The sequence below is a fragment of the Micromonospora sp. LOL_013 genome, from assembly GCF_048060315.1.
Classification (GTDB): Bacteria; Actinomycetota; Actinomycetes; order Mycobacteriales; family Micromonosporaceae; genus Micromonospora_E.
Genome location: NZ_JBHMIQ010000019.1, coordinates 1 through 57,671, shown reverse-complemented (window position 1 = coordinate 57,671; position 57,671 = coordinate 1). Strand labels below are relative to the sequence as shown.

General features: G+C 70.2%; 47 protein-coding genes and 4 pseudogenes (1 of these 51 running past the window's edge). 36 read left to right on the top strand and 15 right to left on the bottom strand.

Going from position 1 to position 57,671, the window contains the following annotated elements:
- A pseudogene (locus tag ACFHWS_RS14535) lies at positions 1-631 on the bottom strand (histidine kinase); its annotated part reaches 86 nt to the left of the window's first position; the annotation flags it as partial.
- 89 nt (positions 632-720) lie between these two features.
- Here ACFHWS_RS14535 and fabG point away from each other — a divergent pair.
- From fabG to ACFHWS_RS14515, 4 genes are all read left to right on the top strand, one after another.
- A complete protein-coding gene (gene fabG, locus ACFHWS_RS14530) occupies positions 721-1,428 on the top strand; it encodes a 3-oxoacyl-ACP reductase FabG (RefSeq protein WP_416568354.1) in 708 nt (235 codons plus the stop codon).
- A gap of 72 nt (positions 1,429-1,500) precedes the next feature.
- Positions 1,501-2,268, top strand: coding sequence for an enoyl-ACP reductase FabI (fabI, locus tag ACFHWS_RS14525; protein ID WP_416554931.1), 768 nt, complete (start codon positions 1,501-1,503; stop codon positions 2,266-2,268).
- A 52-nt stretch (positions 2,269-2,320) separates the two neighbouring features.
- Positions 2,321-3,361 (top strand): ferrochelatase, encoded by a 1,041-nt coding sequence (locus tag ACFHWS_RS14520; RefSeq protein ID WP_416554933.1) that lies wholly within the window; start codon positions 2,321-2,323, stop codon positions 3,359-3,361.
- Positions 3,301-4,137: an HAD-IIA family hydrolase gene (locus tag ACFHWS_RS14515; RefSeq protein WP_416555019.1), complete on the top strand. Its 837-nt coding sequence runs from the start codon at positions 3,301-3,303 to the stop codon at positions 4,135-4,137. Before ACFHWS_RS14520 ends, ACFHWS_RS14515 begins: the two co-directional genes overlap by 61 nt.
- 42 nt (positions 4,138-4,179) lie before the next feature.
- Here the strand turns inward: ACFHWS_RS14515 and ACFHWS_RS14510 are convergent, their stop codons facing one another.
- Entirely contained in the window at positions 4,180-4,971 is a 792-nt protein-coding gene (locus ACFHWS_RS14510; RefSeq protein WP_123602363.1) for a hypothetical protein, read from the bottom strand.
- Positions 4,972-5,092: 121 nt separating this feature from the next.
- Here ACFHWS_RS14510 and ACFHWS_RS14505 point away from each other — a divergent pair, with 121 nt between their 5' ends.
- Positions 5,093-5,917 (top strand): DUF3097 domain-containing protein, encoded by an 825-nt coding sequence (locus ACFHWS_RS14505; protein WP_416568353.1) that lies wholly within the window; start codon positions 5,093-5,095, stop codon positions 5,915-5,917.
- A 59-nt stretch (positions 5,918-5,976) separates the two neighbouring features.
- Here the strand turns inward: ACFHWS_RS14505 and ACFHWS_RS14500 are convergent, their stop codons facing one another.
- Positions 5,977-7,275, bottom strand: coding sequence for a serine hydrolase domain-containing protein (locus ACFHWS_RS14500; RefSeq protein WP_416555021.1), 1,299 nt, complete (start codon positions 7,273-7,275; stop codon positions 5,977-5,979).
- Positions 7,276-7,446: 171 nt separating this feature from the next.
- Between ACFHWS_RS14500 and ACFHWS_RS14495 the strand changes: the two genes are divergently transcribed.
- From ACFHWS_RS14495 to ACFHWS_RS14485, 3 genes are all read left to right on the top strand, one after another.
- Positions 7,447-7,905 (top strand): NfeD family protein, encoded by a 459-nt coding sequence (locus ACFHWS_RS14495; protein WP_416554937.1) that lies wholly within the window; start codon positions 7,447-7,449, stop codon positions 7,903-7,905.
- 47 nt (positions 7,906-7,952) lie between these two features.
- Entirely contained in the window at positions 7,953-9,092 is a 1,140-nt protein-coding gene (locus ACFHWS_RS14490) for an SPFH domain-containing protein (protein WP_416554939.1), read from the top strand.
- A gap of 169 nt (positions 9,093-9,261) precedes the next feature.
- Complete coding sequence (locus ACFHWS_RS14485; RefSeq protein WP_416554941.1) at positions 9,262-10,020, top strand: hypothetical protein; 759 nt, start codon at positions 9,262-9,264, stop codon at positions 10,018-10,020.
- Here ACFHWS_RS14485 and ACFHWS_RS14480 read toward each other — a convergent pair.
- On the bottom strand, positions 10,017-10,970 hold the full coding sequence (locus ACFHWS_RS14480) for a TrmH family RNA methyltransferase (protein ID WP_416568352.1): 954 nt from the start codon (positions 10,968-10,970) through the stop codon (positions 10,017-10,019). The genes ACFHWS_RS14485 and ACFHWS_RS14480 overlap by 4 nt on opposite strands.
- Here ACFHWS_RS14480 and ACFHWS_RS14475 point away from each other — a divergent pair.
- The 3 genes and pseudogenes from ACFHWS_RS14475 (at position 10,863) to ACFHWS_RS14465 (ending at position 13,157) form a co-directional block, all read left to right on the top strand.
- Positions 10,863-12,629 (top strand): PucR family transcriptional regulator, encoded by a 1,767-nt coding sequence (locus ACFHWS_RS14475; protein ID WP_416568351.1) that lies wholly within the window; start codon positions 10,863-10,865, stop codon positions 12,627-12,629. The genes ACFHWS_RS14480 and ACFHWS_RS14475 overlap by 108 nt on opposite strands.
- Positions 12,630-12,831: 202 nt before the next feature.
- A pseudogene (locus ACFHWS_RS14470) lies at positions 12,832-12,930 on the top strand (hypothetical protein); the annotation flags it as partial.
- Between the two features lie 41 nt (positions 12,931-12,971).
- Positions 12,972-13,157 (top strand): hypothetical protein, encoded by a 186-nt coding sequence (locus ACFHWS_RS14465; RefSeq protein ID WP_416568350.1) that lies wholly within the window; start codon positions 12,972-12,974, stop codon positions 13,155-13,157.
- A gap of 90 nt (positions 13,158-13,247) precedes the next feature.
- Here ACFHWS_RS14465 and ACFHWS_RS14460 read toward each other — a convergent pair whose 3' ends face one another.
- Positions 13,248-13,517: a metal-sensitive transcriptional regulator gene (locus ACFHWS_RS14460; RefSeq protein WP_416554949.1), complete on the bottom strand. Its 270-nt coding sequence runs from the start codon at positions 13,515-13,517 to the stop codon at positions 13,248-13,250.
- 162 nt (positions 13,518-13,679) lie between these two features.
- On the opposite strand from ACFHWS_RS14460, the gene ACFHWS_RS14455 reads away from it, so the two are divergent.
- The 6 genes from ACFHWS_RS14455 (at position 13,680) to ACFHWS_RS14430 (ending at position 29,820) form a co-directional block, all read left to right on the top strand.
- A complete protein-coding gene (locus tag ACFHWS_RS14455; RefSeq protein ID WP_416568349.1) occupies positions 13,680-15,008 on the top strand; it encodes an MBL fold metallo-hydrolase in 1,329 nt (442 codons plus the stop codon).
- A gap of 47 nt (positions 15,009-15,055) precedes the next feature.
- Positions 15,056-15,643, top strand: a complete 588-nt coding sequence (locus tag ACFHWS_RS14450) for a rhodanese-like domain-containing protein (protein WP_416568348.1) — start codon at positions 15,056-15,058, stop codon at positions 15,641-15,643.
- Positions 15,640-17,394: a SulP family inorganic anion transporter gene (locus ACFHWS_RS14445; RefSeq protein ID WP_416568347.1), complete on the top strand. Its 1,755-nt coding sequence runs from the start codon at positions 15,640-15,642 to the stop codon at positions 17,392-17,394. The genes ACFHWS_RS14450 and ACFHWS_RS14445 overlap by 4 nt, the downstream gene beginning before the upstream one ends.
- 525 nt (positions 17,395-17,919) lie before the next feature.
- Entirely contained in the window at positions 17,920-18,045 is a 126-nt protein-coding gene (locus ACFHWS_RS14440) for a hypothetical protein (RefSeq protein WP_416568346.1), read from the top strand.
- Between the two features lie 323 nt (positions 18,046-18,368).
- On the top strand, positions 18,369-29,507 hold the full coding sequence (locus ACFHWS_RS14435) for a LamG-like jellyroll fold domain-containing protein (protein ID WP_416568345.1): 11,139 nt from the start codon (positions 18,369-18,371) through the stop codon (positions 29,505-29,507).
- Between the two features lie 10 nt (positions 29,508-29,517).
- Positions 29,518-29,820 carry a hypothetical protein gene (locus tag ACFHWS_RS14430; RefSeq protein ID WP_416554960.1) on the top strand — a complete coding sequence of 101 codons (303 nt, stop codon included), beginning with the start codon at positions 29,518-29,520 and terminating at the stop codon, positions 29,818-29,820.
- Positions 29,821-29,853: 33 nt separating this feature from the next.
- Here the strand turns inward: ACFHWS_RS14430 and ACFHWS_RS14425 are convergent, their stop codons facing one another.
- On the bottom strand, positions 29,854-31,212 hold the full coding sequence (locus ACFHWS_RS14425) for a hypothetical protein (protein ID WP_416554961.1): 1,359 nt from the start codon (positions 31,210-31,212) through the stop codon (positions 29,854-29,856).
- Positions 31,213-31,311: 99 nt separating this feature from the next.
- Here ACFHWS_RS14425 and murD point away from each other — a divergent pair, with 99 nt between their 5' ends.
- The 5 genes from murD to ACFHWS_RS14400 all read left to right on the top strand — a co-directional run bounded on the left by murD (position 31,312) and on the right by ACFHWS_RS14400 (position 36,570).
- On the top strand, positions 31,312-32,709 hold the full coding sequence (gene murD / locus ACFHWS_RS14420; protein ID WP_416554963.1) for a UDP-N-acetylmuramoyl-L-alanine--D-glutamate ligase: 1,398 nt from the start codon (positions 31,312-31,314) through the stop codon (positions 32,707-32,709).
- 6 nt (positions 32,710-32,715) lie between these two features.
- On the top strand, positions 32,716-32,955 hold the full coding sequence (locus tag ACFHWS_RS14415) for a hypothetical protein (protein WP_416554965.1): 240 nt from the start codon (positions 32,716-32,718) through the stop codon (positions 32,953-32,955).
- 143 nt (positions 32,956-33,098) lie between these two features.
- On the top strand, positions 33,099-34,430 hold the full coding sequence (locus tag ACFHWS_RS14410; protein ID WP_416554967.1) for an aspartate aminotransferase family protein: 1,332 nt from the start codon (positions 33,099-33,101) through the stop codon (positions 34,428-34,430).
- Positions 34,427-35,929: a CoA-acylating methylmalonate-semialdehyde dehydrogenase gene (locus ACFHWS_RS14405; protein ID WP_416554969.1), complete on the top strand. Its 1,503-nt coding sequence runs from the start codon at positions 34,427-34,429 to the stop codon at positions 35,927-35,929. Before ACFHWS_RS14410 ends, ACFHWS_RS14405 begins: the two co-directional genes overlap by 4 nt.
- A 74-nt stretch (positions 35,930-36,003) precedes the next feature.
- A complete protein-coding gene (locus ACFHWS_RS14400) occupies positions 36,004-36,570 on the top strand; it encodes a Uma2 family endonuclease (RefSeq protein WP_416554971.1) in 567 nt (188 codons plus the stop codon).
- Positions 36,571-37,131: 561 nt separating this feature from the next.
- Here the strand turns inward: ACFHWS_RS14400 and ACFHWS_RS14395 are convergent.
- The 4 genes and pseudogenes from ACFHWS_RS14395 to ACFHWS_RS14380 all read right to left on the bottom strand — a co-directional run bounded on the left by ACFHWS_RS14395 (position 37,132) and on the right by ACFHWS_RS14380 (position 38,028).
- Positions 37,132-37,326, bottom strand: a complete 195-nt coding sequence (locus ACFHWS_RS14395) for a DUF397 domain-containing protein (protein WP_416568344.1) — start codon at positions 37,324-37,326, stop codon at positions 37,132-37,134.
- The gene (locus ACFHWS_RS14390) at positions 37,323-37,427 is read right to left on the bottom strand and encodes a hypothetical protein (protein ID WP_416568375.1); all 105 of its coding nucleotides are present in this window, start codon (positions 37,425-37,427) and stop codon (positions 37,323-37,325) included. The genes ACFHWS_RS14395 and ACFHWS_RS14390 overlap by 4 nt, the downstream gene beginning before the upstream one ends.
- Positions 37,428-37,476: 49 nt before the next feature.
- Positions 37,477-37,845: pseudogene (locus ACFHWS_RS14385) on the bottom strand (DUF5753 domain-containing protein); the annotation flags it as partial.
- Positions 37,846-37,857: 12 nt separating this feature from the next.
- Positions 37,858-38,028, bottom strand: coding sequence for a hypothetical protein (locus tag ACFHWS_RS14380; RefSeq protein WP_416568343.1), 171 nt, complete (start codon positions 38,026-38,028; stop codon positions 37,858-37,860).
- Positions 38,029-38,743: 715 nt separating this feature from the next.
- Between ACFHWS_RS14380 and ACFHWS_RS14375 the strand changes: the two genes are divergently transcribed.
- The 5 genes from ACFHWS_RS14375 (at position 38,744) to ACFHWS_RS14355 (ending at position 42,655) form a co-directional block, all read left to right on the top strand.
- Positions 38,744-38,950: a hypothetical protein gene (locus ACFHWS_RS14375; RefSeq protein WP_416568342.1), complete on the top strand. Its 207-nt coding sequence runs from the start codon at positions 38,744-38,746 to the stop codon at positions 38,948-38,950.
- Positions 38,947-39,468 carry a DUF6879 family protein gene (locus ACFHWS_RS14370; RefSeq protein WP_416554977.1) on the top strand — a complete coding sequence of 174 codons (522 nt, stop codon included), beginning with the start codon at positions 38,947-38,949 and terminating at the stop codon, positions 39,466-39,468. The genes ACFHWS_RS14375 and ACFHWS_RS14370 overlap by 4 nt, the downstream gene beginning before the upstream one ends.
- A 63-nt stretch (positions 39,469-39,531) precedes the next feature.
- Positions 39,532-40,101: a GNAT family N-acetyltransferase gene (locus tag ACFHWS_RS14365; RefSeq protein WP_416568341.1), complete on the top strand. Its 570-nt coding sequence runs from the start codon at positions 39,532-39,534 to the stop codon at positions 40,099-40,101.
- Entirely contained in the window at positions 40,098-42,260 is a 2,163-nt protein-coding gene (locus ACFHWS_RS14360; RefSeq protein WP_416568340.1) for an ATP-binding protein, read from the top strand. Before ACFHWS_RS14365 ends, ACFHWS_RS14360 begins: the two co-directional genes overlap by 4 nt.
- Entirely contained in the window at positions 42,260-42,655 is a 396-nt protein-coding gene (locus tag ACFHWS_RS14355; RefSeq protein ID WP_416568339.1) for a hypothetical protein, read from the top strand. The genes ACFHWS_RS14360 and ACFHWS_RS14355 overlap by 1 nt, the downstream gene beginning before the upstream one ends.
- Positions 42,656-42,728: 73 nt before the next feature.
- Here ACFHWS_RS14355 and ACFHWS_RS14350 read toward each other — a convergent pair whose 3' ends face one another.
- Complete coding sequence (locus ACFHWS_RS14350) at positions 42,729-43,193, bottom strand: hypothetical protein (protein ID WP_416568338.1); 465 nt, start codon at positions 43,191-43,193, stop codon at positions 42,729-42,731.
- A 523-nt stretch (positions 43,194-43,716) separates the two neighbouring features.
- On the opposite strand from ACFHWS_RS14350, the gene ACFHWS_RS14345 reads away from it, so the two are divergent.
- From ACFHWS_RS14345 to ACFHWS_RS14305, 9 genes are all read left to right on the top strand, one after another.
- Positions 43,717-44,667: a MurR/RpiR family transcriptional regulator gene (locus tag ACFHWS_RS14345; protein WP_416554987.1), complete on the top strand. Its 951-nt coding sequence runs from the start codon at positions 43,717-43,719 to the stop codon at positions 44,665-44,667.
- 12 nt (positions 44,668-44,679) lie between these two features.
- Positions 44,680-46,128 (top strand): N-acetylglucosamine/diacetylchitobiose ABC transporter substrate-binding protein, encoded by a 1,449-nt coding sequence (gene ngcE, locus ACFHWS_RS14340; protein WP_416568337.1) that lies wholly within the window; start codon positions 44,680-44,682, stop codon positions 46,126-46,128.
- Between the two features lie 43 nt (positions 46,129-46,171).
- Positions 46,172-47,113, top strand: coding sequence for a carbohydrate ABC transporter permease (locus ACFHWS_RS14335; RefSeq protein ID WP_416568336.1), 942 nt, complete (start codon positions 46,172-46,174; stop codon positions 47,111-47,113).
- Between the two features lie 184 nt (positions 47,114-47,297).
- The gene (locus tag ACFHWS_RS14330) at positions 47,298-48,101 is read left to right on the top strand and encodes a carbohydrate ABC transporter permease (RefSeq protein WP_416568374.1); all 804 of its coding nucleotides are present in this window, start codon (positions 47,298-47,300) and stop codon (positions 48,099-48,101) included.
- 799 nt (positions 48,102-48,900) lie between these two features.
- Complete coding sequence (locus ACFHWS_RS14325; RefSeq protein ID WP_416554993.1) at positions 48,901-49,587, top strand: ATP-binding cassette domain-containing protein; 687 nt, start codon at positions 48,901-48,903, stop codon at positions 49,585-49,587.
- Positions 49,584-50,876, top strand: a complete 1,293-nt coding sequence (locus ACFHWS_RS14320) for a hypothetical protein (RefSeq protein WP_416568335.1) — start codon at positions 49,584-49,586, stop codon at positions 50,874-50,876. The genes ACFHWS_RS14325 and ACFHWS_RS14320 overlap by 4 nt, the downstream gene beginning before the upstream one ends.
- Positions 50,848-51,510 carry a hypothetical protein gene (locus ACFHWS_RS14315; RefSeq protein WP_416554997.1) on the top strand — a complete coding sequence of 221 codons (663 nt, stop codon included), beginning with the start codon at positions 50,848-50,850 and terminating at the stop codon, positions 51,508-51,510. Before ACFHWS_RS14320 ends, ACFHWS_RS14315 begins: the two co-directional genes overlap by 29 nt.
- Before the next feature lie 210 nt (positions 51,511-51,720).
- The gene (locus tag ACFHWS_RS14310; protein WP_416568373.1) at positions 51,721-53,331 is read left to right on the top strand and encodes a bifunctional 3'-5' exonuclease/DNA polymerase; all 1,611 of its coding nucleotides are present in this window, start codon (positions 51,721-51,723) and stop codon (positions 53,329-53,331) included.
- A gap of 134 nt (positions 53,332-53,465) precedes the next feature.
- The gene (locus ACFHWS_RS14305; RefSeq protein WP_416555027.1) at positions 53,466-54,059 is read left to right on the top strand and encodes a nucleotidyltransferase family protein; all 594 of its coding nucleotides are present in this window, start codon (positions 53,466-53,468) and stop codon (positions 54,057-54,059) included.
- 9 nt (positions 54,060-54,068) lie between these two features.
- Here the strand turns inward: ACFHWS_RS14305 and ACFHWS_RS14300 are convergent, their stop codons facing one another.
- The 4 genes and pseudogenes from ACFHWS_RS14300 to ACFHWS_RS14285 form a co-directional block, all read right to left on the bottom strand.
- The gene (locus tag ACFHWS_RS14300) at positions 54,069-54,875 is read right to left on the bottom strand and encodes a metal-dependent hydrolase (RefSeq protein WP_416554999.1); all 807 of its coding nucleotides are present in this window, start codon (positions 54,873-54,875) and stop codon (positions 54,069-54,071) included.
- A gap of 82 nt (positions 54,876-54,957) precedes the next feature.
- The gene (locus ACFHWS_RS14295; protein WP_416555001.1) at positions 54,958-55,725 is read right to left on the bottom strand and encodes a TIGR03089 family protein; all 768 of its coding nucleotides are present in this window, start codon (positions 55,723-55,725) and stop codon (positions 54,958-54,960) included.
- A 136-nt stretch (positions 55,726-55,861) separates the two neighbouring features.
- Positions 55,862-56,599 (bottom strand): annotated as a pseudogene (locus tag ACFHWS_RS14290) (serine/threonine-protein kinase); the annotation flags it as partial.
- Between the two features lie 228 nt (positions 56,600-56,827).
- Positions 56,828-57,671, bottom strand: an 844-nt coding sequence (locus tag ACFHWS_RS14285) for a glycosyltransferase family 4 protein (protein WP_416568334.1), incomplete at its 5' end; no start/stop codon positions are given.

Below are 57,671 nucleotides of genomic sequence, written 5' to 3'. Positions count from 1 at the left end.
CCAGCACCGCCCGCCGCTCGATCTCCTGTTGGGTGACGACGGTCTGGTTGGTTAGCGCGCGTTGGCTGGCGCGCCGCCGGCGCACCTGGTCGGCGACCGCGACGACCACCGTGATCAGGATGAGCAGCAAGCGGCTCTCGTCCTGGCTCGCGAGCGCCAGGACCGGCAATCCGGTGACGGCCCCCGCCGCCGCCGAGACCGGTAGGTCGGCCCGGCCAGCGAGTATCGCGAACACGAAAAGCAGCGCCAGAACCTGCAGCAGACTCCACGGCTCCGGGTGCGGGTACCACGTACCGCTGACGAACAGCAGCACGAACGACGACCGCCAGGCCCACAACGGTCGGTGGAAGGCGAGCGCCGCCGGTGCGACCGTGGCGAAGCCGAGGATCGGTCCGAGCGGCACGAGCAGGTGGTTGGCGTCCTGCAGCTCGAGTGCGGCGGCCGCGCTGATGTAGAGGAACAGCCCGAACGCCAGCCATCGTCCGACGGCATGCCACCAGCCGTGGGGCCGGGCGGCCGGCGCTGGCGGATAGTCCGGTCCGACGACCAGTCGTCGCAGGGCTCGAACTGTCTGGGGGACCACCGAGCCGCTCACCCGTGCGAGGCTACGACCGGATCGTGCCGATGTCATGACACCGTGGGGCTAGTACCCCCGGGTTACTGCTTACCCGGGGGTAGCACCTAGTCTCCAAGCCGGATCATCCGAGACGAGGGGGAAACGTGGCCCGCACCGTACTGGTCACCGGGGGTAACCGGGGTATCGGTCTGGCGATCGCGCAGGCGTTCGCGAAGCAGGGCGACCGGGTCGCGGTCACCTACCGGTCCGGCTTCGCCGAGCAGGACGGCCTGCTCGGCGTACGGTGTGACGTCACCGACGCCGACTCGGTCGACCAGGCCTTCGGCGCGGTCGAAGCCGAGCTCGGGCCGGTCGAGGTGCTGGTCGCCAACGCCGGCGTCACCGACGACACGCTGCTGCTGCGAATGTCCGAGGAGCAGTTCACCTCGGTACTGGACACCAACCTGACCGGCGCCTACCGCTGCGCCAAGCGCGCTTCGACGAAGATGCTACGGGCCCGCTGGGGCCGGCTGATCTTCATCTCGTCGGTGGTCGGCCTGCTCGGCTCGCCCGGTCAGGTCAACTACGCGGCGAGCAAGGCCGGCCTGGTCGGCATGGCCCGGTCGATCACCCGCGAACTCGGCGGACGCAACATCACCGCCAACGTCGTCGCCCCCGGCTACGTGGAGACCGACATGACGGCGGCGCTGCCCGAGGAGCGCAAGGCCGAGTACCGCAAGGCCATTCCGGCCGGCCGGTTCGCCACCGCCGACGAGGTGGCCGCCGCGGTGACGTGGCTCGCCGGCGACTCCACCGGTTACATCTGCGGGGCGGTCATTCCCGTCGACGGCGGCCTCGGCATGGGGCACTGACCGTCGACGCCGAAGACCTGCGACACCCCGCACCGACCCGACCTGGCTACGAAACACCGAACGGAGAAACCTGTGTCCGCACTGCTGGCCGGTAAGCGGCTGCTCGTCACCGGCGTCATCACCGACCAGTCGATCGCCTTCTCGGTGGCGAAGCTCGCCCAGGAGAACGGCGCCACCGTGGTGCTCACCGGGTTCGGCCGAATGTCGCTGGTGGAGCGGATCGCCAAGCGGCTGCCGGCCGAAGCGCCGGTGATCGAGCTCGACGTGACCAACCCGGAGCACCTGGCCGGGCTGGCCGACAAGGTCGGCGGTCACGTCGACGGCCTCGACGGGGTGGTGCACTCGATCGGGTTCGCCCCGCAGAGCTGCCTCGGTGGCGGGTTCCTCGACGCTCCCTGGGACGATGTGGCCACCGCGCTGCACATCTCCACCTTCTCGTACAAGTCGCTCGCGATGGCGGCGCTGCCGTTGATGCGTACCGGCGGTGCGGTCGTCGGGCTGACCTTCGACGCCACCCTGGCCTGGCCGGTCTACGACTGGATGGGGGTGGCCAAGGCCGGTCTGGAGTCCGCGTCCCGCTACCTGGCGCTGCACCTGGGACCGAAGGGTATCCGCAGCAACCTGGTCTCCGCCGGCCCGCTGCGCACCATGGCGGCCAAGTCGATCCCCGGCTTCGAGGCCTTCGAGCAGGCCTGGACCGAGCGGGCGCCGCTGGGCTGGCAGTTGACCGATCAGGAGCCGGCCGCCCGGGCCTGCCTGGCGCTGCTGTCGGACTGGTTCCCGGCGACCACCGGTGAGATCGTGCACGTCGACGGCGGGTTCCACGCCATCGGCGCCTGATCTTCGGGGTGCGCCGCCGTGGGGTCCGGCCCGACCAGGAACAATAGGGCCCATGGCGTACGACGCACTGGTTCTGCTGTCGTTCGGCGGCCCGGAAGGTCCGCAGGACGTGCTGCCCTTCCTGCGCAACGTGACCCGGGGCCGCAACGTGCCGCCGGAGCGGCTGGCCGAGGTCGCCGAGCATTACCAGCACTTCGGCGGCGTGTCGCCGATCAACCAGCAGTGCCGGGAGTTGCTTGCCGCGATTCGCACCGACTTCGCCGCCCACGGGCTTGACCTGCCGGTGTACTGGGGCAACCGTAACTGGCATCCGATGCTGGCCGACACGGTGGCCCGGATGCGCGACGACGGGGTCCGCCGCGCCCTCGCCTTCGCCACCAGCGCCTACGGCGGCTACTCGTCGTGCCGGCAGTACCAGGAGGACATCGCGGCGGCGCGGGCCGCGGTCGGCCCGGACGCCCCGGTGATCGACAAGCTGCGGCAGTTCCACGACCATCCCGGGTTCGTCGTCCCGCACGTCGAAGCGGTCCGGGCCGCGCTGGACACCATCGACCCGGCGCTGCGTCAGCGTACCCGGCTGGTGTTCACCGCCCATTCGGTCCCGACCAGCGCGGCGGCCGCCGCCGGCCCGGAGGGCGGGCGCTACCAGGCCCAGCTGGCCGAGACCGCCCGGCTGGTCGCCGCCGACGCCGCCCCGGACCTGCCGTACGACCTGGTCTGGCAGAGCCGGTCCGGGCCGCCGCAGGTGCCCTGGCTGGAGCCGGACGTCAACGACCACCTGCGCGAACTCGCCGGTCAGGGGGTCGACGCGGTGGTGGTCAGCCCGATCGGTTTCGTCTCCGACCACCTGGAGGTGGTCTGGGACCTGGACACCGAGGCGGCGGCGACCGCCAAGGAGCTCGGTCTGGCGTACACCCGGGCAGCCAGCCCCGGCACCCACCCGGCCTTCGTGTCGATGGTCCGGGACCTGGTGTCGGAACGGCTGCGCCCGGACGGCTCCCTCGCCCGGGTACGGCTCGGTACGCTGCCGGTCTGGGACACCTGCCCGGTGAACTGCTGCATTGCCTCTTCCACCCCCCGGAGATCCTCGTGACCGACCGTAAACCCGTCCAGAGTTGGCTGACCGACATGGACGGTGTGCTGGTGCACGAGGGCCAACCGGTCCCCGGTGCGCCGGAGTTCATCAACCGGTTGCGCGCTTCCGGTAAACCGTTCCTGGTGCTGACCAACAACTCCATCTACACCCCCCGCGATCTGCAGGCCCGGCTCACCCGGATGGGTTTCGACGTGCCGGAGCAGGCGATCTGGACAGCGGCGCTGGCCACCGCGCAGTTTCTCGCCGACCAGCGGCCGGGTGGCACCGCGTACGTCATTGGTGAGGCCGGGCTGACCACGGCGATGCACGCGGTCGGCTACATCCTGTCCGACTACGCGCCGGACTACGTGGTGCTGGGGGAGACCCGCACCTACAGCTTCGAGGCGATCACCAAGGCGGTCCGGCTGATCAACGGCGGTGCCCGGTTCATCTGCACCAACCCGGACCCGACCGGGCCGTCGACCGAGGGCGCGCTACCGGCGGCCGGCTCGGTCGCGGCGATGATCTCGAAGGCGACTGGGGTGGAGCCGTATTTCGTCGGCAAGCCGAACCCGATGATGATGCGGTCGGCGTTGAACACGATCGATGCACACTCGGAGAGTACCGCGATGATCGGTGACCGGATGGACACCGACGTGCTCTGCGGGCTGGAGGCGGGGCTGCAGACGATCCTGGTGCTCACCGGGATCAGCAGCCGTACCGACATCGACCGATACCCGTACCGGCCGTCGCGAATCGTCGCATCGGTGGCCGATCTGATCGACGAGATCTGACCGAGACGAGATCTGGTCGGGGCGTCCGGCCGCGATCGGCAGTCAGGGCCGCAGCGGGGCGTTGCAGGCGGCGACCAGCGCCCGGCGGCAGGCGGTGGTCAGCGGCCGTAGCGCGGCGTCGCGCTGCTGGGCCTCGTAGCCGTTGACGGCGCCACCGGGGGCGACGTGCTCGGCGAGCGCCAGGACCTGGTCCAGCACGCTGGCCCGGGCGAACAACCGGCGGGCCCGCGGATCGAATCCGGGTGGCAGGTCCATCCCACCGTCCGGGCGGCGCAGCGCGGCCAGCGCCCCGGCCAGCTCCGGCCGCCAGTGGGCGACGTCCAGTCGGGTCAGCGCCGTGGTCGTCTCGGCCAGCGCGGTGGACAACTCGGCCTCGGCCTCGGCGGCGCTCGGCCCGGCGTGCCCGGCGGCGGGCAGCTCCTGCGGCAGCGGGTAGATCCGCCACAGCACCGTCTCGAAGGTGACCCCGGACCCGGACGTGTGCGAGCGTACTTCGGGGATGACGCCCAGCCCGCGCGCCACCACCGCTTCGCCGGCGAGCAGCGCGGCGCCGGTGAACTCGCCCGGACCGGGCAGGCCACGGGGGTCGCCGGGCGCCGGCAACGCCAGCCGGATCTCGTCCGGCGGCAGCTTCGCGAAGCAGGACAGTGCGTCGCGCAACGGCAGGTCGGTCCAGGCACCGGGTGCGTCGGCGACCAGATGCTCCTCGTCGCCGGCTATCTCGTCGGCTATCTCGTCGTACGGCACCAGGCCGGCGCGCCACGCGCGCACCCAGGCCACGAACCGGCTGGAGCGGCGCGTCGCGAGGGTCGCCGCGCCTGCTGCGGGGGACATGCACGCTAGGGTACGTGCCGCGCCGCCGGTTGTCTCGACGCCGGGCGGCAGGTCACCGTCGGGGGTGTCCGGTCGGCGCGTCGGCGGGCCACCGCCGGCCGATGCGGTTAGCCTGCCGGACGTGGGCGGTGACCGGCGGTACGGCGACGACGTGTTGGCGGGCAACTGGCGCCGCCGGCGGGTGGTGCCGGAGGTCGACGCCGAGCCGGATCTCGTGGTGGAGGACGCCGACTCAGGTTTCTGCGGCGCGGTCGTCGGCTTCGAGTCCGGCGCCGTGACGCTGGAGGACCGGCACGGCCGCCGACGACACTTCCCGCTGGTCCCGGCCGGTTTCCTGCTCGACGGCCAGCCGGTGACGCTGCGCCGGCCGTCCCGGGCACCCACGGCGCCCCGGCAGCGGCAGCGCACCGCCTCCGGGTCGGTCGCGGTCGGCCACCGGCCGGCCCGGGTCGCCCAGGCCAGCCGGATCTGGGTGGAGGGGGTGCATGACGCCGCGCTCATTGAGCGGATCTGGGGTGACGACCTGCGGGTCGAGGGTGTCGTCGTCGAACCGTTGGACGGCATCGACGGCCTGGCCGCAGCAGTGGCCGGGTTCGCGCCCGGCCCGCAGCGCCGGCTCGGCGTGCTGGTCGACCACCTGGTCCCCGGGTCCAAGGAGAGCCGGGTCGTCGCCACGGTCACCTCGCCGTACGTACTGGTCACCGGGCATCCGTACGTGGACGTGTGGCAGGCGGTCAGACCGGACCGGATCGGGTTGCGGCAGTGGCCCCGGATCCCGCCCGGACAGCCGTGGAAGGAAGGCGTCTGCGCGGCGGTTGGCGTTTCCGATCCGGCACAGCTGTGGCGCCGCATCTTGTCCAGTGTGCACAGCTACCAGGACGTGGAGACGCCGCTGATCAACGCGATGGAGCGGCTGATCGACTTCGTTACCGTACCGCCGCAGTGAGCCGCCGTGCGGTGACAGTGAGCGGACCGTGCCCCCCGCAGTGGTGCGCCGGCGGCCGGTCAGCCGAGGTCGTCCGGGTCGCGGGTGAGGACGAAGGTGGCCAGGTCCAGCGCCGTCGGGATGCCGGTCGGTCCACGCCGTACGGTGAGCAGCTCGCCCTGCTGGGCGCCGCTGCGGCCCTGCCAGCGGTCCGCGTCCGCTGCGGCGAACCGCGACGTCACCGGCCGCACCGGCCCGAGCAGGGTGAGGACCAGCTCGGCGGCGTCGGCGTCCCAGGAGACCTCCGTCTCCCGTCCCATCCACCACCACCGGCCGCAGATGGCGTCGATCTCCGGCGGCGGCAGGGTGCCCGGCCGCCACGGTCGTGGCGCGGCCGGTTCCCGGTCGAGCACCCCGGCCAGCACCCGTAGCCCCAGCTCGCGGATGGTGCCCCGGGCGAAGCCGTACGAGTTGGCGAAGGCGACGACCGCGCTGCCGGTGTCGCGGTGCACGGCGAGCAGCGCGACGTAGCCGGGCATCGAGCCGCCGTGGCCGGCGAAGACCCGTTCGCCGACCCGGTACAGCTCGGGGCCGAGCCCGTGGCCGCCGGTCCACCGGTGCGGGTCGTTGATCGCCACCGGCAGGCACATCTCCGCCATCGTGTCGGGGTCCAGCACCGCCGGGTCCGGGTCGGCGAGGAACGCCGCCCACCGGCTCAGGTCGGTGACGGTGGACCAGAGCTGGCCGGCGGGGGCCATCGCGCCGGTGTCGGTACGCGGCTCCTCGCGCAGCGTGCCGTGCCACGGGTGCACCACGTAGCCGGCGGCGTACGGGTCGGTGGGGTGGTAGGTGGTGCGGGTCATGCCGAGCGGGCCGAGCAGGTCGGTGGCGACCAGTTCGGCCCACGGCGTGCCGGTGATCCGGTGCAGGGCGGCGCCGAGCAGCCCGTACGCCAGGTTCGAGTAGTGGTACGTGCGGTGCGGCGGGAAGGCCACCTTGTCCGGCCCGAGCCCGGCCAGCAGGGTGGCGATGTCGGTGCCGGTGTGGCGTTCCCACCAGCCGTCGCTGTCCGGTTCGCGTTGCAGGCCGGCGGCGTGGCCGAGGAGCTGACGCAGGGTGATCCGCTCGAACGGGACGTCGGGCAGGTGGTCGCGGAGCCGGTCGTCGAGGTCAAGCCGGCCGGCGTCGCGCAGCCGCAGCACCAGGGTGGCGGTGAAGGTCTTGGTGATCGAGCCGATCCGGTACTGCAGGTCGGGGTGGGGTAGCGGATGGTCACCGGCGGACGCGACGTGCACCAGTCGACGGTCCCGGAGTACGCCGAGGACGACGGAGGGTGCCCGACCGTACGACTGGGTCTCGGCGACCGCAGTGTCGATCATGCTGATGGTGTCGGGGGACAGGGGTGCGGACACGCGTACCTGCTCCTTGATCGTTACTCAGGTAGAAGGGATTGTGACTTAGGGTGGCCGGATCGGTTCGGCTCACCGATAGCTGCCCGATTTGTCGGTTTAAAGGTCGCCGGTGGTGCGCGTACATGTCACGATCGGTGTGTGGAACCCGTCCTGTGGATCGTATTGGGCGTCGTGCTCGCGGTCGCGGAATTATTCACCGCGACGCTGTTCCTCGTCATGTTCGCCGCCGGCGCGTTCGCCGCGGCGGTCGCCGCCGCTCTCGGCGCCCCGGTGGCTGCCCAGGCCCTGGTCTTCGCCGCCGTCTCAGCGCTGACCGTGGTCGCCGTCCGGCCGGTCATCCAGCGGCACCGGCAGTCCGCGCTCGGCGCGGGCGAAGAGCCGTTCGGCGTACAGGCGATCGAGGGTGCGTCGGCACTGGTGCTGGAGCGGGTGGACGCGGACGGCGGCCAGGTCAAGATCGACGGCGAATTGTGGAGCGCCCGCTCGTACGACGGCACCCAGGTCTTCGCCCCCGGCGAACGGGTACAGGTGATCCAGGTCAAAGGCGTCACCGCGCTGGTCTGGCGGGACGACGTCACCGGCGGCGGACCGGCATGAACACCCCGAGCCGGCATCAGTATCTCGAGCCGAGAAGGTGAACGACGATGGACTTAGTGATCGCGGTGCTGGTCGGGGCGGTCGCCCTGATCACGGTGCTGACCCTGGTCCGGGCGGTGCGAATCGTGCCGCAGCAGCGGATGGACCTGGTCGAACGGCTCGGCCGGTACCAGCGCACCCTGACGCCCGGTCTCAACCTGCTCGTCCCGTTCATCGACACCGTACGGGCCAAGGTCGACATGCGGGAACAGGTGGTCAGCTTCCCGCCCCAACCGGTGATCACCTCGGACAACCTGGTGGTGTCGATCGACACGGTCCTCTACTTCAAGGTCGTCGACCCTCGGGCCGCCACCTACGAGATCGCCAACTTCCTGCAGGCGATCGAGCAGCTCACCGTCACCACGCTGCGTAACGTCATCGGCTCGCTCGACCTGGAGCGCGCGCTGACCAGCCGCGAGGAGATCAACCAGCACCTGTCCGGCGTGCTGGACGAGACCACCGGCCGATGGGGCATCAAGGTGACCCGGGTGGAGATCAAGGCGATCGAGCCGCCGCCGAGCATCCGCGACTCGATGGAGAAGCAGATGCGCGCCGAGCGGGACCGCCGCGCCGCGATCCTCACCGCCGAGGGGCACAAGCAGTCACAGATCCTCGGCGCCGAGGGCGAGAAGCAGGCCGCGGTGCTGCGCGCCGACGGTGACCGGCAGGCCCGGATCCTGCAGGCCGAAGGCCAGGCCAAGGCGATCCGGACCGTCTTCGACGCCATTCACCAGGCGAACCCGAGCCAGAAGGTGCTCGCCTACCAGTACCTGCAGGCGCTGCCGCAAATCGCCAACGGCCAGTCCAACAAGATGTGGATCGTCCCGGCCGAGCTGACCAAGGCCCTTGAGGGTCTGGGCGGGGCGCTCGGCGGGCTCAGCCAGATGGTCGGTGACGCGCCGTCGCAGCAGGTCGACTCCAGCGCCGTGGAGCGGGAGGCGGCCGAGGCCGCCGAGGCCGCCGCCGCCGAGGCGCAGCGGGTCAACGACGAGGTGCGGGCAGCCGAGCAGGTCACCAGCGGTGGTACGGCGGCCGGCGGCGCCAAGGCCCGGCCGCCCGGGCTGCCCGCGCCCGAGCCGGTGCCTGCGTCCGAGCTGCTCGGCGAGCTGAACTCCGAGCAGCGGCGCCCGCAGGCCGAACGCGGCTGACCCAAGGCCGGGACCCGGCCCGAGCCGATCGAGGCCGGGTCAGCCGACCCGACCGGTGGAAATCCGAGGAACCCGCGCGTACCGCTGTCGTCGGCTGTCACGATCGGTCGGTCAGTGAGCACAGCCGACAGGGCCCGCCGCGGGCCCCGCAGCGCGGGGAGGCGACACCGTGACGCGTGCCGTCAGGAACACCCGACCCCGGACCACCGCGTCCAACGCCGGCCGGTCCGGCCCGGTGCGGGTGGTCTCCCGCAGCGACGCCGGGGTCGCCGTGGTGGCCGCCGCCGCACCGGAGAACACCCCGGCCGGCCCGGCCACCAACGCGGCCTGGGCGTGGTCGATCCGTCGGTTCAGCCGGTTCGCCATCTGGGCGTTGCCGCTCTACGCGATCGCGTTCGGGATCGGCAGCCTGAGCGGACTGCGCGGCGGCGGCCCGGCACCCGACCTGGTTGACGGCCGGCCGGCGTACCTGGCCTCCTGGGTGATCGCCAGCTGGCTGGGGCTGGTCACGCTGGTGGCGATCGCCGGGATCCACGCCGCCGCCCGCAGCCGGGGCACCGCCGTTTCGGCGCTGCTGGTCGGTCTGGCCGGTACAGCGTCGACGGTGCCGTTCGTCGGGCTGCCCGACGGCACGACCGTCTACGGTACGTCGGCCCGGTCGATCGCTCTGGTCGGCGCCGCACTGTACAGCTTCGGCTGGCTGCTGGCCGGTGCCGCGGTGCTGCGTTCGGAGCTGTTCAACCGGCTCGACGGCTGGCTGCTGATCGTCGCGTCCCCGCTGCTCGGGTTCGTCGGGCTGCTCTCCGGGCCGCTGCAGACCGTCGGTGCGGTCCTCACCCTGACCGCCGGGATCGGCCTGGCCTGGTCCGCCGGCCGGATGGTGCCCAGTGTGCAGGTGCCGGCGACCGCCCCGGCCAGCTCCCGTTAGGCCGGGTCGTCGCGGCACAGCTCCCAGAAGGCGACCGCCGCCGCCGTCGCCACGTTGAGCGAGTCGACGCCGCGCCGCATCGGCACCGCTACCCGTACGTCGGCGGCCTGGACCGCCGCGGTGCTCAGCCCCGGCCCTTCCGCGCCGAGCAGCAGCGCCGGCCGGGCCCGGGCCGCGGCGTCCAGCCGCTGGACCGGCACCGCGTCCGGTGCCGGGGTCATCGCGAGCAGCCGGAACCCGGCGGTACGGACGGTGGCCAGCGCCGCAGGCCAGGCCGCCGCCCGGGCGTACGGCACCGCGAACACCTCGCCCATGCTGACCCGCACCGACCGCCGGTACAGCGGATCCGCGCAGGTGGGGGAGAGAACCACGGCGTCCATGCCGAGCGCCGCCGCGCTGCGGAACAGCGCACCCAGGTTGGTGTGCGTGTTGATCCCTTCGCAGACGACCAGCCGGTGGGCCCGGTCGAGCACCTCGTCCAGGGTCGGCAGGGCCCGGCGGTGGAACGAGGCGAGCACTCCCCGGTGCACGTGGAATCCGGTGATCGACTCCAGCACCGCCGGGGTCGCCGCGTAGACCGTCGCCTCCGCCGGCAGGTCGGCGAGCTGGTCGACCCGCTTGGCGTCGACCAGCACCGACCGTAGCCGGTAGCCGGCCCGCAGGGCCCGCCCGATGACCAACTCGCCCTCGGCGATGAACAGGCCGTTCGGCGGCTCCCACCGGGTCCGCAGCTCGACGTCGGTCAGCGCCCGGTAGTCGGCGATCCGCTCGTCGTCCGGGTCCATGATCTCCGTTGTTGGCACACCGGGCATTGTGCCGGTCGCCCGGGTAGCGTTCTGCGGGTGTTCCCGACCGTCCGTGAGGTGCTGGCGCTCGACCCGGTGCGGAACGGCGGACCACGGGTGGTCGCCGCCGAGGAGAGCCTGGATCGGCCGGTCCGCTGGGTGCATGTCACCGAGGTGCCGGACATCGCCAGTCTGCTGCGCGGCGGTGAGCTGGTGCTGACCACCGGGATCGGGCTGCCCGCCGACGACGCCGGAGTGCGGGCCTTCATCGCCGACCTGGCCGAGGTCGGCGTATCCGGTCTGGTGGTGGAGCTCGGCCGCCGCTATCACGGCGGGGTGCCGAAGGTGATGGTCGCGGCGGCGCACCGGCGCGGGCTGCCGCTGGTGGAGCTGCGCCGGGAGACCCGGTTCGTTCTGATCACCGAGGCGGTGCATGCCCTGATCGTGGACGCCCAGCTGGCCGAGCTGCGGGCGACCGAGGAAATCCATCAGCGGTTCACCGAGCTGTCCGTGGAGGGTGCGGAGGCCACCGAGGTGGTACGCCAGGCGGCCGAGCTGGCCGGCGCGCCGGTGGTGCTGGAGAACCTGTCTCGCCGGGTGCTGGCGTACCACGCCGCCGGGGAGAACCCCCGGCTGCTGCTGGACGGCTGGGAGCAGCATTCGCGCCGGATCCAGCCGACCGGGCGTACCGCGTATCACGCGGACACCGGCTGGCTGGTGACCATGGTCGGCGCCCGAGGCCAGGACTGGGGCCGGCTGCTGCTGCGCTGCCCGGCTGCCGGTCCCAGCGGCTCGGGTGTCCTGGGTGTCTTCGGCGGGTCCGGTGGGTCGGGAGGGTCGGGAGGGTCGGGTGGTCCGCCGCTGCGGTGGTCGATCCTGCTCGAACGGGCCGCGTCGACTCTGGCGTTGGGCCGGCTGATCCGCCGCGACGCCGAAGGGCTGGAGCGCCAGATCCACCGGACGCTGCTGACCGCGCTGCTGGACGGGTCGCAGCCGGTCGACGAGGTGGCGATGCGGGCCCGGGCGCTCGGCGTCGGCCTGGACCGGCGGCATCTGGTCGGCGTTGCGGTCCGGTTCCGGGACGCCGGCTCCGATGCCGAGCCCGGAGCGGCCACCGAGGTCGGCGGGGTCGGGCCGGCTGTGGCGGTGCCGTCGGCCGTCAGCGCCGAGACGGTCCAGGCCCGGCTGCGCGACCTCGCCGAGACGGTCGGCCTGGCGTTGCGGGAAACCGGGCTGACCGGCCTGGCCAGCCCGTTGGACGAGCACGCGGTCGGCGTACTGCTGGCGGTCCGCGACGCCACGGCGGCGGACCCGGCGCTGAACGGTCTGCTGGCCGCGCTGCACCGGTTGCGCCGGTCCGAGCCGGTGCCGGTGGTGGTCGCCGCCGGCAGCGGGGTGGACGGCGTCCGGGAGGCCCGGCGGACCCTGGTCGAGGCCCGCCAGGTGGCCGAGGCCGGCCGCCGGGACCGCCGCGCAGACCAGGTGCTGCGGCTGCCGGACGTCGGCCTGGCCGGGCTGCTGCACCTGCTGCGGGAGGAACCCCGGTTGCAGGTCTTCGTCGAGCGTGAGCTGGGCGCGCTGCTGGCGTACGAGGCGCGTCATCCCCGGCAGCGGATGCTGGCCACGCTGCGGGCGTACCTGGAGCTCGGCCGCAACAAGTCGGCGGCGGCCGCGGCGATGCACCTGTCCCGGCCGGCGTTCTACGAGCGGTTGACCCGGCTGGGGCAGATTCTCGGCGTCGACTTGGACTCGGTGCAGGCGTGCCTGTCGCTGCACGTCGCGGTGCTGGCACTGGACGAGGTACGGCCCCGGCCACCGGCCTGACCGCCCACCGGGTCGAAGGTGCTGAATCTTGGGACCTTGAGCCGCCGTTCCACTTATACCCCTGGGGGTATGTTGGGACTGAATCCGGCAGCCGTGAACCACCGCCGAAGGAGGTCCCGGGCATGTTCTTCGCCCAGTACTACCTGGACTGCCTGTCCCAGGCGTCCTATCTGATTGCTGACGAGACCACGAAGCCGCCATCGTGGTCGATCCGCGTCGCGACGTCACCGAGTACCTGGCCGACGCGCAGGCGCACGGCCTCACCATCGAAGGCGTCGTCAACACCCACTTCCACGCCGACTTCATCGCCGGCCACCTCGAACTCGCCGCGCGCACCGGCGCGTGGATCGGCTACGGCCGGCAGGCCGAGGCCGACTACTCGGGGTGTCCTGCCCGGCGAACTGGCGACCCGGTGACGACGTGGTGCTCGGCGCGCCGCGTACCGAGGCCGACCTCGACGCGCGGCTGACCGACGACACGGTCAAGCTGACTGACTGGTACCTGGCCACCCGGCCGGACCGGAGCTGACCCCACGACCCTGCCCCGGGCACGGCGACCCACCGGGCCCCGGCGGGTCGTCGCGCCCCGGGTGTCAGGCCCGTCCGTCGGGCTCCGGTGTCAGGCCAGGGAGAGGAAGAGCTTCTCCATCTGCTCCAGGCTGGCCTTGCGCTCGGTGGCGTCGGCGTCGGGACCCATGCACTGTTCGAGCCCACTGGCGATGACCTTGAAGCCGGCCCGGTCGAGCGCCCGGGAGACGGCGGCGAGCTGGGTGACCACCTCGGCGCAGTCCCGGCCGGACTCCAGCATCGCGATGATGCCGCGGATCTGCCCTTCGGCCCGCCGTAGCCGCTTGACCACGTCCGCCGTGGTGTTCTCCTCGACCTGCATGGCGAGTTCCTCCTGGTCCGGGGGTCTCCCGCTGGTGCTTCGGGCCTGCCCAGCTGGGTTTACACGATACACCCGGGGGTATCACTTGCAGATGTCCGTTCATTCGAACATACTGGGTCCGTAGATACCCCCAGGGGTATACGCGAGAGCGGAGGAGCACCCGTGGAACTCATCTCATTCCGTACCCCCGGCCTCGGCGACCAGTCCTACCTGCTGGTCCACGAGGGCAAGGGGGTGCTCGTCGACCCGCAGCGCGACATCGACCGGTTCCTCGACGCCGCCGCCGAACGCGACGTCGACCTGCGGTTCGTCCTGGAGACCCACCTGCACAACGACTACGTCTCCGGCGGACCGCAGCTCGCCCGACGGACCGGCGCCGAGCTGGTCCTCCCGGCCGGCGCGGCACCGACCTACCGGCACACTCCCGCCTTCCACCTCGAGGACATCAAAGCCGACAACCTCACCCTGCGCCCCGTCCACACCCCCGGTCACACCCCGGAACACACCAGCTACCTGGTGCTGATCGACGGCGAGCCGGTCGCCGTCTTCTCCGGCGGCAGCCTGCTCGTCGCCTCCGCCGGCCGACCCGACCTGCTCGGCCCCGACCGGGCCCGCACCCTGGCCCGGCTGCAGCACGGCTCGCTGCACCGCCTCGCCGGCCTGCCCCGGGCCGTCGAGCTCTACCCGACCCACGGTGAAGGCTCGTTCTGCACCGCCACCGGCGTCGGCCGGTTCACCTCCACCATCGGCGACGAGGTCGACACCAACCCGCTGCTCGGCGTCGGCGACCCGGAGACGTTCGCCGACCGGCTGCTCGCCGCGCCGAAGCCGATCCCGGCCTTCTACCAGTACATGGGCCCGGCCAATCTGCGTGGCGGCGAGCCGATGCCGGCCGTCGAGATCCCGGAGATCACCGCCGCCGACCTGCCGACCACCGACGACGCCCAGTTGCTGGACATCCGGCCCCGGCCGGTCCAGGCCGCCGGCCTGCTGCCCGGCTCCGTCGGCATCGAGCTCACTGACGACTTCGGCAGCTGGGCCGGCTGGCTGCTGCCGTACGGCGCACCCGTCGTGCTGATCGCCGAATCCGGCCAGGACGTCACCGAAGCCGTCGTCCAGCTGGCCCGCATCGGGCTCGACACCGTCCAGGGCGTCCACCGGCCGGCCCCCGCCGACCAGCTCGGCCCCGGCTACGAACTGCTCGACCTGGACAGCTTCCGGCAGCGGCTGGCCCAGCCCGACGCACAGCTGCTCGACGTACGGATGCCGAGCGAGCGGGCGCGCGTCAGCTGGCCTGGGTCGGTCGAACGCTTCCTCGCCGACCTGGTCACCGACGGCATCCCCGCCGAACTCGACCCGCAGCGACCGGTCCTCGTCGCCTGCGGCAGCGGCCGGCGGGCCGCCATCGCCGCCAGCCTGCTGGTCCGCGCCGGCCACCGGCCCGCCGTGCTCAGCGGGGCCGGCGTCGCCGACCTGACCACCGAATCCTGACCACCACCGCACGAGCCCGAACGAACACCAGCGCACGGAGGAATGACATGTTCCCCACCACCAACCCGAACATGCAGGTGCCCGCCGCCCGCGCCCTGCTGGCCGACAACCCCGACACCCTGGTCGTCGACGTGCGCACCCCGGCCGAATTCGAGACCGCCCACATCGACGGGGCGATCAACCTGCCACTGGACCAGGTCGACGCGCACCTGAACCGGATCGTCGCCGACGCCGGCGGCCGCATCCTGCTGATCTGCCAGTCCGGCAACCGGGCCAACCAGGCCTGCGCGAAACTCGCCGGCGCCGGCCTGGACGGCGCGACCGTCCTCGACGGCGGAATGAACGCCTGGATCTCCGCCGGCGCCCCGGTCAACCGGGGCCGGCAACGCTGGAGCCTGGAACGTCAGGTGCGGCTGGTCGCCGGCGCGATCGTGCTGGTCTCGGTGCTGGCCAGCATCTGGTACCCGCCGGCCCGGTACGTCGCCGGACTCATCGGCGCCGGGCTGACCGTCGCGGCGCTGAGCAACACCTGCGCCATGGGCATGCTGCTGGCCCGCCTGCCGTACAACCAGGGCGCCGGGTGTGACATCGACGCCTCGCTCACCCGGATCAGCCGGGCCGGCGCAGCGAAATGACCACCACCGCGTACCCCCGCCAGCAGCGCACCGGCCCGGCGCGGGTCCTGCCCATTCTCGGTTGGCGGCGCGGCTACGACCGGCACGTGCTGCGGCACGATCTGATCGCCGGGCTCACCGTCGCGGTGATGCTGGTGCCGCAGAGCATGGCGTACGCCGCCCTCGCCGGCATGCCACCGGTCACCGGCCTGTACGCCGCCGTCGTCCCGGTCCTGGTCTACGCCCTGCTCGGCACCTCAGGCTCGCTCGCCGTCGGCCCGGTGGCGATCACCGCGCTGATGACCGCCACCGCGCTCGCCCCCCTCGCCGACGGCGACCCCGGCCGGTACGCCGCCCTTGCCGGCCTGCTTGCCCTGCTGGTCGGTGCCATTCAGGTCCTGATGGGGGTGCTGCGCCTCGGCGCTCTGGTCAACTTCCTGTCTCACTCGGTGCTGTCCGGTTTCACCTCGGCGGCGGCCATCGTCATCGCCGTCAGCCAGGTCAAGGACCTGCTCGGGCTGCGCGCCGACCGGGCCGAGAACCTTCCCGGCATCGTCGGCAGCCTCTGGCAGGCCGCTCCGACGGTGCACCCGCTGACCGTCGCGGTCGGCGCGGCCAGCATCGCCGGCCTGCTGCTGCTCCGCCGCTACCTGCCGAAACTGCCCGGCGCGCTGCTCGTCGTCGCCGCAGTGACCATCGCCAGCGCGGCCCTGGCCTTCGGCGCCCGCGGTGTGCCGATCCTCGCCGAGGTGCCCAGCGGGCTACCAACCCCGGATCTGCCGTCGATCGCCCTGGCCGACCTGCGGGCGCTGCTGCCAGCGGCGGTCGCGATCGCCCTGGTCGCCTACATGGAAGGCATCGCGGTGGCGAAGTCGCTCGCCGCCCGCTCACGCCAGCAGGTCGAACCGAACGCCGAACTCGTCGCCGTCGGCGCGGCCAACCTCGCCGCCGGGGCGTTCCACGCCTTTCCGGTCGCCGGCGGATTCTCCCGCAGCGCGGTCAACTTCTCTGCCGGCGCCCGGACTCCGGTCGCCTCCCTGGTCACCGCCGCCGTGGTGGCGGCCACCGCGTTGCTGCTCACCCCGGCCTTTCACCACCTGCCCAAAGCCGTCCTCGCGGCGATCGTCGTCGTCGCCGTCCTCGGCCTGGTCGACTGGCGGGAAGCCCGGTCGGCCTGGCGGGTACGGCGTACCGATGGGCTGACCCTCGGGTTGACCTTCCTGGTCACCCTGGTCGCCGGGGTGGAGCCGGGGCTGGCCGTCGGCGTCGCGTTCAGCCTCGCCGTGTTCCTGCGCCGCTCGGCCCGACCGCACACCGCCGAACTCGGCCGGGTGCCCGGCACCGCGACCTTCCGCAACCTCGCCCGCTACCAGGGCCTGGTCACCGACCCACGGGTCGCGGTGCTGCGCTTCGACGGCCCGCTGTACTTCGCCAACGCCCAGTACCTGGCCGACCAGTTGCTGACGTTGACGCAGAGCCGCCCCGAGCTGCGGGCCGTGGTACTCGACGCCAGCGCGATCAGCGACGCCGACACTGACGGCGCGCACGCCCTGGCGCAGACCCGGCAGCGGCTCGCCGGCCGTGAGACAGCCCTGCATCTGGCGACGGTCCGGGGGCCGGTACGCGACCTGCTCACCCGGGCCGGGCTCTGGTCGGTGATGCGCGACGCCGGGCAACTGCACCCCGAGGTCGCCGACGCCGTCGACACGGTCACCGGATCGCCCGCCGTCGACGCCGAGCGGCCCAAGCGCCTGCCGCAGGAGGTGCTCTGACCGTGCCGGACCGGTCCGCCACCGTGGTCACCCTGGTGCCGGCCGGGCACGCCGACTGCGCCGGCAACCCCGGTCAGCGCCCACTGGTCACCAGCAGGGCACGCTTCGCCAGCCGTAGTAGGAGGTCCGGGAACTCCACTGCTCGTCCAGGTACTGGCCGTCGCACGAACCGTAGAGCCACCTACCGACCTCGGTGGTGTGGCCTGCGTTCGTGAAGAACCGGACATCGATCAGCGAGCCGACCGGTGGGGCGGGGAGTTCGGCCTACGCCGGACCGGTGAAGGCCAGGTTGGTGGACACCACCAACACCGTCGCGACGATGGCGTGTCGGATGAACTTGAGCATGTGTCAGGTCCCTCCTGGAAAGTAAAATGGTGGCCGGGACGCCGGACCCTCGGATCCGGGCCCGTCGGCCTGTCGCGTCAGCCCGGCCGGGAGCACGCTGGTATCGGTAGCCAGTTCATCACCGGATGATCGACGCTCGGATGTACGTCGCGACGGCCACGTCTGACGAGGAGTGATGAGATGGACAAGAAGGAGCGCAGGCCCCGCCGGGACAACCGGGGTGGTGGCGGCCACGGTGCCGCCGTGTACGGACTCGGCCTGATCGGCGCGCTGGTCTACTACATTCAGCAGGCGGACGGCTTCTGAGTGGTCGTGCTGGGCATCCTGCAGGCCCTGGTGTGGCCCGCGTCTTTTCGTCCACCACGTGCTGGACTTCGTTTCCGCCTGACCAGGCCTGTGTCTGACCACGTCCGGCACGGTCACCGGTAGCAGCAGGCCCTGCGGCGTCTTCGCCACAGGGCCTGCTGCTGAAATCCCCTACCAGTTCCTCAGCGGTTCCTCAAATTTCCGCCAAGTCACGGCGATTTTCGCCCATGGATGATGTGACCTGGTCCGCGGGGACAACGCTCCGGTGTGGAATGAGGTGGCCGCTGATGTCTACGAGTCGTGCTGTTCACCGTCGGCGTCGCTTGAGGACAGCGGGGACGTTCGTCCGGTGGCGGCGGTGGGCTGGTGGGGTCGCGGTGGTGGTCGCGGCGCTGGTGGGGTTGTCGTCGTCGGTGCCGCCGGGTGCGGTGCCGGCGGACGGTGGGTTCCCGGTGGGGTGGTTGTCGTCGTGGTTCACGGGCCGGTCGGGGTGGTTGCCGTGGGGCGGGCCGGCTGTGGAGCTGCCGGCGGCGCGGGTCGGTGACGGTGCCGGTTCGGGTGGGTATGTGGGGTCGGCGGCGACGCGGGCGTCGGGTGGGGCGGGTTCGGCGCAGCGGTTGGTGAACGGTCTGTCGGGGTATGCCGGGGAGCCGGTGGTGGGCGAGTCGGTGACGCCGGTGACGGTGGGCCGGTTCGATCCGGAGTCGAGTGTGCGGGACGCGGTGGCGTCGGGGCCGAATGCCGACGTGTACGCCAACGCGGATGGTTCGACGACGGCGGAGTTGAGCACCGGGCAGGTCAACTACGAGGCGGCGGATGGTTCGTGGCGGCCGGTGGATTCGACGTTGGTGCGTCGGGGCGGCCGGTGGGTGGTGAGGGAGAACTCGCTGGGGGTGTCGCTGGCCGGTACGTCTGCCGGTGGGGCGTTGGTGGAGTTGTCGCTGCCCGGTGATGGGTCAGTGGGCTGGGGTCTGGCTGGTGCGGCGGCGGTGGCTCCGGCGGTCGACGGCAAGACGGCCACGTACCCGGAGGTGGTCGCGGACACCGACCTGGAGGTGGTGGCGCGGCCGGACGGGGTGCAGCAGGGGCTGGTGCTGGCCTCGCCGCAGGCCGGGTCGGAGTGGGTGTTTCCGCTGATGCTGGACGGGGTGTCGGTCCGTTCCGGTGACGATGGGTCGGTCGAAGTGGTCGCCGACGCCGGGTCGGTGGTGGCGTCGATCCCGCCAGCTGTCATGCGGGATTCGTCGGTTGATCCGCAGACGGGGCTGCCGGCGCGGTCGCCGGCGGTGTCGATGGAGCTGGTGGAGGTCGAAGGCGGTCGGGCGCTGAAGCTGGTGGCTGACCGGGAGTGGTTGACGGATCCGGCGCGGGTGTTCCCGGTGCGGGCGGACGTGGGCGCGCTGATCTCGACGATCGGGGACGTGTTCGTTGACACCGATCCGGATACCGGCCCGGCCGTGCAGAACGGTGACCGTCTCGCGATCGGCAACCAGGACGGCGTCCTGTCCCGGACGTTTCTCAAGTTCACCGTCCCATCGGAGCTTGCGAGGTCGGGCTGGTTCATCTCCTCGGCGAACCTGCGGCTGTACCTGAACTACCGGGCGAGGTGTGACGTCCAACGGATCAAGGTCGGGCTGGTCGAGGAGGAATGGAGCGTCGGAGATCTGCGCACCGCCGCCCACCCGGGGCCGAAGATCGACCTGGGGCCGGGTCACTACCGGTACTACACCGACAACGGGCGGGCATGTGAGAACCCGAACCCGAATCCGTCCGTCGGCCAGTGGGTCGAGATCGACGTCCGGGACCTGATTTCGGGCTGGGCGCTCGGTCAGCCCAATCTCGGTCTGGCGTTGTTGGACGAGGAACACCGGTCTGAGGCGGCAGCGGCGTTGTTCGCTTCGGCCAACTATGCCGGCGGTGACTACGCGCCGCGGTTGCAGCTGACCTTGTCGAACAACCTGCCGCCGCAGGTGGACCAGCGGGCACCGACCCACGGTGCGGTGGTGTCGACGTTGACGCCCCGGTTGTACGTGCGGGGCCGCGATTTCGACGAGTCCGGCACTGTGCGCTACAAGGTCTGGATCTACGACAGCACCGGGACCCTCATCCACGTCAACGAGGGCACCAAGTCGTACTACGACGTCCCGGTCGGGTTGTTGGAGACGAACAAGCAGTACTCGTGGGCGGTGCAGCCGTATGACGGGGCTGTCTACGGCGCCCGGTATCCGAAGTACGTGTTCTACACGCGGGTGCCGCAGCCGGCGTTGGGATCCCGGTTGGTGCAGAACCCGGGGGTGGGTTACCACCCGGAGATCGGCAACTACACGTCGGCGGTGACGGACGCGCAGGTGGCGGGGGTGGGGCCGGCGTTGGAGATCACCCGGTCGTACAACACGTTGGACACCCGGCGGTCGGGGGCGTTCGGGCAGGGCTGGTCGAGTCTGTTGGACGCGCGGGTGACCGAGCGGACCAACTCGGCGGGTGCGGTGCTGGGTGCGGTGGTGCGGTATCCGGACGGGTCGGAGGCGGTGTTCGGGCCGACGTTGAACGGGTCGTTCGTGCCGCCGCCGGGTCGGTACGAGGTGTTGACCGCGGTGAAGTCCGGTTCGTCGGTAACCGGGTACCGGTTGACCGTCAAACACGGGACGACGTACGTGTTCTCCCGCGCGGCCGGGGGTGGCGCGTTCAAGGTCACGTCGGTGACGGACGCCAACGACCAGACCTTGACGTTGACGTACAACGGCAGTGGGCTGGTGTCGGAGTTGATTAGCGCGTCGGGGCGGTCGCTGACGCTGACGTGGGCGGGGACGGCGAGTCCGTCGGCCGGGTCGCATGTGACGAAGGTGACGACGGACGCGCCGACCGCCGGTGGCAGTGGCTACGTGTGGACGTACACGTACGGCAACCATGACCGGTTGACGAAGGTGTGTCCGCCGACGGCGTCGTGCACCACGTACTCCTGGGGTAACAGCGCCAACCAGGGGGCGAACGCGGTGCTGAACCACGCGCCGTCGTCGTTCTGGCGGTTGAACGAACCTTCCGGAGCGACCCTGGCGGCCAGCAGCACGCTGGACAACGGCGGCACCGATGTAGCGTTCTACGAGGGTACGTCGGCGGGTGGGGTGCCGGGGGTGTGGCCGGGGTCGACGTCGACGTCGACGTCGTTCAACGGCACGTCGTCGCGGGTGCGGTTGCCGAGCGGGCTGGTCAACGACAGCGCGTACCAGTCGGTCAGTCTGTGGTTCCGGACGGGGACGGTGTCCCGGGCGGGGGTGTTGTTCTCGTACCAGCATGATCCGATCTCGGACGGGACGACGTCGCGCAACTACACTCCGTCGATCTATCTCGGGTCGAGTGGGAACTTGCACGCGAAGTTCTATGACGGCAACTCGACGACGATGCAGTCGTCCGGTCGGGTGGACGACGGGCAGTGGCATCACGTCGTGCTGGCCGGGGCCGGCACGAGCCAGTCGCTGTATGTGGACGGCATCCAGCAAGCGGTCCGTCGCGACGGCCTGATCGAGATGTTCGACGTGGGCGGGTCGGAGCATGTGTACGTGGGTGCGGGGTTCGTCGGCGGGAACTGGCCGGACCAGCCGCATCATGGTTCGCCGAACTACCACGGGCATGCGAACTTCTTCCAAGGGCAGATCGCCGATGTGGCGTTCTTCAACCGGACGTTGACCTCGGCCGAGGTCACTGAGATCAACGCGACGGCGCGGGGTCAGAGTCGGCAGTTGTCGAAGGTGACCAGCGCCGAGGAGCGGACGCTGACGTCGTTGTCGATGGACTCGGTGACTGGGAAGCTGGCGTCGGTGACCGACAGCAACGGTGGGACTTGGGCGTTGGGGACGCCGAGGGTGGCGGGAACGAGCGGGGTGTACGCGGCGGCGGTGCTGGGGTCGGCGCCGACGGACTACTGGCGGTTGCGGGATGCGGCCGGGGTTCAGGCGGTCAACGAGACCTGGCAGACGGCCGCGACGTTCAATTCGGTGACGTTGGGAGCGGCGGGTCCGTTCGCCGACGGCACGGCGGTGTCGTTCGACGGGTCAGCGTCGCTGGTGTCGGTGCCGGGGGAGCGATTGGCACCGGCCGGGACGCGGTCCCAGGAGCTCTGGTTCAGGACCACCGGTACCGGCGATGTGCTGGCGGGGGTGCAGGACGCGGCGGTGGACGGGACGCCGTCGGTGGGATCGCCGGTGTTGTGGATCGACTCCGATGGCCGGCTGCGGGGGCTGTCCGCGTCGGTGGATCCGACCGGGCCGTTGACGTCGGGGCTCGCCGGCAAGTGCGCCGAGTTGGCGGCCGACGGCACGAAGGTGCAACTGGCCACCTGCGACGGTGCGACGGCGCAGAGCTGGCGTTACGTCGGCAGCAGCCGGCAGTTGCGTCGGGGTGACAGGTGTCTGGGCCTGGCAGGTCAGGCGACCGGCAACGGCACCCTGGTCCAGGCGCAGACCTGTTCGAGCAGCGCGAACCAGAAGTGGGGAACGTCCGGGAACGGTTGGCGCAACTCGGGGGCGGGCCGGTGTCTGGAGGTGCCGGGCTCGTCGACCACGGACGGCACCCAGTTGGCGATCCGTAACTGCAACGACCAGGCCAATCAGTGGTGGGCGTTGGCGTTGGTCTCGGCGGCGCCGGTCAACGACGGCAAGTGGCACCACGCGGTGCTCACCAAGACCGCCGCCGGCAACGACACCGTCCAGGCGTTGTACCTCGACGGCGTACGGGTGCAGTCCAGCACCGGCTCCCTGGCTGGCGGGGTCGAAAGGCTCAGTCACGGATATCTGGGTGCGGGGTACACGGGGAACGGTTGGTCGGGGCTGCCCTCGGACTCGACGGCGTACTACGCGGGTGCGTTGGCGGAGGTCGCGCTCTATGACCGGGCGTTGAGCGCGGACGAGGTGGCGTTGCACTACCAGTCGGTGGGTCGGACCGTGCCGTTGGTGGTGACGGCGGCGGGCGACGGGGCTGCCGCAGTCCGGTTGTCGGAGACGGCGGCGGGTGGGTTGCCGGACGAGGTGTTGCCGCCGGGTGCGGTGCATGTCGACGCGGCAGCGGAGCACGCGCAGACGACGACGGTGTCGAATCCGGTGAAGATCGTGTCGGTGACCGACCCGGGCGGTAACGAGGTGTCGTACTCCTACGATCTGGTGTCGGGGCGGAAGGTGTCGCAGACCGACGCGTTGGGTCAGACGACGTTGTACGGCTATGACACGGGTGGGTTCACGAGTCTGGTGTACGACCCGAACGGAAACGTGACCCGGTCGGTGCAGGACGAGCGGGGCAACACGGTCCAGGAGGTGACCTGCCAGGACCAGGCCGCCGACAAGTGCTCCAGCAGCTACTACACCTACACCTTCTACAGCAGCGACCCGACGCACCCGAGGAGCGACCGCCTGACCCACGTGCGGGGGCCGGGCTCGCAGAGTGCGCAGGACGACACCTACCTGACGACCTACGGCTACGACAACTCCGGCAACCTGCACACCGTGCGGGACCCGCTCGGCCGGAAGACGGAGATCGAATACACCGACGGTACGGAGGTGCCCGCGGTCGACGGTGGGTCCGCCCCGGCCGGTCTGCCGTGGCATGTGCTGGATGCGTCGAAGGGATGGCAGACGATCAGGTACACCTCGGCGGGTGACGTGGCGTGGGTGTCGGACGCGGCGACTGCGGAGACGACGTTCACGTACGACGGGTTGGGTCGGACGTTGACGGAGACGGTGGTGACGTCGTCGTATCCGCAGGGGCGGACGACGTCGTACACGTACGACTCGGTGGGTCGGGTGGTGACGCGGACGGGTCCGGCGGTGACGGACCGGGTGACCGGTGCGGTGCATCGGGCGGTGACGCGTTACTCGTACAGCGTGGACGGGTTCCTGGCGGAGGAGCGGGTCAGTGACGCGTCCGGTGGGGATGTGGCCCGGGTCAGTACCTGGTCGTACGACGAGGGTGGGCGTCGGTCGGCGTCGGTGGCCGCCGAGGGGGCGGTGACCAGCTACGGCTATGACGTGTACGGGCACCTGGCGGAGCAGACCGATCCGGATGGGGTGGTGAACGCCTACGAGGTGGACGTCAACGGCAATCTGCTGTCGCGGACGGTGAAGGGATTCACCGGGAATCCGAATGATCCGACGGATCCGGTGGATCTGGTGGTGGAGTCGAATGTGTACGACCCGGCGGGTCGGTTGGCGTCGACCACGGACGCGATGGGCTATGTGACGCGGTACACGTATACCGATGACGGGCGGACCGCGACGGTGACCCGCTCAGACGGTGACAGCTCGTCGTTCCTGCTGGAGAGCAACGGCTACGACGAGGCGGGGAACCTGGTCGAGCAGGTCACTGACAACGGTGCGACGGTGACGGCGTACGCCTACGACGCGGCGGGCCGGCAGGTGCGCAGCGTGCTGGATCCGGGCGGCCTGGATCGGGTGACCGAGGTGACGCTGTCCCGGACCGACGAGGTGTTGTCGCGGGTGGATCGGGACGCTGCAGGGGAGGCGTTGTCGGTCGTCGACTACGCCTACGACGTGTTGGGCCGGCCGGTGTCGCAGACGGGCTACCTGTCGGCGGACCGGTCGGTGACGCCGGTGGCGCGGTGGCGGTTGGCCGAGACGGGTGGGACGACGGCGGTCGACTCGGCGGGGAACAGTCCGGGTACGGCCACGGACGTGGTCTGGGCGTCGGATCCCGAGCGGGGTCGGGTCGCGTCGTTCAATGGATCGTCGTCGCAAATCGTCACCGATGCGCCGGTGGTGGACACCACCCGGCCGTACACGGTCGCTGCCTGGGTGCGATTGGACGATCTGCGATACTCCGCCTCGGTACTGGCGATGCCGGGCCTCGCCCGGACGAACGTGGCCGAGCGGGGCGCACCCGCGTTCGCACTCCACTACGACCACACCGTCGACGCGTGGCGGGCGCTGGCGACCGAGCAACTCGTGTTCAAAGGCGGCGGCGTACTACACCGCCGTCGCACCTTCGGGCAGGGCTCGATGCAGGCGGGCGAGTGGCAGCACCTGGCGGTGGGCGTGGACCCGCAGGCTGGCCGGTGGATCGTGTTCCTCGACGGCGAGAAAGTCGACGACTTCACCGGCAGCAGCTTCCACAGCGTGGCGGCCGGCGGGGTGCGGATCGGCTCGGGCCTCGAGGGGGCGATCTCTGATCTGCAGGTGTATCAGGGGGTGCCGGGCGACGATGACTGGGCCGCCGGGGTGATGGCGGGTGCGGTGCCTCCGGCGGACGCGGGGGTGTCGCGGACCAGTTACGTGGTCGACAACGCTGGTCTGGCGACGTCGGTGATTGATCCGTTGGGTCACGCCACGTTCGTGGAGTACGACGAGGCGGATCGTCCGGTGGTGACGACGGGTCCGGCGGTGCAGTCGGAAACCGGTGAGTTGGATGGTCCGGTGGTGACGGCCCGGCCGGTGGAGCGGGTTGGTTACAACACGTTCGGTGAGGTGGTTGCGGAGTCGGATCCGAACGGGGCGGTGACGACGTACGGGGTGGACCGGGTGGGTCGGCCGGTGGAGGTCCGGTTGCCGGCGTACACGCCGCCGGGTGAGTCGTCGTCGGTGACGCCGGTGGCGTCGGCGGTGTACGACAGCCTCGGTCAGGTGGTGTCGCAGACCGATCCGTTGGGCCGGGTCACGGAGTTCGACTACGACCAGTTGGGTCGGTTGGTGACCCAGGTGGCGCCGGACGACGGCACGACGACGGCGCGCTACGACCTGGCGGGCAACCTGCTGGCGACGACGGATCCGACGGGTGCGGTGGCCGGTAGTGGCTACGACTTCCTGGGTCGGGTCACGAGTGTGAGTGAGGCGGTGCGGCAGACCGGTCAGGTGCACACCACGACGATGGGCTACGACGTCGCCGGGCGGTTGTCGTCGGTGCGGTCGCCGGCGGGGGTGACCACCGGGTACGGCTACAACGCGGCCGGTGAGCTGACAGTTGTGGTCGACGGCGCGGGGCAGACCCGCGGTGTCGTCCACGACGGCCTGGGTCGGCCGGTTAAGGAAATCAATCCGGACGGTACGTACACGACGACGGGTTATGACATGTTGTCGCGGCCGGTGTCGTCGGCGGCGTACCGGGCGGCCGGTGGGGCGGCGTTGGCGACGGCGGCCTGGTCGTATGACGCGGCGGGCAATGTGGTGTCGGCGACGGACGCACGCGGCACGGTGACGCGGTTCGGCTACGACGCGACGGGGTTGTTGCGGACGCAGTCCGAGCCGGTGGATGCGACGACAACGATCGAGTCGTCGTTCGGGTATGACCTGGCGGGGAATCCGACCCGGTTCACCGACGGGGAGGGGCGGGCGTTCCGGACCACGTACACCGTGTGGGGGTTGCCGCAGTCGCGGATCGAGCCGGCCACGGCGGCGTACCCGGACGCGGCGGACCGGACGTTCACCACGGTTTACGATGCGGCCGGGCAGCCGGTGTCGCAGCGGGTGCCCGGTGGGGTGGCGCGGACCCTGGTCTACGACGACGCCGGTCGGCTGGTGCGTCAGTCCGGTTCCGGGGCGGAGGCCGCGACGCAGGACCGGACGTACGGCTACGACGCGGCGGGCCGGCTCGTGGAGTTCTCGGCGCCGGGTGGCAGCAATCAGGTCGTGTACGACGACCGCGGCCTGCCGTTGTCGGTGACCGGTCCGTCGGGGAACGCGTCGTTCAGGTACACGGCGGACGGGTTGATGGCCTGGCGGGACGACGCGGCCGGGTTGACGCAGTACGAGTATGACGGTGCGGGCCGGTTGGCGTCGGTGGACAACACGGACATGGGCACGGCGATCGGCTACAGCTACGACGTGATGTCGGCGGTGTCGTCGATGACGTTCGGCACGTCGGGGAACCGGCGGGTGTTCGCCTACGACGATCTGCATCGGTTGACCAGCGACCGGCTGGTGTCGTCGGATGGGTCGAAGATCGCGTCGATCAGCTACGGCTGGGACGCGAATGGTAACGAGACCAGTAAGACCGTGACCCGTGGCTCGTCCACGACGGTCAACACGTACACCTACGATCTGGCTGACCGGTTGACGTCGTGGGACGACGGGAACACGACGGTCGGTTACCGCTACGACAAGGCGGGGAACCGGACCGGGGTCGGCGACATCGACTACGTCTACGACGCCCGTAACCGCCTCGTTTCGGACAGTACCGGTGTCGGCTACCAGTACACGGCGCGGGGCACCCGCAGCGCGGCCGGTGCGGCGAGGACGGTGTCGGACGCGTTCGACCAGGTGGTGGAGCACACCCCGGCCGGTGGCAACGCCCGGGTGTTCGACTACGACGGCTTGGGTCGGGCGTTCCGGGACGGTTGGGAGTACACCGGTCTCGGTAACCACCTCGCCCGGGACAGTTCCAACGCGTTCTTCACCCGGGATCCGGGCGGTGGGGTGGTCGGGGCGCGGCACAACAACACGCGCCGGTTGGTGTGGACGGATCTGCACGGTGACGTGGTCGCCCAGTTGAACCCGGCCGGGGCGACGGTGACCGGCAGCCGCACCTATTCGCCGTTGGGCGAGGTGACCGCGGACAGCGGCATGCTCGGTGACCTCGGTTACCAGTCGGAGTGGACCGACGTGCGTAGTGGGCAGGTCAACATGCATGCCCGCTGGTACGACCCGGCGACCGCACAGTTCGGTGCCCGCGACAGCCTGACTGTCAGTGCGGTACCGGACCCGATCCGGGCGAACCGGTACCAGTACGGCGACGGCAACCCGTTGACCGTGGTCGACCCCACCGGCCACTTCGGAGAACGGTTTGCGAGGTCGTGGGACGACTTCACCGACTGGGCCGGCGACAGGTGGGACGACGCCGTCGACTGGGCCGGCGACGCGTGGGACGACTTTACCGACTTTCTCGACTGGGTCGGCGACGGCCTGGCGGCGGCCACCACGTGGACGCAGGAAGAGCTCGTCGAGGCGGCCAACGCCATCAGGCAGACGGTGGAGCAGAGCTATCAGGATCTGATCAAGGCCGGTGAGGCGCTGAAAGTAGCCGCCGAACAGGTGGGCCAGTGGGCCCGTACAGCCCGGGACTGGATCGTCGAACACAAGGCCGAGATCGTCGGCGCGATCGTCGGCATGGTCGTCGAGGCCAGCTGCCTGGTCGCGATCGGCTGGACCGGGGTCGGCATGGTCGCCTGCGGCATGGTCGGTGGCATCACCGGTGCCCTGGTCACCGGTGGGATGCAGGGCAAGACCGGCATGGATCTGCTGCAGGACGCGGTGATCGGCGGCCTGGCCGGTGGTCTCGGTGCCGCCCTGCCGATGATGGGCCCGGTCGCCGGCAAGGCGTTGAGCAAGGCCGCCTCCACCGGCGTGAAGAAGGTCGCCGGCACGAGCGTCGGCAAGGCCGGCGCCCGTGTCGGTGCGAAGGCCGCCGCCGGGGCCCGGTCGTTCAGCCGGGCGGTCAGCAGCAAGGCCGACGACGCGTCCCGGGCGGTGTCGCGCGGCTCCAGCCGGTCCACCCGGGAAGCCGCCGAACGTGCCGACGACGCCGTCCGCGCCGGCGGGAGCCGGGCCGACGGGGCTGCCAGCTGCGTGCGGCACAGTTTCGCCCCCGGCACCCGGGTACGGATGGCCGACGGCACCACCAAGCCGATCGGCGAGGTCGAACTCGGCGACGAGGTGCTGGCCACCGACCCGCAGACGGGGCAAAGCTCCACTCGGCCGGTGCGGCTGCTGCACCACCACGCCGACCGGGAGTTGACCGACGTCACGGTCACCGACACCGTCACCGGTGAGAGCACGGTCGTCGAGACGACCGCGCACCACCCGTTCTGGAACGCCACCACCGGGCGGTGGACCGACGCCGAAGACCTGCGACCCGGTGATCGGCTGCGCAGCCCGGACGGCGAAACCACCCAGCAGGTCGCGGCGGTCCGGGTCTGGACCGGCCTGAAATGGATGAACGACCTCACCGTCGACGGCGACCACACCTACTATGTGGTGGCAGCCGACCGGCCGGTGCTGGTGCACAACTGCGACGGCTACACGGACCTGTACCACGGCACCAGCCGGCAGGCGGCGGACAACATCCGGAACAACGGCGTGGACCCGAGCTTCTCCAGCCGGTCGAGAATGGACTTCGGCAAGGGTTTCTACACCACCCGTTCGCAGCAGCAGGCACAGAAATGGGCCAGCAAGCGATTCGGCGGGGACGGGGTGGTTCTTCACTTCAGGGTGCCGACCGCGAAACTCAACGCCATGTTCACAAAGACGTTCAACCGGCGCGGCGGCCGGGACCTGACCAACACCGTGCGCCGCTACCGCACCGGTGCCGGCGGAAACCTGTCCAACAACTACGATGTGGTCGAGGGTCCGATGCTCATGAACGTCGATGGATTCCTGAGGTTGGGGGCTCCGCCCCGCTGGTCCGGCAACCAGGTCGTCTTCTACGGCAGGAACGCCGGCCGGGTGCTCACCGACGCCCTGCAGCCCTAGGAGAATGATCATGGACGTCTATCAGATGGACCTGTCGGTCGAGGTCCGGGAGTTGCTGGACGCGACAGCGGCCGAGATGGTCGAGCTGTTCGGCATCTCGCGTGCCGAAGCCGTCGCCCGGATCAACGAGCAGTGGCACGGGCAGGACTTCTCCGGTGACGACGAGATCGTCCTGCACGAGGACCGGCACTACTGGGCGATGATCATCTACTTCGGCGAGGTGCCGGACTGGAGCGACGACGCCGACCGGTCAGACTGGGTTGCCCGGCCGGCGCCCTCCCGGCAGTCCGGCCACTGGACGACCGAAACCTGAACCCGGGGTGTGGTGTGCCGGCGGTGGCGGGTCTCAGCCCAACGCGGTGAGGACCTTCGCGTACGCCGCCGGCACGTGGTGCGGACCGCCGGGCAGCAGTACGTCGGACGAACCGACCGCCGGCCAGGCCTGTTCCGGCACCGCCGCCATCAGCTCGGCCACCAGCGGCGCGTCGCGCCACTGCGGCGACTCGGCGAGCATCCGCAACGCCACCAGTGACTCCTCGACCTCACCGACACACTCGAACGGCTTGTGCCCGTCGACGCCGAGCAACTTCCGGAAACCGGCCGACTGCGCCGGGTCGGCCAGCAGATCCACCCCGAAGATGCCGACCAGCCGGTCCCGCTGCATGAACGGCGCGAACGCCAGGAACACGAACCGGCACTTCGGGCACGCCCCACACCAGCGTTCGCTGCGGTCACGCAACTTGAACGCGGCATTGCAGCTGGTCACCACTGGGTCGTAGCCGGTCGACGCCGCGTACAGCTTGGCGATGTGCAGCTCGGACAGGGTCCGCAGCAGCGAAAAGTACGGCTCGGTCAGCCCGGCATGGCCGCGTAGCGCGTCGCGTAGCAGCCCTTCGGCCTCGACACCCTTGGACCACTGATGGTTGATCTCGTGCCCGTTCCAGATCAGGTTCGGATCGGAGGCGGACCGTTCGTTGGACATCACCACCGGGCCGAGGCCGTGCAGCACCGCCGTACCGACCGCGATCAGCGAGTTGATCGCGGTCACCGGGATGTGCCCGTTGTACGCCCCGGACGCGTTGAGGTTGAACAACCGTGGGTCCAACGCCCGGCGGGCGGCCAGCGCGGTCAGCCCGGACGCCGCGTTGACCGCCACGATCACCGGATTCGGGTTGACCGAGAACGGCACCGGGTCGAAGCCGGCCCGGCGCAGCGCCTCCAACGACACGATCGAGTCCTTGCCGCCGCCGACCGCCGACAACGGCCGCCGGTCGGCGGTGTCCACCGGCTCCGGCGGTGCCGGCGATCCGTCCGGCAGCACCGGGGTGAGGTCGAGCACGTGCGGCAGCTCGTTGCGGTACGCGTACTCGGCCAGGCCCTTGGTGTAGGCGGCGGTGACCAGCGCGACCGCCTCGGGCCCCAGCGGTGCCGGCGCCACCAGCGCAGGCGGGGCCGCCGCCTTGTAGTAGCTGACCCCGGCGACCAGGTGCAGCAGCTCCAGCACCCGACGGAACGTCGACCCGGGCCCGGTCGGCGGCGGGGTGGCATCCTGCGGCATCGGGAAGGTGATCCGCTCGACGAAGGTCAGCTCACCGCCGTCACCGCCGGTGAGCGCATAGCCCAGCTCGGCCACCCCGGTCACCGGATCGAACTCCAGCGTAGGAAAGGTGAACGCGGTGCAGCGTCGCAATTCGTCGCGGGTCACCCGTGCCTCCTCCACTGATCACCGACCAGACATACTAGTCCCGGTTCGCGCCCATGATCCGGCGCCCGATGACATGCTGGCCGTTGGAGGAGATGACCGGTGCGCCTGGCTGACCTGCGTGGCCGATCCGTCGCGGTGTGGGGAACCGGCCGCGAGGGACGGGCCGCGGTGACCGCGATCGCCGCCCAGGCCCCGGCCGCCCTGGTCGCCGTCGACGACAGCGCGACCGCCGCCCCGCCGGACTGGGACGCCGACCTCGCGCCGCTGCACACCGGCGAGGACGGCTTCGCCCGACTGGCCGCCGCCGACGTGGTGGTCCGCTCGCCCGGCGTGCCGCAGACCCACCCGTGGGTGGTCGAGTTGCGTGGGCGCGGCGTGCCGATCACCGGCGGCACCGCGCTGTGGATGGCCGACCACGCCGCCCGCACCGTCGGCGTCACCGGCAGCAAGGGCAAGTCCACCACGTCCAGCCTGATCAGCCATCTGCTGACCGCGCTCGGCCGGCCGAACGCCATCGGCGGCAACATCGGCGTGCCGCTGCTGGCCATGCCCGAAGCCGACCTGTACGTGCTGGAACTCTCCTCGTACCAGTGCAGCGACCTGACCGACTCGCCCCGGATCGCCGTGCTGACGTCGCTGTTTCCGGAACACCTTGACTCGCACGGCGGCGAGGAACGCTACTACGCCGACAAGCTCAACCTGATCGCGTACGGACCGGAAAAGGTTATTTTCAACGGTACGGACCCGAGGTTGGTCGAGCGTCTCGGTGCCGCCGCCCGGCTTGGTGACGCCGTCACCGTCGGCCTACCGGATTCCTACCACCTGGCACCCGGGCCGGACGGTCGGCCGTACCTACACCGGGCCGGCGAGCCGCTGTTCGCCCGGGCGGTGCTGCCGCTGGCCGGCCGGCACAACGAAGGCAACCTCTGCGTCGCGCTCGCCGTACTCGACGCGCTCGGCGTCGACTGCGTCGCGCAACGCGACGCCATCGCCGAGGCCGTGAGCGGCTTCGCCGGCCTGCCGCACCGGCTCGCCGAGATCGCCGACCCGTCCGGGTTGACCTTCGTCGACGACAGCATCTCCACCAGCCCGTACTCGGCGATGCACGCGATCGACGCGTACGTCGGCCGTCCGCTGACCGTCATCGTCGGCGGCACCGACCGGGGACTCGACTACACACCGCTGCGTGAGCACGTCGCCGACCTTGAGCTGACGGTGATCGGTGTGCCGGACAGCGGCCCCCGGATCGTCGACACCCTGGCCGGGCTGCCCGGCGTACACACCGCCCTCGCCGACGACGTCCCGGCGGCGGTCCGGCTGGCCCGCGAACTGACCCCGGCTGGTGGCGTGGTGCTGCTGTCCCCGGCAGCCCCCAGCTACGGGCACTTCCGCAACTTCGAACACCGCTCCGAGGTCTTCACCGCAGCCGTCCGCGACACCGCACCCGGCAACTCCGCAGTGCCGGCAACGGCGGCACGGGGCACCGGTGCTATATAGGACGGCATGATTCGTGACCGGATGATCGCCTGTCTGTTGTTCGCCGTCGCCTTCGCCGGGCTGGTGATGCAGCGGATGTCCCCGTTCAGCGACTTCCCGTTGGCGGTGGAGGCCGTGGTCGCCGTCGCGGCCGTGACGAGTGGCCTGACCGGTGTGTGGTTGTGGGTGCGCTCGGCGCGGCAACGCTCCAGCGGCGCGGAGGCGGAAGTAGAGGCAGATGCGGGGGCGAGCGCCTCGAACGACTGAGGCGAGCCGCAGGCCGCAAACCAGCCCAGGGACGGACTGTCAGGTCGAGCCGGGTCGGCCACTACAGGCTGGCAGTTGCCGATGCCCGTTCCCCGGTGGGAAGGTGCATGCACCGACTCTCCCGGGGAAGGGTGGCGCCGCAGATGACCTCCGACGACCTGCTGGCCCGGCACCGGGCCGTGATGCCCGACTGGATGCCGCTCTACTACGCCGAACCACTGGAGATCGTCGCCGGCTCCGGACGGCGGGTCACCGCCGCCGACGGCCGTAGCTACCTGGACTTCTTCGGCGGCGTGCTGACCAACATGATCGGCTACGACATCCCGGAGATCCGCGAAGCGGTACAGCGTCAGCTCGGCACCGGCGTGGTGCACACCTCCACCCTCTACCTGATCCGTTACCAGGTGGAGCTGGCCGAACGGATCGCCGCGCTGTCCGGCATCGCCGACGCCCGGGTCTTCTTCACCAACTCCGGCACCGAAGCCAACGAGGCGGCGCTGCTGGCTGCCACCAACTACCGCCGCTCACACCAGATCCTCGCCGTCCGCAACAGCTACCACGGCCGGTCGTACGCCACGATGGGCATCACCGGGCACCGCAGCTGGTCGGCGAGCGCCCTCAACCCGCTGCAGGTGGCCTGGCTGCACTCCGGTGACCGGCTGCGCGGCCTGCTGGCCCGGCTCGGCCCCGACGCCCAGCTCGACGCCGCCGTCGAGGACCTGCGCGAGGTCCTCGCCACCCAGACCGCCGGTGACGTCGCCTGCCTGATCGCCGAGCCGATCCAGGGCGTCGGCGGCTTCGTGCACGGCCCCGACGGGCTGCTCGGCGCGTGGAAGAAGGTCCTCGACGAGTCCGGCATCCTGCTGATCTCCGACGAGGTGCAGACCGGCTGGGGGCGTACCGGCGATCATTTCTGGGGCTACCAGGCGCACGGTGTCGTGCCGGACCTGCTGACCTTCGCCAAGGGCATCGGTAACGGCTTCGCCCTGGCCGGCGTCGTCGGCCGCGCCGACGTGCTCAACTGCGTACCGGCGATCTCGTTCTCCACGTTCGGTGGCAACCCGGTCAGCACGGCGGCCGGCGTCGCCGTGCTCGACTATCTGCGCGACCACGACCTGCAGGCCAACGCCGCCCGCACCGGCGAGCTGCTACGCACCGGACTGGTCGAGGCGGCGGCTCGGCACCCGATCGTCGGTGAGGTGCGCGGCAAGGGCCTGATGCTGGCCGTCGAGTTCGTCCGGCCCGGCACCCACGACCCGGACCCGGCCGCGACCACCGCCGTGTTCGAGGCCTGCCGGGCCGGCGGGCTGCTGGTCGGCAAGGGCGGCCTGTACGGCAACGTGCTGCGGATGGGCCCACCGTTGACGCTCACCGACGACGAGGCCCGCGAAGGCCTGGCGATCCTGGTCGACGCGATCGCGTCGGTGTCCGGCGCCGTCTCCGTGTCGGCCGCTGTGGAAGGAGCTGCGGCATGACCCGGATCCCGCATTTCGTCGACGGCACCCGTACCACATTGGCAGCCGGCGGCGACGGTCGCCACGGTGACGTGTTCGACCCGGCGACCGGGCAGGTCGCCGCCACCGTCGGGTTCGCCAGCGCCGCGCAGGTCGACGCCGTCGTGCAGGTCGCGGCGCGGGCCGCCCGCGACTGGCGCGACGTGTCGCTGTCCCGGCGGGCCAACGTGCTGTTCGCCTTCCGGGAGATCATCAACGCCCGGCGCGACGAACTCGCTGCCGCGATCACCGCCGAACACGGCAAGGTCCTCGCCGACGCCGCCGGCGAGGTGCAACGCGGCCTGGAGGTCGTCGAGTACGCCTGTGGGATTCCCGCGCTGCTCACCGGCAGCTTCAGCGAGAACGTCTCCACCGAGGTCGACTCGTACAGCCTGCGCCAGCCGCTCGGCGTCGTCGCGGTCATCTCACCGTTCAACTTTCCGGCGATGGTGCCGCTGTGGTTCGTGCCGATCGCCGTCGCATGCGGCAACGCTGTCGTGATCAAACCGTCCGAGAAGGACCCGTCGGCGGCGGTGCTGCTCGCGCAATGGTTCACCGAAGCCGGCCTGCCGCCCGGGGTCTGCAACGTGGTGCACGGCGACCGTGAGGCTGTCGACGCACTGCTGGACCATCCGGGCGTACGGGCGGTGTCGTTCGTCGGCTCCACCCCGGTGGCCCGGCACGTCTACCAGCGAGGCACCGCCGCCGGCAAACGCGTCCAGGCTCTCGGCGGGGCGAAGAACCACATGGTGGTGCTGCCCGACGCCGACCTCGACCTGGCCGCCGACGCGGCGGTCAACGCCGGGTTCGGCTCGGCGGGGGAGCGGTGCATGGCGATCTCCGCCCTGGTGGCGGTGGAACCGGTCGGCGACGACCTGGTCGCCCGGATCGTCGAACGGCTCGGCAGGATCCGCACCGGTGACGGCCGCCGGCCCGGCTGCGACATGGGCCCGCTGATCACCGCCGCACATCGGGACCGGGTCGCCGGCTACGTGGCCGCCGGTGCCGCCGACGGCGCCAAGGTCGTCGTCGACGGCCGGGGCGTGTCGGCCGACGGCGACGCCGCCGGCTTCTGGCTCGGCCCGACCCTGCTGGACCAGGTGACCCCGCAGATGTCGGTCTACACCGACGAGATCTTCGGCCCGGTGCTGTCGGTGCTGCGGGTCGACTCGTACGACGCCGCGTTGGAGCTGGTCAACGCCAACCCCTACGGCAACGGTACGGCGATCTTCACCAACGACGGCGGCGCCGCCCGGCGCTTCCAACACGAGGTCGAGGTCGGCATGGTCGGCATAAACGTGCCGATCCCGGTGCCGATGGCGTACTACTCGTTCGGCGGCTGGAAGGCGTCGCTGTTCGGCGACAGCCACGCCCACGGCCGTGACGGGGTGCACTTCTTCACCCGGGGCAAGGTGGTGACCAGCCGCTGGCTCGACCCCCGCCACGGCGGCGTCAACCTCGGCTTTCCCACCCAGACCTGACCGGTCCCTTCGGTGAGTCATCCGGAGCCACGGTATCTTGGACCTGGTAGCCGACCGTCATTCAGGAGGTGTGTATGACTGTAGAAATGGTCGCGCCGGACTGGATGCATGAGCAGGTCACGGCCGAGCAATACGCGACGTGGACAGAAGAGCAGTGCGCGGGTATCGAGATCGTGGATGGGATGGTCCTCGTAAGTCCGAGCGCCTCCAAGCGGCACAACCGCCTCGCCAGGATTTTGGCGAACGCCTTGGACCTCGCGGCGGGGCCGGATTGGAACGCGGACACTGACTTCGATCTCCGGCTCCAAGACGTGCCGCTGAACAACCGCCGTCCGGATGTGACGGTCTACCGGGCGGACACCATCGACGTCACGCCGACACGACCCGAGCATGTGCTTCTCGTGGTCGAGGTGGTCTCTCCCGGATCGGAGACGACCGACCGGATCGTCAAGGCAAGTCAGTATGCGCGGGCTGGAATTCAGTTCTATTGGCGTGTTGAGCAGGTAGTCACTGGCGCGCCCATCGTTTACACGTACGTGCTCGACCCAGCAACGGGCCGCTACCGCGACGACGAAGTCTTCACCGGCCTCGTGAAGCTGGCAGCGCCTTTTCCTGTTGAGGTCGATCTCGGCGAGATTTGACAGCTCCGGGTCGGTGCGGCGACGCCGCCACTCGGCAGCATCGACCTGGTCGTCGGCGGTCAGCGGAGATCGTGCTCGTCCGCGCTCATGTTGAGGATCCAGGCAGGGGCATCCTTGCGGGCACCGTGAAGCGATAACCGGCCAGGCGATGCATCGTGACTGTCCGGGCCGGACCCTGGTCCACGAGTTAGTACTGAGATATGCCGGCTGCCGCGTACTCGTTGTGCTTGGTGACCGGGTCGATGCCTTCTGTACCCGGCGGCACGACCTCCACTACGAGCGGTACGTCTGCGACTGGCAGCCAAACGGCAGTCAGCTGACGTTGGCCGAGGCGGTCGTGTCCTGGTAGCGTCTTTGGCTCAGTCCGGGAAGGTCCTGCGGATGCAGCCCGCGTGACGGCCGTGAGCATGGACCTCTCGCGGGCCGGTGGTTTCGCCGCAGGCCAGGATGGGCAAGACTTCGACCCTGTCGCAGCTCTGTCGGGAGCTGCCCTTCATTGGTGCAGACCGGAGGTGTCGCCCGGCTCGTTACGGGAGCCGGGCGACACCGTGGTGGGTTGGGTCAGTGGGGGAGGGCGCCGGTCTGCAGGGCCGTGGTGAAGGTGCCCCACTGGGCAGTGCTGAACATCAAGGTGGGGCCGGTGCGGTCCCTGCTGTCGCGTACCTCGGCGTGGCCGGCGTGCCGAGGTACGCGACGCACTCGCCGCCGTTGCCGGCGCTGCGGCTGGAGGTGCACCAGGGGGGTGCCGGGCTTCATCGCAGGTGCTCCTCGATCGAGACCGACTGCTGGCGGATCAGCCGGAAGACTCGGCGGTACTCCGCCAGCTCTACTGCAAGCTCCAGGTAGCGAGCGCCCATATGGGACTCGACGTAGACCACGTCCGGTCGTCGGGTCGGCGAAGTCCAGGACGGTGAAAGCACCAGCGATCACGGCGTGGGCACCGGCGGACCAGGGGAGAACCCGGATCTCCACCCGGACCCGCCGACCGACGCTGGCCAGGTGGGCGCGTTGCTCGGCCATCACCGTCGGGCTGCCGACCTCGCGGGGGAGGGCGCCCTCACCGAGGACGGCGACGATCCGGGCCGGCTCCTCACGGTCGTAGTAGGAGATCTGCCGATTGAGCCGCAGCGACACCAGCCGCTCGATCTGCTGCTCGGACGTCTGTGGGTCGGCGGCACGCAACACCGCCCGCATGTAGTCCGGGGTCTGCAAGAGACCGTGGACCAACTCCGGGTTGTAGCTGCGGATCTCGGTGGCGGCGGCTTCGAGGCCGACGTAGAGCTGAAATTAGTCCGGTACGGCGTCGCCGTGCGACTCCCACCAGCCGTGCTCGTCACCCGCTCCGGCGAGGCGGGTCAGCGCGTTCGTTGTCTCGGGGCCCGCTCCGTAGAACCAGCACAGACCTCGGACCGTGTTCATCTTGGCTGGGAACTTGCCGTTCTCGATGCGCCACGACATCGTACGCGAACAGACTTTGGCCCGCTTCACCTCCTGCCAGGTGCGTCGCTCCTGCGCGGCGCCGACCTAGTCGCCGGCACCGGCCGGGCCGTCGTCCTCGCCGACGTCACCCCGGAGCTGCTACGCGCGACCACTGTACGGATCGCAGTCAACGCTGCCGTCTGCTGCGACGCGCTCGCCCTGCCGCTGCGGTCCGCGGCTTTCGCCGGTGTCATCGCCAGCGGGGGTCCGGTTGCACCTGCCCCGGCAGTACGCGGTTACCGCGCCGGTCGACATCCGTCGGGTCTTGCTGCCGGGCGGTAAGGTGCTGATCAGCGTGAAGTACGGGGTCGTGACGGGTGGCGCAGCACCTCGACTTCCCGGCCCTCCGGTGGTTCAGCTACTACGAGCCGGAGGACCTCGCCGCGCTGTGTCGCAAGGTGGGGCTGCGCGTCGCGCAGCTGGACGTGAGCAGCCACGCAAGGACCGGTTCACCGCCACTGCCGAGCGGCCCGAGCTGTGAGTTCCGCTGTAGAGCTTCGCAGCGGACGCCCGGCGTCGACCCTCGACGGCGGCCACAGGGGACGAGCGCTAACTTCCACAGCGTAGGTCGACAGGCCGCTTATGGGACAGGTCTCACATTGCGAAAGATTGGACAGGTAGGGGCAAAGACAGCTTCCGTCATTAATTGATCGACTGGTATTCTTGTCTCCCAGATCGGCCAATGGAGGAGTCGATGAAGCTTCGCTTTTTGTCTACATCGAGCAACGCTGGATCTTGTCCGACGCTCTACGAGACCGATACCGGGGACATCGTCGTTCAAGGTCATGAGTTGACCGACCCGGAGGCGCTTTCCCAGCTCCGTGACGTGCTGCCGGGCGAGAATTTTGTCGTGGTGCCCCGTTCGCTCATGTCCTGGTTCGAGGGCAAGAGTAGCGAATGACGGTGATCGTCGACGACCCTGATGCTTTCCAGAAGCTCTTTCTGGGCTTTGAGCATGTCGCCTTCAAGTTCGAGGTGCGAAGATCTTACGGGGTGCAGGCCGAGGATCTTCCATTTCAGGATTTTCTTGCTGGCCGGGACCCGGGCATCGAATGGCTCCGGGGCTGGCTCGACCTGATGGCGTCGCAGACCTCGACCGGGAAGCGGGTGGAACGCGTCCGAGTCGTCGATGATCCACCGAGCGACTACCTCCGTTTCGAAATTTCCATCACCCCGTATAACCTGGCCGTCGGCGAGGACATTCGATACATCGATCGCGACGTGGCCGATGCGTTGGACCTCCCGCACCATGATTTCTGGCTCTTCGACTCGCGCAAACTCGCGGTCCTGCACTTCGGCGACGACGACACGTTCCTCGGCTTTGAGGCGGTCGACGGTGTGGACGACATACTCCAGCACTGCTACTGGCGCGACGTGGCATGGACCCGCGCGACCAGGTTCGCCGACTACCGGTCGTAGTGACGCGATGCGCGGTGACCGTCTGTGAGTCCAGGTCCGCGGCGAAGTGAGGGAGGTGCAGGCATGTCGAGCTCACTCTGGGTCGGCGACCTTGTCCGGCTACGTGCGATCGAACCCGATGACGACCGCTACTACCAGGCCTTCGCCGAGCACACCGAGGACGCACGGTCCGTGTTCCGGGTCGAGCCGCCGCGCTCGACGGCACAACGCCGGCAGGAGATCGTCGCTGTCGGCACCTGGCAGCCTGGAAGTGACTGCTTCGCGCTCGCCATCGAACGGGTCGACAACTCGGGAATGATCGGGGCGATCTCGACCCGCGACACGGACCAACGTAGCGGCAGCCTCAGCTACGGCCTCGCCATCGCGCGGAACCAACGGCGCCACGGTTATGCGACGGAAGCCGCACGAATCCTGCTGTGCTACATGTTCACGCAACGGCGCTACCACAAGTGCCTTGCGGACATTCACGCTAGTAACGTCGCTTCGCTGCGGCTGCACGAACGACTGGGATTCGTCGTCGAAGGGCTACTTCGCGAACAGGAGTACTTCGACGGCAGGTATCAGGATCTCGTACTGATGGGGCTGCGGGGTCCCAATTTTCTCGCCGCGCGTGGCGGAGCCGAGGTGCCATGAACCCGGCCCACGGCAACGCAGACGCCGACAACGACTTCGCCGGAGGCGCCGGTGCGGTTGTCCAGGCCGCGCAGATATCTGGTGGCGTGCACGTCCGGGTCACCGATGTCCCGCTTCCCCCGCCACGCCAACTGCCACCCGCCACGAAAGGCTTCATCGACCGGGAACTGCATATCCGGCAGCTCGATTCGCTACTCGACGAGACAGATCTACGAACCAGCGACGGCAGGCTCCCGGTCGTGACGATCTCGACCGTTTCGGGTAGCGCCGGGGTCGGCAAGACAGCGCTCGCGGTCCACTGGGCACACCGGGTGCGCGCCCGGTTCCCGGACGGAGACCTCTACATCAATCTGCGCGGCTACGATGCGGTGCCGCCGTTGACCCCGCAGGAGGCCCTCGACGGGTTCCTACGGGCGCTCAACGTACCGCCGGAGAAGATTCCGACGGACCTGCCCGGGCGGACCGCGCTCTACCGGTCACTGACCGACGGACGTCGCATGCTGGTGCTGCTGGACAACGCGTCGACCGCCGAGCAGGTACGACCGCTGCTACCCGCCTCCCCGACCTGCATGGTGATCATCACGAGCCGGGACAGGCTTTCCGGTCTGGCGGTGCGCGACGGTGCGATCCGGGCGGTACTCGACGTGCTGACCGACGACGACTCCATCCGGCTGTTGCGCGAGACGACCAGCCCGGAACGCATCGACGCCGAGCCTGCGGCGGCCGTGCGGCTGGCGGCACTCTGCTCGCGGCTCCCACTCGCGTTACGCATCGTGGCCGACCGCGCCGTCAGCGACCCGGACATGAGCCTGGCCGATCTAGTGACGGAGCTGGAGGAGGAGAATGGTCGGCTCGACGCACTGTCCGTGCCCGGTGACGAGTTGTCCGCCGTCCGTACCGTCGTCTCGTGGACCTACCGGTCGCTCGACCCTCCGGTCGCGCGTACCTTCCGGTTGTTGGGGCTGCATCCGGGCGCAGATGTCTCGTTCTCGGCGGTGGCGGCACTGACCGGGCGGCCGGTGTCGGAGGCGCGGCGGCACCTGGATTCGTTGGTTGGGCTGCACCTGCTGACCCGGATCGTGGGGCACCGGTACCGGTTGCATGACCTGCTCCGGCTGTACGCTGCGGAACGGGCGCAGGCGGACGAGCCACCCGCCGAGGCCAAGGCTGGGCTGGCGCGGATGTTCGACTGGCACCTGGTCCGGGCGTACGACAGCTATCGCAAGATCCTTCCCCAGGGCCGACCGATTCCGGGCCTGACCGGCGTCACCGCTGACGGGCGGCCTCCGTTCGCGACGCTCGACGAGGCGTTGCGCTGGTCCGAGCAGGAGCGCCTGAACGTACTCGACGTCATCCGCCTGGCGCACGACACCGGGCACTGCGACGTCACCTGGAAACTCGCCGCCGCCTCGATGGCGTTCTTCGAACGACGCTCCTACTGGCGGGCCTGGATCGACAGTCATCTCCTGGCCCTCGACTGCACCCGCCACCTGGCGGACCGATCGGCCGAAGGCTTCATGCTGCTGCTCCTCGGCGATGCCTGGTGGGACCGCAGCGAAATCGACGAGGCACTGCGGTACTACTCGGAAGCGCGGGACGCGGCCCAGCAGGTCGGCGACAGCTGGACAGCCGGCTACGCGCTGCGCGGCTGCTGCCTCGCTTACGAGGACTCGGGGCGCTTCGACGAGGCGATCGCGTGCGCCGAGGGCGCGTTGGAGATCTTCCGCGACGCCGGCGAGGACCGGGGCATCGGTCTGTCCTTGATGAGCCTCGGGAACGGCCACCGCAACATGCTCCGGTACGCCGAGGCGATCGCGTCGTACGAGCAGGCCATGAAGATCTTTCGGACGTTGGGGAACCGCTGGAGCGAGGCGCTGGTCGAGCTGCAGCTCGGTCGCACCCTGACCGACGTGCCGGAGCCTGTCGCGGCGCTGGACCATCTTGCCCGCGCTCGCGAGTTGTTCGCGGCGGCCGGCGATCCCCGCCATGAGTGCATCACCCTAGTGTACGTGGGCGATGCGCACGCGGCGGACGGAGACCGGACCGCAGCGCGTCAGGCGTGGTCGGCGGCGCTGACGACGCTGATCGGGTTGGACGCCCCGCTGGTCGCCGAGGTGCGGCGGCGGCTGGAGCCAATTGAGGAAGGACATGAGTACTGATGAATGACCCAGTCCTGACCACTGTCGCGACGGCGCTGGCGACGGGCGCAGCAGCCGAGGTGACCGCTGGCGGCAAGGCCGCGTTCGCGGCACTGGTCCGGCTCGTCCGGCGGAAGGCTGCCGAGCAGCCCGCCACCGGGAACGCACTCGACGCAGCCCAACGTGAGCCGTTGGACGGTCTGCGGATCGCGGAACTACGCGCCGCGCTGACCGCAGCCACGCTCAACGACCAGGTTTTCGCCGTCGAGCTGCACCGGCTCTGGGCTGAGGTCAGGGCTGCGCGGACGGCAGACGACCACAGCCGGGCCAGCAACACGATCTCCGGCCCGGTCCGCGGTCCGGCGGTGCAGGCACGTGACATCCACGACGGCGTGCACTTTGGGACCGGGGCGTGAGGACCGGGCTGGTCAGCAGCCGCAGGGACTGGTTCACTGCCGCCGCCGAACGGCTCTGAGCGGTAGTGGATCGTCAGCGGGTGGGCTGCGTCCGGCTGCGGATGCAACCGCCGACCTCGCCATGGAGTTGGCGATGACGGTGCAGCAGGCCGCCGGCTTGACCCGCCTTGCCCAATCCACCCAGGGCGGCGGCAGCCTCGACGATGACCGAGTCCGCGGTGGTCGCGGTGCCGTGGGTGATCGGAGCGCGATCACGGGCTCTGTTGAGTAGCACAAGGATGTGCGCTGGCCATGCCTGCGCCATACCCCGGTCCTTGATCTTGTTGTCTCGCAGATCCTCGCGGAACTTTCGGTACGTCCCGCCCTTGGTGTCCTTTGGATTGGTGGCGGCGATCGATGCTTCCAGGGCGTCGGCGGCGCTGGCCGACGCTTGTCGGCGGCCGTCAGGTGGCTTGCGGCTGGCGAAGGTATCGGCCAGCCGTCGTGCCTGTTCGGTAACGTCCGTGCCGATCGCGGATGCAGCCAGCAGCCGCCACACGACGTCCAGTTCCAGGGAGAGCAGTGCCCGTTCGGCGGCGACGAGCAGCGGCAGGTCGCCTCCGGTGATGGCGGGCCACAGGTGGACGTTGCGGTAGCCGTCGGGGTGGGTGGGTGCGGCGTTCTCCCGGACGAGGCAGCGGGGAGTGTGCCAGCGGCTCGTGGATGCGGGCCGCAGCTCGAGAAAGTCTCGCGGACCGAGTGACGGGCGGCGCGCAGGGCCGAGACGAAGACGGACTCGGTGACGTGCCGCCCGGACCAGAGCGTGTCCAGCAGTTCCTGCCTGGTGACCAGCCGGTCCCGGTGGGCAGCGAGGTGGCACAGCAACTCGACGGCTCGCGGCTCCAGCAGGATCTACTGGCCCCGGTGAGCGTAGCTGCTTGTGTTCCAGGTCCAATTCGTACTGGCCGTGCTCCCAGCCGGTAACGGTTTGAAAACTTCGCCCACGGTCTTGACACGGAGGGGGTGTTAGTAAGAACTTTTACCACTAACAGTTAACAGTCCTTCCCGAAAGGTCGACGCCGATGGCTGACAGCGAGGTGGAGATCCCCGCGGGGACCGCGGTGGTCGACGCCCCGGGGCCGGCCGACACGGTGCTCGCCCGGATCCGGCTCACCGAGTTCACCGGTGCGCTGCGCCGGGTCGCCGACCAGGTGCTCACCGACCCAACCGCAGCCGCCCGCGCCACCATCGTCGAGCTGGCCGAACGCAGCGGTACGTCGCCGGCGACGGTCACCCGGTTCTGCCGGGCACTCGGCTTCGACGGCTACGCCGACCTGCGGCTCGGCATCGCCGCCGAGACCGGCCGGGCCCGCGCCGCCGGCTGGACCGTCGACATCGGCCGGGAGATCCAGCCCGGTGACCCGCTTGACCGGGTGCTCGGCCAGATCATGGCCGCCGACACCCAGGCCATGCAGGACACCGCCGCACTGCTCGACCTCAGCCAGGTCGAGCAGGCCGCTGACGCGGTCGCCGCCGCCAGCCGGGTCAACATCTTCGGCGCCAGCGGCAGCGCCCTGGTCGGCGAGGAGATGCAGTTCAGCCTGCACCGCATCGGCGTACCGGCCTGGGCCTGGACCGACGTGCACAACGGCCTGGCCAGCGCGGCGCTGATGCGCGACGGCGATGTGGCCCTCGGTATCTCGCACACCGGCCAGACCCGGGAGACCATCGAGATGGTCGCCGAGGCCGGCAGCCACGGCGCGACCACCGTCGCGCTGACCAGTTTCCCCCGCTCCACCCTGGCCGACCTGGCCGACATCGTCCTGCTCACCGCCCCCCAGGCGACCACCTTCCGGCCGGACGCGCTCTCCGCCCGGCACCCCCAACTCGTCGTCCTCGACCTGCTCTACGTCGGCGTCGCGCAGCGCACCCACGACCGCGCGCACGCGGCGTTCCGCCGCACCGCCCGAGCCGTCGACGGTCACAAGGCCGTCGACCGGAGCACGATCCGCCCCGCCGAAACCTCCAGCTGAGGAGCGCCCATCATGTCGATCTACCCTGATCCCGCGCGGATCCCGTCCGCCGTCGTCGGCGCCTCGGTGCGCCGGCGGACCCTGTTGCGCCGCGCGGCCGCCGCCGGGCTGCTGGCCGGTCCGGCGGCCGGCCTGCTCTCCGCCTGCGCCGGCAGCGACCTCGGCACGGGTGCGGAGACCGGCACCAAGAGCGCCGACAACCCGTTCGGTGTCGCCGACGACAGCAGCGTCGACGTCGTCGTGTTCAACGGCGGCCTCGGTGACGAGTACCCCGAGTTCGACAAGACGCTGTTCGTGGCCAAGCACGACAGCGTCACGGTCAACCTCAGCTCCACCCAAAAGATCAAGACCGAGCAGCAGCCGAAGTTCTCCACCACCCCGGCCGACCTGATCAACAACTCGGGTGCCGATTTGATGGCGATCGACACCCTGATCAACGAGGGCGCGCTGACCGAGCTGACCCCGCTGCTGGACGCGCCGAGCTGGGACGACCCGGCCGTGAAGGTCCGCGACACGCTGCTGCCCGGCACCGTCGACGATGGTACGTTCGACGGGGAGTTCTTCCAGCTCAACTACGCGTACACGGTCTTCGGTCTCTGGTTCGACCAGGCGTTGTTCGACCGCAACGGGTGGGCGGTGCCGACCAGCTTCGACGAGTTCTTCACCCTCGCCCCGAAGATCAAGGCGGCCGGCGTCGCGCCGTTCGCCTTCGCCGGCAAGTACCCGTACTACATGCGCTGGCCGATCATGACCTGGATCTGGCTGGCCGGCGGCCGCCAGGCGGTCGTCGACATCGACAACCTCGCCGAAGGCGCCTGGCAGACCGACGCGGTCACCGCCGCGATGAGCGCCGTCGAGAAGATGGTCGCCGACGGTTACACCCTCACCGGCAGCGACACCTTGACCCACACCGAGTCGCAGCAGGCCTGGCTGGACGGCAAGGCGGCGTTCCTGCCCTGCGGCACCTGGCTGGAGAACGAGATGCGGGCCACCATCCCGAGCGGCTTCCAGATGAAGATCGCCCCGGTGTGGAGCGTCGGTGCCGACGACGCCGCCCCGTACGGCACCGTGCAGGCCGGCTCCGGCGAAGGCTGGATCGTGCCGAAGAAGGCCGCCAACGCCCCCGGCGGCATGGAGTTTCTGCGGGCCATGCTCTCCAAGGAGGGCGCCGGTAAGTTCGCCGAGCTGACCAGCTCACTCGCCTCGGTCAAGGGCTCCGGCGACAACGTCACCACCTCCACCGCGCTGACCTCGGCCAACGAGCTGATGGCCAACGCCCCCGGCGACCTGGTCTCGTTCCGCCACCCCGACTGGTACGCCGACCTGGACAAGGTGGAGCAGAACGCGATCGGCGAGCTGATGGCCGGCCGGATGACCGCCAAGCAGTTCCAGGACACCCTGCAGCAGGCGGCCGACGAGATCGCGGCGGACGACGCGGTGAACAAGTTCACCCGGTCCTGAGTCGTCGCTCCGCTGACCCGATCGAGCAGAAGGTGACCTGACGATGCAGCACGGAAAGGCCCGGTTCGTGACGGGCTTCCTGGCACTGCCGGTAGCGCTGTACGTGTTCTACGTCGTCTGGCCGTACGCCCAGGCGGCCGGCTACTCGCTGACCAACTGGGGCGGCTACTCCGATACCCAGGAGTTCGTCGGGCTGGCCAACTACGTCCGGCTGTTCGGCGACGAACTGATCCGTACGGCGTTCTGGCACAACGTCTTCTTCCTGGTCACCCTGCCGCTGTTCACCATCGCGCTGGCCCTGTTCCTCGCCTTCCTGCTCAACGTGGGAGGGCGTGGGGACAGGGCCGGCGTGCGGGGGGTACGCGGCTCCGGCGTCTACAAGGTGATCTTCTTCTTCCCGCAGGTGCTGTCCCTGGTCCTGGTCGCCATCATGTGGGGCGCCATCTACCGGGGCGACAGTCAGGGGCTGCTCAACGGCATCCTGATCAGGATCGGTCTGGTCGACGCGGAGCAGCCGCTGAAGTTCGTCTCCGACCCGACGCCGTTCCTCGGCGTGCCGGCGGTGCTGTGGTGGCTGCTGCTGATCGCCGTCTGGGGCGGGGTCGGCTTCTACATGGTGCTGTTCTCCGCCGCCATGCAGTCGATCCCGAAGGACATCTTCGAGGCGGCGATGCTCGACGGGGCCAGCCGGGTGACCAGCTTCCTGCGGATCACCCTGCCGCTGCTGCGCGACAGCATCTCGGTCGCCTGGGTCTACCTCGGCTTCATCGCCCTGGACATGTACGCGCTGGTCTTCGTGATGACCCCCAACCAGGGCGGCCCCGACCACGCCAGTGAGGTCTTCGCCTCGGTCATCAACTTCACCGCCTTCAACAAGGGCCAGTTCGGCTACGCCTGCGCGATCGGTGTCGCGCTGGCCATCTTCACGCTGCTGCTCGCCGCGGTGCAGTTGCGGATCACCCGCCGTGAGCGGATCGAATTCTAGGGAGGGCCGCGCGATGAGCACTGTCACCAATCCACCGACCAGCGCGGCCAGCCCGCCGCCCCCGCCGTCTAAGGCCGCCGGCGGTCGGCGTACCGCCCGGTCGCTGCCGCCCCGGCGGGCCGGCGCGGTCAGCGATTCCTTCTTCAACGGCTTCTCCCACCTGTTCCTGCTGGTCTGGGGAGCGATGGTGGTGTTGCCGCTGCTGTGGGTGGTCATGTCGTCGTTCAAGGACGACGCGCAGATCATCCGGGAGCCGCTGTCGCTGATCCCGGACCAGCTGCACTGGGAGAACTTCGCCCGGGCCTGGGTCGACGGCGGCATCGGCGACTTCTTCGTCAACACCATCCTCATCGTCGGCGGCGGGGTCTTTTTGACCATGCTGCTCGGCTCGATGGCCGCCTACGTGCTGGCCCGCTACGAGTTCCCCGGCAACCGGGTCATCTACTACATGTTCCTGTCCGGGCTGACCCTGCCGGTGTTCATGGCCGCGGTGCCGCTGTACAAGGGCGTCTACAACACCGGCGTCTACTTCCCGCTGCTCGGCCCGAACAGCCACGTGATGCTGATCCTGGTCTACGTGGCCTGGTCGCTGGCGTTCACGGTCTTCTTCATGCATTCGTTCTTCAAGACGCTGCCGACCACGGTCGCCGAGGCGGCGATGGTGGACGGCGCGTCGCACAGCACGCTGTTCTTCCGGGTTATGCTGCCGATGGCGAAACCCGGGCTGATCAGCATCGGCATCTTCAACGTGATCGGCCAGTGGAACCAGTGGTACCTGCCGTACCTGCTGATGCAGCCCAGCGGCGGCGAGGCGAAGAACCAGGTGATCGCCCAGGGGCTGATCGACCTGTCGGTGAACCAGGGCTACAAGTCCGACTGGTCGGGTCTGTTCGCCGGGGTGACCATGGCGATGCTGCCGGTGCTGCTGGTCTACATCGTCTTCCAGCGGCAGGTGCAGTCCGGCCTGACCGGCAGCGTCTCGAAGTAGAAGGTCACGACATCGCGGCCGCCGGTGGCCTGGTGTGCCTTCGGCTCGGCCGCACCGAGCAACAACTGATCTTACTCGGATGATCTATTTCACACTTTGTCGTGTGTTGCCAGCTGCTTGGCGGTGCCGGACGGCCGGCAAGCAGGAGCGGCGGGCACGGAGTTGCCCGGGTGCGGGGAATCGCCGCCCTCGCGGCTGCTTGATTCATCCCCCCCGCGATTATGGTGGATTCTATCGATATGGATTGGCGGCTGGTCATTGACTATGCTGTCGTCCGACCCGATCGAACGGGAGGTGCACGTAGTGTTCGATTCCGCAAGATCGTCGGCTCCGCGCTCATCTGGAGCGCGATGGTTGGCCCAGTTGACAGTGTTGGGGCTACTGGTTTTCGGGGCCACGATCCTTGGCGGTGCCTCGGCCAGCGCCCAAGGCACGTCAAGTCGGACCTTCAACTGTTACACCCAGTGGTGGAACACGGCCTGGGCGCAGAGATGCGCTTCGCCGGGAGCGCGGTGGGCGGGCACGTACGAATCGTCGGTGTCCTGCACCGCGCAGGGGACTCGCTGGTTGACGGTCGGCAGGCCTCAGTGGAGCACGGCAGACGTCCCGGGGTCCGACTGCACCTTCGGTGTCTCGAACGGTCAAATCACCTACTACTAGCGGTTGACGTATCCGGGGTGGGGGCCAGAGGATGACCTCCACCCTCGGACCGTCGCCCTAAAGACGAGAAAGCTTCTCAATGGAAGTAGTGCTCAACGGTGTTTCCCAGCGATACGGGAAGACACTGGCGATCGACGGGTTGAGTCTGACTCTGGAATCGGGTGTCACCGCGTTGCTCGGTCCGAATGGTGCGGGAAAGACGACGCTGCTCCGGACCCTGGCCACTATCATGCCGCCGCAGTACGGTTCTCTGCGCATCGGCGGTGTCGAGGTGGTTGACGAGCGCAGCGCGCGCCGGATTCGCGACGACATCGGATATCTGCCGCAGGCCTTCGGCTTCGATCCGCAGATGAGCGTGTCCGACTTCGTGACGTACGCGGCGTGGATGCGGGGAGTTCCGCCGAGCCGGCGACGCGGGGCTGTTGACGAGGCACTGGAGATGGTGGATCTTGTTGATCGTCGTCGGGACAAGATGCGCAAGCTCTCCGGTGGGATGCGGCAGCGGGCGGGGATCGCATGGGCGGTAGTGGGGCGCCCGGGTGTGGTGCTGCTGGATGAGCCGACAGTGGGGCTCGACCCCCGGCAGCGGCTACAGTTCCGCAAGATCATTTCCGGTCTGGCGGACGCGGTGGTGGTGCTCAGCACCCATCTGATCGACGACGTCGCCGCCATCGCCGATCGGGTCGTGGTCATGCATGGTGGCGTCGCCCGGTTCGACGGCAGCATAGCGGAGTTGGAAGCCACGGCCCGCGACGATCTGCCCGGTCACACGCCGCTGGAACGGGCCTACATGCACCTGTTGCCCGAGGCGGAGCAGGCGGTATGAGAATCCTCTGGCTACACATCCGCAACTCCCCGGTCCGCTGGGCACTGCCGGTCCTGATCGCGTTGGACGTAGCGGTCCTCTTCCTGCGGACCAACTACTGGGTCGGCGTCTGGCCGGAAACCGGAGCGGCGGCGCAAGTCCCGGCCTATCTCGTCGGGGTACTCGGTGCTGGCGCGGCGGCGTGGGCGGCCACGGCCACGGCCCGGCACGGACTCGTGGAGCAGGCCGCCGCAGCGCGGGTGCGGCCGGCGGTGAGCGAGGGCTACCGGCTGTCCGCGACGATCGTCATCCTGCTCGTGCCATACCTGGTCGGTCAGGCGACAGGCTTCATAATGACCGCCCGGACCTTCCCGCCGGGGTTACACCTATGGCTGGGCTACTTCGCGGTCGGTGTCTTCGTCACGCTGTTCGCGGCCGCTGTCGGCTGGACGATGGGGAAGATATTCGGGTCGGGACTCGCCCCGCTGGTTGCTGCCCTGGCCTTCCTGGTGCTCCTCGGGCTGCTGGATCGACAGGGATCAGCGATTGTCATTACGGGTCTACCGTCGATGACCGTGGACCCGGTGATCCTGACGGTGCGGTTCGCCGCCGTGACGGCCCTGCTGATGGCCCTGCTCTGGGTGCCGGCCGGCGCCCGCCTGCGCGGACGTTATCTGCCGCTCCCTGCTGCCGCCGCCACGGTGCTCATCGGGGTTCTGACCAGCACCGCCATCGCGGTGCCACGGGAACCCGCGCAAGATCAGGCCACATGCATTCCAGGTCCCGCCGTGCTCTGTGTCTGGCCGGAGCACGAGAAGTATCTTCCGCGATTGGAGGAGATGAGCGGTCGGATCGCCGCGCTGCCAGACGCCTTCGTGCTGCCGCCCCGGATGAATGAGCATGGAATCGACCCAGGTTCGCAGTTCGGGAATCGGATAGACCTGCGGATGAGTAACCCCGAGGCGGCCCCCTACTTTCTGATCATCGAGGGCAGCCCGTGGTCCTACGCCGGCGGTATCGAGAGCGCGATCACCAGCGCCACATTCAACTTCCAAGGTACGGAGGACTGTGCCTGGCACACCATGACGGAAGCGGACATGGTGCGACTGGAAGTATTCAGCGCGTGGCTGGAAGCGTATCTTGTGGGCGGAGCCATTCCCGACTACCAGACCAACGCGCCGGCCGAGATGCAGCAAAACTGGGCTGATGGTCGCGCCAGGTTGCGGGATCTTTCCCAGGACGAGCAGTTCCTGTGGGCCGAGGGAGAGGTACGCGAGATCCGTGGTCGCTACTGCACGTCGGGAGAATGAGGCCACGGCGACGGCGGTGCCGGCCCATATCTTCCTCGCCGTCCGGCGGACCCGGTCGATCCTGCTGGCCGTGGCCGTCTGCGGTGTCCTGACCGCGTGGCTCGGGACGGTGGAGGTGGCGGTGCCATCCGTCGTGGACCACGGCCAGGGACGCATTCCGCTGTGGCGACTGCTGGCCATCGGTGCGGCGGTCCTGCCAGTGCTGGCGATGCAGAGCCACTTGGCCGACCTGGAGCAAGGGGTGACTCGAAGCCTGAGCCGGATGCAACGGACCTACCTGGCCGGCATGACCGTGAGTTGTGCGTCGATCTTCCTGGCGCTCGCGGCGCTCACCATCGACCCGGAGATCCTGCTGGTCATGCTGCGGTCGTGGCTGGCGTGGTTCGGGCTGGCGCTGCTCGCCGGGGTGTTCCTCGGCTGGCGGCTCGCCTGGACCCTGCCCGCCTTGGTCGCGGTGGTCTTCTTCTACTGGGGGTACCACTCCGGCGGTGACTACTGGTGGTGGGAGTTCAGCATCCGGCCGTACGCCGATGTCCCTGCTCTGCTGCTCAGCCTCGGGCTGTTCGCCGTGGGTCTGGCCGCCTATCGGATGACCCCCTGGCGCCGCCGGCACCTTCGAACGCTTTGGCTGTGATGAACCGAGCTCCCTCCGAAGCGGATCGCGCGGGTGAACACGCTGCTCAGCGCCGCACCCGCAGCGATGCGGGTGGCGGGTCGATCGACGGTCCGCCGGTACTGCCAGGCAGGTAGGTGCCGTATGCGCCAGTAGATCTATCGGAGCTGTCCGGGAAGCGCCTTTGCCGTCAGACCTGACGGTCACAATGGCAGGGTGCTGGTGGCGGTGATGGCGGGACCTGGCGGCGGCGGATCACTGCGCCCGCTGCGGCCCGACGGGCAGCCAGCGGGTCCGGTCGAGCCGGCCGCCGACCTGGCCGCCCGGATCGCCGGTCACCTTGCCGAACCCGGTGCGTCCGGGCCGCCCCGGTGGCTGTGGGCGGCGACGGGGGCGATCTACCCGGGCCTGCTGCGGGCCGAGGTCCGGGTCGAGCGTTGCCACGACGCCGAGTTGACCGAGGCGCTGCTGCTCGGCTACGACGGACGCTGGGGCGAGCCCCGGTCGCTCGCCGCCGCGTACGCCCGGCTGACCGGCGCGCCGGTGCCAGCCGACCCGCCCGCGCCGGGTGCCGCGCCACCCGGACACGGCCAGACCGCGTTGTTCGACGACGTGCCGGCCCCGGCGACGGTCGCCGACCCGATCGACGCGCTCACCCGCGTGTACGCCGACCAGCAGCGCCGCATCGCCGGCACCGCCCGACCGGACCGGTTCCGGCTGCTGGTCGCCGCCGAGTCGGCCGGCGCGCTGGTCGCCGCCGAGATGGGTGCCGCCGGGCTGCCGTTGCGGGCCGACCTGCACGACGCGCTGCTCACCGAGCTGCTCGGCACACCGTCACCGGTCGGCGGGCCGCCGCGCCGGCTGGCCGAGCTAGCCGGCCGGATCGCCGCCGCGTTCGGCGTCCGGCAGCTGCACGCCGACTCGCCGGCCGAGGTGCTGCGGGCCTTCGCCCGGGTCGGGATCAGCCTGCCGAACACCCGGGCCTGGGTGCTGCGCGGCGTGGACCATCCGGCCGTTCCGTTGCTCATCGAGTACAAGGAACTGCATCGGATCTGGACCGCGCACGGCTGGGCGTGGCGGCAGGCCTGGGTACGCGACGGCCGGTTCCGCCCCGAGTACGTGCCGGGCGGGGTGGTGTCCGGCCGGTGGGCCACCCGGGGCGGCGGGGCGTTGCAGATCCCCAAGGCGGTACGCCGGGCGGTGGTCGCCGATCCCGGCTGGTGCTTCGTCGTGGCCGACGCCGCCCAGCTGGAGCCACGGGTGCTCGCCGCGATGTCCGGTGACCGCCGGCTGGCCGCCGCCGGCGGCGCCGGTGACCTGTACGCCGCGCTGGCCCGCGACTCGTTCGGCGGTGACCGGGCCCGGGCGAAGGTCGCCCTGCTCGGGGCCATGTACGGGCAGACCGGTGGCGCCGCCGTGCCGGCCCTCGCCGTGTTGCGCCGCAGCTACCCGGTGGCGTTCGAGTACCTGGAGTCGGCGGCCCGGACCGGGGAGACCGGTGGCCTGGTGCGCTCCTGGCTCGGCCGGACCTGCCCACCGTCCGACGTCGGCAGCCCGGCCCGGGGGCGGTTCACCCGCAACTTCGTCGCCCAGGCGACCGCCGCCGAGTGGGCGCTGACCCTGTTGGCCACCGTCCGTCAGGCGATCGCCGGCACCGCCGCCGAGCTGGTCTTCTTTCAACACGACGAGGTGGTGGTGCACTGTCCGGCGACGCAGGCGGCGGCGGTCGCCGCCGCCGTGCGGGAATGCGCCGGCCGGGCCACCACGGTGCTGTTCGGCGACACCCCGGTCCGGGTCCCGCTCGAGGTGTCCACCGTCACCTGCTACGCGGACGCCACCTGATCGCCACCTGATCGTTGGGACCGTTGTGCGTTCCATCGGATCGGGCAGCGTTTGGCGGGCGCTGTGACCGCCGGCCGGGCTGGACCGGCCGGGCAGACGTTGCGGGGGTGGCTCAGCTGAGTCGGATCGCGGGGATGATCATCGCGGCTGGTGGGGGTCGGCGGATCGGCGGGCCGGAGGCCCTGCTGTACCGCGGCGACCAACTGCTGGTCGAACGGGCGTTGCGGATCGTGGGGGAGACCGGCTGTGATCCGGTCGTGGTGGTGCTCGGCGCCGCCGCCGACCAGGTACGCGACACCGCCGACCTGACCGGTGCCACCGTGGTGGTCAACCGGGCCTGGGGCACCGGGCTCGGCTCGTCGCTGCGGGTCGGACTTGACGCGTTGAAGGACAGCGACACCGAGGCGGTGGTGGTGTTCCCGGTCAACATGCCGGGAATCACCGCTGACGCGCTGCGCCGGGTGACCGCGCTGCCGTACCCGGAGGTGCTGGTCTGCGCCACCTACGCCGGTACGCGCAGCTACCCGATGGTGTTCGGCCGGCGGCACTGGGCGGCGATCGCGACCCTGGCCAACGCCGACGGCGGGGCCCGGCCGTACCTGCTCGCGCACACCGGCGAGGTCATCGACATCTCCTGTGACGGAGTCGCCGAAGGCGGGCAGGTGGACACTCCGGAGTCGGTGGCGGCGTGGGGGCTGGCGGTGCCGGTGCAGCGCACCCCGGCGTGAGCCGAGGGCTCAGCTGGCGGTGAAGTGCCGGTGCACCGCCGGGATGGCCAGCCCGATGATGGCCAGCACCGACACGACGCTGAACACACCGCGGAGCACGACCACTTCGAACTTGCTGCCGGCCCTGATGGAGTACCGGTCCGGCGGGCCGAACATCCGCCACATGCGCCGGCTGACCGGGATCGGCCACAGGATCGGTACGCCGGCCCGGGTGATCAGGTCACCGAGGATGTGGACGAAGCAGCCGACCCCCATCGCCAGGCCGAGCATCGGGTAGCCCCGGTCACCGGGCAGGTGCAGGTAGGTGAAGTAGGCGGCGCCGAGCGACAGCAGGGTGACGATCACCCAGCCGGCGCGTTTGGCCCACTCGTCGAACAGCCCCCGCAACGCCAGGCCGATCATGAAGAACAGGATGGCGATCACCGCCCACTTGCCGTACGCGGTGCACAGCGCGGTGGTGCCCCAACCGACCAGCACGGTGAATGGAATGGTGTGGGTGAGGGTCCGGTGCCCGTTCTTGCGGTTCGGATCCTTGCTGAGCTTCGTCGCGTAGTAGACGCCGAGGGATATCTTCTCAATGACCTCGGCGACGAACAGCGACACCACACCGAAGGTCCGGGCGACCGTGGCGCCGCCCTGGTTGCGGGTGACCTTGCCGGACAGGTCCAGATCCGGGAACAGCGCGCCGCCGGCGCAGACGGCGGTGCCGACCGCGATCATCAGCGGCGACTGCTCGTAGCCGGCGAACTGGTCGAGCGCCCAGGAACCGGCGAGCCACACGGCGGCGCCGGACAGCGCGTGGGACGGACCCATCATGATCGGGTTTCCTCCAAGGTCAACTTCTCGGCGGAGGCAACTCTGTCAGATGGTGGTGGCACCGTCCACACCGGTACGGCGGTCAGAGCACCCGGGTGACTCCTTCGCTGTCCACCCTGGGATCGAGCCGGTCCGGGTCCAGGTTGACGCAGAGCACCACGCTCGCGCCGACGGCGAGCGGCGCGAGCAGCCAGAACAGCGGGTGCTCGTGCTGGCCGCCGTCAACCAGTACCCGGTCGCCGGCGGTGACGTCCTGCTGCGCGGCGATCTCCAGCGCCAGTGAACCCCACTCGGCGTAGCTGGTCCCGTCCACGCTGGCCAGATCACCCGGCCGGACCAGCCCGTACGCTGGTGGCCGGCCGAGGTACCGGCACGCCTCGGCGAGGAAGTCCCGGTAGCCCTCCGGCGGCGGGGTGCCCGCCGCAGCCCGGGCACCGATGTCGAGCATGAACCGGTGCCGCGCCCCGGGCACGTCCTCCAACCAGTCGTCGATCCGGCCGCGGGCGGCGAACACCGCGTCCAGCGGCTCGTCGCCTCCCGGCTCGATCACCGGTAGGCCGGCGGTGGCGGCCAACCGGATCGACACCGACACCCCGATCGACCAGGCGCCCAGCAGCACGGCGGCGGTCTGCCAGTGCGGCGGCAGCAGGATCGCCGCCCGGTCGCCGGTGACCAGCCCGCAGCCGTCGCGCAGCACCGCCGCGGTCCGGGCCGCCCAGGCACCCAGCGCCGTCGCGGAGAGCTCGGTCCGCTCGCCGGTGGCGTCGTCGTAGCAGGTCAGCAGGGGCGTTGCCGGGTCGCCCGGGTAGATGCCCAGGCCGGGCGCGCTGGCGAGGGCGGAGGCGTCCATGCGTACTCCAGGGTGTGAATGATCGTCGCGGCCGACCCTACCGGGTCAGGGTGCCGGGGACCCGTAACCGTGCGGCCACGTCGCGCAGTCGGGGCCAGGTCGCGGCGGTGGTACCGGGCGGGGCGTCGGCGGTCACCCGGCGCAGCATCCGGTCGGTTTCGTCCACGTCGGGCCGTCGTCTCGGGTCGCGTCGCAGCAGGCCGGCGAGCACCGGCCGCAGCGGCCCGGCCCGGGTCGCCGGGTCCGGTGGCGCGGTGGCCAGCGCGGTCAGCGTCGCCATCGGCGTCGACCGGGCGTACGGGGCGCGGCCCTGGACGGCGGCATACAGCGTGGCGCCGAGCGACCACAGGTCGGCCGCCACGGTGGACACCCCGTCCCGGGCGCGCTCCGGCGCGATGTACTGCGGCGAACCGATCACCATCCCGGTCCGGGTGATCGAGCCGTCGCCGTCCAGGGTGGCGAGTCCGAAATCAGTCAGTACCACCCGGCCCCGGTCGCCGATCAGCACGTTGTGCGGCTTGACGTCGCGGTGCAGGACCCCGTGGCCGTGCGCGGCCCGCAGCGCGGCCAGCACCCGTCGACCGATTGCCGCGACCCGTACCGGCGGCAGCGGGCCGTCCTCGGCGACGACCTGGTGCAGCGAACGGGACCGGACGTACTCCATCACGATCAGCGGGCAGCCGGCGACGTGCCGTACGTCGTAGATGCGGACCACGTTGGGGTGGTTGAGCCGGGCAGCGCTGCGCGCCTCCCGCAGCGTCCGGCGGCGCAGTGCCTCGCGTTCGGCGTCGTTCATCCAGTCCGGGGGCAGCACTTCCTTGACGGCGACGTCGCGACGCAGGACCTCGTCGCGCGCCAGCCAGACCCGTCCCATCCCGCCGCTGCCGACCGGACGTACGAGTCGGTAGCGGTCCGCGATCAGCTGCGGTGACACGATCACCGTCTCCCATCGTCAGCCCACGACTGCATACAGTAGTTGTGGGCTGGTGATGCCGGATCAGCTGGAGAAGTGGCGACCATCAGCCGTTTCGCTGCGCCGGGTGACCTAACAGCCGAGTGCCCTGCCGACGGCAACCGCGCTGCCGATGAGCAGCTGAAGCGCCTACGAGACGGCGCCGCCGACCGCCGCGAGCAGGTTGCCGTCCGGCACGACGAGCTTGCCCGCCCCGCCGGCCAGCTGGGCGGCCGCCCGCCGGGTGTTGAAGCCCGGCGCCTCGCGCACGGCGGCGGCGTACGTGGCGGCGGTCTGCGCCGCGATCGTCGCCCAGCCGTACCGCCGGGTCACCAGCTGCCGGGCCGCCCGGGCCACCCGCCGGGCGAACAGCTCGTCGGAGAGCAGCGTGTGCACCGCCTGGGCCAGCCCGTGCGGATCCTGTGGCCGGAACGTCGTACCGGTCACGCCGGGCTCGACGATCTCGGCGAGCCCGCCGGTGGCCGACACGGCCAGCGGCGCGCCGGCCGCCGCCGCCTCCAGCGCCACCATGCCGAACGGCTCGTAGAGGCTCGGCACCACGGTAGCGTCGGTCGCGCCCAGCACCGCCGGCAGCTGCGACTCGGTCATGAACCCGGCGAAGTTGATCAGATCGGCGACGCCGAGCCGCACGGCCTGCGCCTGCAGCTCACCCCGGTACGGCCCGTCACCGGCGACGATCACCCGCAGCCCGGGATGGCGTTGCCGCAGCCACGGCAGCGCGGCGATCAGGTGCTGAACGCCCTTCTCGTAGACCAGCCGGCCGGCGAAGCCGATCAGCGGCCCGTCGGCGGCGTACCGCTCGCGGGCCGCCGCCACCGCCCGCGTCGACGAGCGCCACACCCGGTCGTTCACCCCGTTGGCAATCACGTCCACCCGCGACGCCGGCAGCTCCAGCAGGTGGCTGACCTCCCAGCGCATGTAGCCGGAGCAGGTGATCACCCGGCACGACTCGTGGCCGAGCCAGTGTTCGATG

What these genes read in the sequence shown, in the direction of transcription:
- ACFHWS_RS14355 (WP_416568339.1), top strand. Translation starts at nt 42,260, where the DNA reads ATGAATGACCCAGTCCTGACCACTGTCGCGACGGCGCTGGCGACGGGC.
- ACFHWS_RS14460 (WP_416554949.1), bottom strand. Translation starts at nt 13,517, where the DNA reads ATGCAGGTCGAGGAGAACACCACGGCGGACGTGGTCAAGCGGCTACGG.
- ACFHWS_RS14440 (WP_416568346.1), top strand. Translation starts at nt 17,920, where the DNA reads ATGGACAAGAAGGAGCGCAGGCCCCGCCGGGACAACCGGGGTGGTGGC.
- ACFHWS_RS14520 (WP_416554933.1), top strand. Translation starts at nt 2,321, where the DNA reads ATGGCGTACGACGCACTGGTTCTGCTGTCGTTCGGCGGCCCGGAAGGT.
- ACFHWS_RS14345 (WP_416554987.1), top strand. Translation starts at nt 43,717, where the DNA reads ATGGCTGACAGCGAGGTGGAGATCCCCGCGGGGACCGCGGTGGTCGAC.
- ACFHWS_RS14395 (WP_416568344.1), bottom strand. Translation starts at nt 37,326, where the DNA reads ATGAAGCCCGGCACCCCCCTGGTGCACCTCCAGCCGCAGCGCCGGCAA.
- ACFHWS_RS14405 (WP_416554969.1), top strand. Translation starts at nt 34,427, where the DNA reads ATGACCCGGATCCCGCATTTCGTCGACGGCACCCGTACCACATTGGCA.
- ACFHWS_RS14430 (WP_416554960.1), top strand. Translation starts at nt 29,518, where the DNA reads ATGGACGTCTATCAGATGGACCTGTCGGTCGAGGTCCGGGAGTTGCTG.
- ACFHWS_RS14450 (WP_416568348.1), top strand. Translation starts at nt 15,056, where the DNA reads ATGTTCCCCACCACCAACCCGAACATGCAGGTGCCCGCCGCCCGCGCC.
- ACFHWS_RS14330 (WP_416568374.1), top strand. Translation starts at nt 47,298, where the DNA reads ATGGTGGTGTTGCCGCTGCTGTGGGTGGTCATGTCGTCGTTCAAGGAC.
- ACFHWS_RS14335 (WP_416568336.1), top strand. Translation starts at nt 46,172, where the DNA reads ATGCAGCACGGAAAGGCCCGGTTCGTGACGGGCTTCCTGGCACTGCCG.
- ACFHWS_RS14320 (WP_416568335.1), top strand. Translation starts at nt 49,584, where the DNA reads ATGAGAATCCTCTGGCTACACATCCGCAACTCCCCGGTCCGCTGGGCA.
- ngcE (WP_416568337.1), top strand. Translation starts at nt 44,680, where the DNA reads ATGTCGATCTACCCTGATCCCGCGCGGATCCCGTCCGCCGTCGTCGGC.
- ACFHWS_RS14360 (WP_416568340.1), top strand. Translation starts at nt 40,098, where the DNA reads ATGAACCCGGCCCACGGCAACGCAGACGCCGACAACGACTTCGCCGGA.
- ACFHWS_RS14375 (WP_416568342.1), top strand. Translation starts at nt 38,744, where the DNA reads ATGAAGCTTCGCTTTTTGTCTACATCGAGCAACGCTGGATCTTGTCCG.
- ACFHWS_RS14490 (WP_416554939.1), top strand. Translation starts at nt 7,953, where the DNA reads ATGGACTTAGTGATCGCGGTGCTGGTCGGGGCGGTCGCCCTGATCACG.
- ACFHWS_RS14380 (WP_416568343.1), bottom strand. Translation starts at nt 38,028, where the DNA reads ATGTCGTGGCGCATCGAGAACGGCAAGTTCCCAGCCAAGATGAACACG.
- ACFHWS_RS14480 (WP_416568352.1), bottom strand. Translation starts at nt 10,970, where the DNA reads ATGCACCCAGCGGACCGGCCGATCCAGGCTCTCCTCGGCGGCGACCAC.
- ACFHWS_RS14500 (WP_416555021.1), bottom strand. Translation starts at nt 7,275, where the DNA reads ATGATCGACACTGCGGTCGCCGAGACCCAGTCGTACGGTCGGGCACCC.
- ACFHWS_RS14295 (WP_416555001.1), bottom strand. Translation starts at nt 55,725, where the DNA reads ATGGACGCCTCCGCCCTCGCCAGCGCGCCCGGCCTGGGCATCTACCCG.
- ACFHWS_RS14305 (WP_416555027.1), top strand. Translation starts at nt 53,466, where the DNA reads ATGATCATCGCGGCTGGTGGGGGTCGGCGGATCGGCGGGCCGGAGGCC.
- ACFHWS_RS14370 (WP_416554977.1), top strand. Translation starts at nt 38,947, where the DNA reads ATGACGGTGATCGTCGACGACCCTGATGCTTTCCAGAAGCTCTTTCTG.
- ACFHWS_RS14445 (WP_416568347.1), top strand. Translation starts at nt 15,640, where the DNA reads ATGACCACCACCGCGTACCCCCGCCAGCAGCGCACCGGCCCGGCGCGG.
- ACFHWS_RS14415 (WP_416554965.1), top strand. Translation starts at nt 32,716, where the DNA reads ATGATTCGTGACCGGATGATCGCCTGTCTGTTGTTCGCCGTCGCCTTC.
- ACFHWS_RS14410 (WP_416554967.1), top strand. Translation starts at nt 33,099, where the DNA reads ATGACCTCCGACGACCTGCTGGCCCGGCACCGGGCCGTGATGCCCGAC.
- ACFHWS_RS14510 (WP_123602363.1), bottom strand. Translation starts at nt 4,971, where the DNA reads ATGTCCCCCGCAGCAGGCGCGGCGACCCTCGCGACGCGCCGCTCCAGC.
- ACFHWS_RS14365 (WP_416568341.1), top strand. Translation starts at nt 39,532, where the DNA reads ATGTCGAGCTCACTCTGGGTCGGCGACCTTGTCCGGCTACGTGCGATC.
- ACFHWS_RS14400 (WP_416554971.1), top strand. Translation starts at nt 36,004, where the DNA reads ATGACTGTAGAAATGGTCGCGCCGGACTGGATGCATGAGCAGGTCACG.
- ACFHWS_RS14310 (WP_416568373.1), top strand. Translation starts at nt 51,721, where the DNA reads ATGGCGGGACCTGGCGGCGGCGGATCACTGCGCCCGCTGCGGCCCGAC.
- ACFHWS_RS14300 (WP_416554999.1), bottom strand. Translation starts at nt 54,875, where the DNA reads ATGATGGGTCCGTCCCACGCGCTGTCCGGCGCCGCCGTGTGGCTCGCC.
- ACFHWS_RS14390 (WP_416568375.1), bottom strand. Translation starts at nt 37,427, where the DNA reads ATGGGCGCTCGCTACCTGGAGCTTGCAGTAGAGCTGGCGGAGTACCGC.